This is a genomic window from Aneurinibacillus sp. Ricciae_BoGa-3, assembly GCF_028421645.1.
Lineage (GTDB): Bacteria > Bacillota > Bacilli > Aneurinibacillales > Aneurinibacillaceae > Aneurinibacillus_B.
The window spans coordinates 3731934-3789604 of record NZ_CP116887.1 but is presented as its reverse complement, the minus strand read 5'-3'; the positions used below and the strand labels follow the sequence as shown (position 1 = coordinate 3789604).

The 57671-nt window shown below is 45.1% G+C and carries 52 protein-coding genes, 7 tRNA genes, 1 rRNA gene, 2 pseudogenes and 1 other annotated feature (2 of these 63 cut by a window edge); of the genes and pseudogenes, 53 read left to right on the top strand and 9 right to left on the bottom strand.

Annotated features, from left to right (window positions below; all coding sequences use genetic code 11):
- The 22 genes and pseudogenes from PP175_RS19295 to PP175_RS19190 all read left to right on the top strand — a co-directional run.
- Positions 1-121 carry the end of a diacylglycerol kinase family protein gene (locus PP175_RS19295; protein ID WP_272439862.1) on the top strand. It extends 368 nt beyond the left edge of the window, so only the last 121 of its 489 coding nucleotides appear in the window; the start codon falls outside the window, past its left edge; it ends in the stop codon at positions 119-121.
- Positions 114-512, top strand: coding sequence for a cytidine deaminase (locus tag PP175_RS19290; protein WP_272439861.1), 399 nt, complete (start codon positions 114-116; stop codon positions 510-512). The genes PP175_RS19295 and PP175_RS19290 overlap by 8 nt, the downstream gene beginning before the upstream one ends.
- Entirely contained in the window at positions 509-1417 is a 909-nt protein-coding gene (era, locus tag PP175_RS19285; RefSeq protein ID WP_272439860.1) for a GTPase Era, read from the top strand. Before PP175_RS19290 ends, era begins: the two co-directional genes overlap by 4 nt.
- Before the next feature lie 104 nt (positions 1418-1521).
- Entirely contained in the window at positions 1522-1668 is a 147-nt protein-coding gene (locus tag PP175_RS19280; protein WP_272439859.1) for a YqzL family protein, read from the top strand.
- A gap of 26 nt (positions 1669-1694) precedes the next feature.
- Positions 1695-2474 (top strand): DNA repair protein RecO, encoded by a 780-nt coding sequence (gene recO / locus PP175_RS19275; protein ID WP_272439858.1) that lies wholly within the window; start codon positions 1695-1697, stop codon positions 2472-2474.
- Between the two features lie 45 nt (positions 2475-2519).
- Positions 2520-2698 (top strand) — a binding site (T-box leader).
- A gap of 66 nt (positions 2699-2764) precedes the next feature.
- Complete coding sequence (gene glyQ / locus PP175_RS19270; protein ID WP_272439857.1) at positions 2765-3643, top strand: glycine--tRNA ligase subunit alpha; 879 nt, start codon at positions 2765-2767, stop codon at positions 3641-3643.
- A 2-nt stretch (positions 3644-3645) separates the two neighbouring features.
- Entirely contained in the window at positions 3646-5739 is a 2094-nt protein-coding gene (glyS, locus tag PP175_RS19265) for a glycine--tRNA ligase subunit beta (RefSeq protein ID WP_272439856.1), read from the top strand.
- A gap of 154 nt (positions 5740-5893) precedes the next feature.
- Complete coding sequence (locus PP175_RS19260; protein ID WP_272443326.1) at positions 5894-6541, top strand: transcriptional regulator CcpN; 648 nt, start codon at positions 5894-5896, stop codon at positions 6539-6541.
- Positions 6542-6550: 9 nt separating this feature from the next.
- Complete coding sequence (locus PP175_RS19255) at positions 6551-7372, top strand: pyruvate, water dikinase regulatory protein (RefSeq protein WP_272439855.1); 822 nt, start codon at positions 6551-6553, stop codon at positions 7370-7372.
- A gap of 118 nt (positions 7373-7490) precedes the next feature.
- Positions 7491-7955, top strand: coding sequence for a YaiI/YqxD family protein (locus PP175_RS19250; protein ID WP_272439854.1), 465 nt, complete (start codon positions 7491-7493; stop codon positions 7953-7955).
- An 80-nt stretch (positions 7956-8035) separates the two neighbouring features.
- Positions 8036-9037: pseudogene (locus tag PP175_RS30115) on the top strand (toprim domain-containing protein); the annotation flags it as partial.
- 8 nt (positions 9038-9045) lie between these two features.
- On the top strand, positions 9046-9852 hold the full coding sequence (locus PP175_RS30110; protein ID WP_442870486.1) for a hypothetical protein: 807 nt from the start codon (positions 9046-9048) through the stop codon (positions 9850-9852).
- Positions 9853-9887: 35 nt separating this feature from the next.
- Entirely contained in the window at positions 9888-11012 is a 1125-nt protein-coding gene (rpoD, locus tag PP175_RS19235; protein WP_272439853.1) for an RNA polymerase sigma factor RpoD, read from the top strand.
- Between the two features lie 146 nt (positions 11013-11158).
- Positions 11159-12028 (top strand): hypothetical protein, encoded by an 870-nt coding sequence (locus tag PP175_RS19230; RefSeq protein ID WP_272439852.1) that lies wholly within the window; start codon positions 11159-11161, stop codon positions 12026-12028.
- Between the two features lie 600 nt (positions 12029-12628).
- Positions 12629-13771 carry an acyl-CoA dehydrogenase family protein gene (locus PP175_RS19225; protein WP_272439851.1) on the top strand — a complete coding sequence of 381 codons (1143 nt, stop codon included), beginning with the start codon at positions 12629-12631 and terminating at the stop codon, positions 13769-13771.
- Positions 13772-13801: 30 nt separating this feature from the next.
- A pseudogene (locus PP175_RS19220) lies at positions 13802-15449 on the top strand (AMP-binding protein).
- Between the two features lie 194 nt (positions 15450-15643).
- Positions 15644-16369: a tRNA (adenine(22)-N(1))-methyltransferase gene (locus tag PP175_RS19215; RefSeq protein WP_272439850.1), complete on the top strand. Its 726-nt coding sequence runs from the start codon at positions 15644-15646 to the stop codon at positions 16367-16369.
- Positions 16345-17460, top strand: a complete 1116-nt coding sequence (locus tag PP175_RS19210) for a Nif3-like dinuclear metal center hexameric protein (RefSeq protein ID WP_272439849.1) — start codon at positions 16345-16347, stop codon at positions 17458-17460. The genes PP175_RS19215 and PP175_RS19210 overlap by 25 nt, the downstream gene beginning before the upstream one ends.
- Positions 17461-17478: 18 nt before the next feature.
- The gene (locus tag PP175_RS19205) at positions 17479-17982 is read left to right on the top strand and encodes a C4-type zinc ribbon domain-containing protein (protein ID WP_272439848.1); all 504 of its coding nucleotides are present in this window, start codon (positions 17479-17481) and stop codon (positions 17980-17982) included.
- Between the two features lie 117 nt (positions 17983-18099).
- The gene (locus PP175_RS19200) at positions 18100-18996 is read left to right on the top strand and encodes an acyl-ACP desaturase (protein WP_272439847.1); all 897 of its coding nucleotides are present in this window, start codon (positions 18100-18102) and stop codon (positions 18994-18996) included.
- A gap of 67 nt (positions 18997-19063) precedes the next feature.
- Complete coding sequence (locus PP175_RS19195; RefSeq protein ID WP_272439846.1) at positions 19064-20302, top strand: CapA family protein; 1239 nt, start codon at positions 19064-19066, stop codon at positions 20300-20302.
- 101 nt (positions 20303-20403) lie between these two features.
- On the top strand, positions 20404-21144 hold the full coding sequence (locus PP175_RS19190) for a hypothetical protein (protein WP_272439845.1): 741 nt from the start codon (positions 20404-20406) through the stop codon (positions 21142-21144).
- Between the two features lie 86 nt (positions 21145-21230).
- Here PP175_RS19190 and PP175_RS19185 read toward each other — a convergent pair whose 3' ends face one another.
- The gene (locus PP175_RS19185; RefSeq protein ID WP_272439844.1) at positions 21231-22529 is read right to left on the bottom strand and encodes a TldD/PmbA family protein; all 1299 of its coding nucleotides are present in this window, start codon (positions 22527-22529) and stop codon (positions 21231-21233) included.
- Entirely contained in the window at positions 22526-23920 is a 1395-nt protein-coding gene (locus PP175_RS19180) for a TldD/PmbA family protein (RefSeq protein ID WP_272439843.1), read from the bottom strand. The genes PP175_RS19185 and PP175_RS19180 overlap by 4 nt, the downstream gene beginning before the upstream one ends.
- Before the next feature lie 81 nt (positions 23921-24001).
- Here PP175_RS19180 and PP175_RS19175 point away from each other — a divergent pair, with 81 nt between their 5' ends.
- The 11 genes from PP175_RS19175 (at position 24002) to PP175_RS19125 (ending at position 29149) form a co-directional block, all read left to right on the top strand.
- On the top strand, positions 24002-24259 hold the full coding sequence (locus PP175_RS19175; RefSeq protein ID WP_272439842.1) for a GIY-YIG nuclease family protein: 258 nt from the start codon (positions 24002-24004) through the stop codon (positions 24257-24259).
- A 54-nt stretch (positions 24260-24313) separates the two neighbouring features.
- Positions 24314-24481, top strand: a complete 168-nt coding sequence (locus PP175_RS19170) for a hypothetical protein (protein WP_272439841.1) — start codon at positions 24314-24316, stop codon at positions 24479-24481.
- Positions 24482-24599: 118 nt separating this feature from the next.
- Positions 24600-24788 (top strand): H-type small acid-soluble spore protein, encoded by a 189-nt coding sequence (locus PP175_RS19165; protein ID WP_272439840.1) that lies wholly within the window; start codon positions 24600-24602, stop codon positions 24786-24788.
- Positions 24789-25355: 567 nt separating this feature from the next.
- Positions 25356-28369: ribosomal RNA gene (locus PP175_RS19160) — 23S ribosomal RNA — on the top strand.
- 131 nt (positions 28370-28500) lie between these two features.
- Positions 28501-28575, top strand: a tRNA-Asn gene (locus PP175_RS19155).
- Between the two features lie 4 nt (positions 28576-28579).
- Positions 28580-28655: transfer RNA gene (locus tag PP175_RS19150), tRNA-Met, on the top strand.
- Between the two features lie 69 nt (positions 28656-28724).
- Positions 28725-28801 (top strand) — tRNA-Pro (locus PP175_RS19145).
- Positions 28802-28806: 5 nt separating this feature from the next.
- Positions 28807-28882: transfer RNA gene (locus PP175_RS19140), tRNA-His, on the top strand.
- 3 nt (positions 28883-28885) lie between these two features.
- A tRNA-Cys gene (locus PP175_RS19135) sits at positions 28886-28960 on the top strand.
- A gap of 15 nt (positions 28961-28975) precedes the next feature.
- Positions 28976-29061 (top strand) — tRNA-Leu (locus tag PP175_RS19130).
- An 11-nt stretch (positions 29062-29072) separates the two neighbouring features.
- A tRNA-Val gene (locus PP175_RS19125) sits at positions 29073-29149 on the top strand.
- Positions 29150-29254: 105 nt separating this feature from the next.
- Here PP175_RS19125 and PP175_RS19120 read toward each other — a convergent pair.
- Positions 29255-30370, bottom strand: a complete 1116-nt coding sequence (locus PP175_RS19120; RefSeq protein ID WP_272439839.1) for a site-specific integrase — start codon at positions 30368-30370, stop codon at positions 29255-29257.
- 463 nt (positions 30371-30833) lie between these two features.
- On the opposite strand from PP175_RS19120, the gene PP175_RS19115 reads away from it, so the two are divergent.
- Both PP175_RS19115 and PP175_RS19110 read left to right on the top strand, forming a co-directional pair.
- Positions 30834-31577 (top strand): helix-turn-helix domain-containing protein, encoded by a 744-nt coding sequence (locus tag PP175_RS19115; RefSeq protein ID WP_272439838.1) that lies wholly within the window; start codon positions 30834-30836, stop codon positions 31575-31577.
- 838 nt (positions 31578-32415) lie between these two features.
- The gene (locus PP175_RS19110) at positions 32416-36183 is read left to right on the top strand and encodes a hypothetical protein (RefSeq protein ID WP_272439837.1); all 3768 of its coding nucleotides are present in this window, start codon (positions 32416-32418) and stop codon (positions 36181-36183) included.
- Between the two features lie 919 nt (positions 36184-37102).
- Here the strand turns inward: PP175_RS19110 and PP175_RS19105 are convergent.
- Entirely contained in the window at positions 37103-38218 is a 1116-nt protein-coding gene (locus PP175_RS19105; RefSeq protein WP_272439836.1) for a mannosyltransferase family protein, read from the bottom strand.
- 191 nt (positions 38219-38409) lie between these two features.
- Between PP175_RS19105 and PP175_RS19100 the strand changes: the two genes are divergently transcribed.
- Both PP175_RS19100 and PP175_RS19095 read left to right on the top strand, forming a co-directional pair.
- Entirely contained in the window at positions 38410-38847 is a 438-nt protein-coding gene (locus PP175_RS19100) for a hypothetical protein (protein WP_272439835.1), read from the top strand.
- A 20-nt stretch (positions 38848-38867) separates the two neighbouring features.
- Positions 38868-39161 (top strand): DUF2653 family protein, encoded by a 294-nt coding sequence (locus PP175_RS19095; protein WP_272439834.1) that lies wholly within the window; start codon positions 38868-38870, stop codon positions 39159-39161.
- A gap of 26 nt (positions 39162-39187) precedes the next feature.
- Here PP175_RS19095 and PP175_RS19090 read toward each other — a convergent pair whose 3' ends face one another.
- Positions 39188-39529 carry a hypothetical protein gene (locus tag PP175_RS19090; protein WP_272439833.1) on the bottom strand — a complete coding sequence of 114 codons (342 nt, stop codon included), beginning with the start codon at positions 39527-39529 and terminating at the stop codon, positions 39188-39190.
- A 249-nt stretch (positions 39530-39778) separates the two neighbouring features.
- Positions 39779-40672 carry a hypothetical protein gene (locus tag PP175_RS19085; RefSeq protein WP_272439832.1) on the bottom strand — a complete coding sequence of 298 codons (894 nt, stop codon included), beginning with the start codon at positions 40670-40672 and terminating at the stop codon, positions 39779-39781.
- Between the two features lie 246 nt (positions 40673-40918).
- On the opposite strand from PP175_RS19085, the gene PP175_RS19080 reads away from it, so the two are divergent.
- Positions 40919-41614, top strand: coding sequence for a 3'-5' exonuclease (locus PP175_RS19080; RefSeq protein ID WP_272439831.1), 696 nt, complete (start codon positions 40919-40921; stop codon positions 41612-41614).
- A gap of 53 nt (positions 41615-41667) precedes the next feature.
- Here the strand turns inward: PP175_RS19080 and PP175_RS19075 are convergent, their stop codons facing one another.
- Positions 41668-41910, bottom strand: a complete 243-nt coding sequence (locus PP175_RS19075) for a hypothetical protein (protein WP_272439830.1) — start codon at positions 41908-41910, stop codon at positions 41668-41670.
- Between the two features lie 206 nt (positions 41911-42116).
- On the opposite strand from PP175_RS19075, the gene PP175_RS19070 reads away from it, so the two are divergent.
- Entirely contained in the window at positions 42117-43271 is a 1155-nt protein-coding gene (locus tag PP175_RS19070; RefSeq protein ID WP_272439829.1) for an AbrB family transcriptional regulator, read from the top strand.
- Positions 43272-43394: 123 nt separating this feature from the next.
- Positions 43395-43706 carry a hypothetical protein gene (locus PP175_RS19065; RefSeq protein WP_272439828.1) on the top strand — a complete coding sequence of 104 codons (312 nt, stop codon included), beginning with the start codon at positions 43395-43397 and terminating at the stop codon, positions 43704-43706.
- 17 nt (positions 43707-43723) lie between these two features.
- On the opposite strand, the gene PP175_RS19060 is transcribed toward PP175_RS19065, so the two are convergent.
- Positions 43724-43900 carry a hypothetical protein gene (locus tag PP175_RS19060; RefSeq protein ID WP_272439827.1) on the bottom strand — a complete coding sequence of 59 codons (177 nt, stop codon included), beginning with the start codon at positions 43898-43900 and terminating at the stop codon, positions 43724-43726.
- Between the two features lie 209 nt (positions 43901-44109).
- On the opposite strand from PP175_RS19060, the gene PP175_RS19055 reads away from it, so the two are divergent.
- A complete protein-coding gene (locus PP175_RS19055; RefSeq protein WP_272439826.1) occupies positions 44110-44937 on the top strand; it encodes a pirin family protein in 828 nt (275 codons plus the stop codon).
- A 101-nt stretch (positions 44938-45038) separates the two neighbouring features.
- On the opposite strand, the gene PP175_RS19050 is transcribed toward PP175_RS19055, so the two are convergent.
- Entirely contained in the window at positions 45039-45653 is a 615-nt protein-coding gene (locus PP175_RS19050; RefSeq protein ID WP_272439825.1) for a hypothetical protein, read from the bottom strand.
- Positions 45654-45886: 233 nt separating this feature from the next.
- On the opposite strand from PP175_RS19050, the gene PP175_RS19045 reads away from it, so the two are divergent.
- From PP175_RS19045 to PP175_RS18990, 12 genes are all read left to right on the top strand, one after another.
- Positions 45887-46666 (top strand): isochorismatase family protein, encoded by a 780-nt coding sequence (locus PP175_RS19045; RefSeq protein WP_272439824.1) that lies wholly within the window; start codon positions 45887-45889, stop codon positions 46664-46666.
- 274 nt (positions 46667-46940) lie between these two features.
- Positions 46941-47603: an isochorismatase family protein gene (locus PP175_RS19040; protein WP_272439823.1), complete on the top strand. Its 663-nt coding sequence runs from the start codon at positions 46941-46943 to the stop codon at positions 47601-47603.
- Between the two features lie 417 nt (positions 47604-48020).
- Entirely contained in the window at positions 48021-49376 is a 1356-nt protein-coding gene (gene gabT / locus PP175_RS19035) for a 4-aminobutyrate--2-oxoglutarate transaminase (protein ID WP_272439822.1), read from the top strand.
- A gap of 517 nt (positions 49377-49893) precedes the next feature.
- Positions 49894-50766 (top strand): 5-oxoprolinase subunit B family protein, encoded by an 873-nt coding sequence (locus PP175_RS19030; RefSeq protein WP_272439821.1) that lies wholly within the window; start codon positions 49894-49896, stop codon positions 50764-50766.
- The gene (locus PP175_RS19025) at positions 50763-51752 is read left to right on the top strand and encodes a 5-oxoprolinase subunit C family protein (RefSeq protein ID WP_272439820.1); all 990 of its coding nucleotides are present in this window, start codon (positions 50763-50765) and stop codon (positions 51750-51752) included. Before PP175_RS19030 ends, PP175_RS19025 begins: the two co-directional genes overlap by 4 nt.
- 1 nt (position 51753) lies before the next feature.
- Positions 51754-52002: an acetyl-CoA carboxylase gene (locus PP175_RS19020; RefSeq protein WP_272439819.1), complete on the top strand. Its 249-nt coding sequence runs from the start codon at positions 51754-51756 to the stop codon at positions 52000-52002.
- Positions 52003-52029: 27 nt separating this feature from the next.
- On the top strand, positions 52030-53379 hold the full coding sequence (locus PP175_RS19015; RefSeq protein WP_272439818.1) for an acetyl-CoA carboxylase biotin carboxylase subunit: 1350 nt from the start codon (positions 52030-52032) through the stop codon (positions 53377-53379).
- Between the two features lie 17 nt (positions 53380-53396).
- Positions 53397-54170 (top strand): LamB/YcsF family protein, encoded by a 774-nt coding sequence (locus PP175_RS19010; protein WP_272439817.1) that lies wholly within the window; start codon positions 53397-53399, stop codon positions 54168-54170.
- A 9-nt stretch (positions 54171-54179) separates the two neighbouring features.
- Positions 54180-54422, top strand: coding sequence for a tautomerase family protein (locus PP175_RS19005; protein ID WP_272439816.1), 243 nt, complete (start codon positions 54180-54182; stop codon positions 54420-54422).
- A gap of 188 nt (positions 54423-54610) precedes the next feature.
- Positions 54611-56665 carry a sigma 54-interacting transcriptional regulator gene (locus PP175_RS19000; RefSeq protein WP_272439815.1) on the top strand — a complete coding sequence of 685 codons (2055 nt, stop codon included), beginning with the start codon at positions 54611-54613 and terminating at the stop codon, positions 56663-56665.
- A gap of 18 nt (positions 56666-56683) precedes the next feature.
- A complete protein-coding gene (locus PP175_RS18995) occupies positions 56684-57568 on the top strand; it encodes a 5-oxoprolinase subunit B family protein (RefSeq protein WP_272439814.1) in 885 nt (294 codons plus the stop codon).
- Positions 57569-57671: the 5' end (the start) of a 5-oxoprolinase subunit C family protein gene (locus tag PP175_RS18990; RefSeq protein ID WP_272439813.1), read on the top strand. 875 nt of this gene lie beyond the right edge of the window; only the first 103 of its 978 coding nucleotides appear in the window; its start codon is at positions 57569-57571; the stop codon falls past the right edge of the window.

Here is a 57671-nt window from a genome sequence, read left to right as displayed (position 1 = left end):
CGGTGCCCGGATCCGGCTGCCGCTGGATGAAAGGGGCGGCTGGCCGCTCATTATCGTATCGGCTCTGCTTGTTACTTTCTTATTATGGATCTATGTTCGAAGGGGGAAAGATAATGGATGAGAACATGCTTATAGAAATGGCGAAACAAGCACGGGAGAAGGCATATGTCCCGTATTCCAAATTTAAGGTGGGTGCAGCGCTGCTCACAGCAGATGGAAAGGTCTACCATGGCTGTAACATCGAAAACGCTGCCTATTCCATGTGTAACTGTGCCGAACGAACAGCTCTTTTTGCTGCGTATGCACAGGGAGATCGCACGTTTAAGAAAATGGCTGTTATTGCCGATACACCTGGCCCTGTTTCCCCGTGTGGCGCATGCAGGCAGGTTATATCAGAACTATGCCCGTCCGATATGGAAGTGATTCTTAGCAGTATGGATGGACAGGTAAAGAAGGTCACCGTGGCAGAACTTCTGCCAGGTGCATTTAGTCAGGAGGATTTGAATAAATGAACGAAGGTTATAAATCAGGCTTTGCGGCGCTCATCGGCCGGCCCAATGTGGGCAAGTCAACTTTGATGAACCAAATTGTCGGGCAAAAGATTGCCATTATGTCCGACAAGCCGCAGACCACCCGCAACAAAATCCGGGCGGTATATACATCCGAAGAAGGACAGATTATATTCCTGGACACACCAGGGGTGCATAAACCGAAATCAAAGCTCGGCGATTTCATGAACCGTATGGTGGAGAATGCGCTCAGGGAAGTAGATGTTATTTTATTTCTCGTCGATGCATCGGAAAAGTTGGGACCCGGTGATGAATTTATTATTGATAAATTAAAAGATGTCAAAACACCTGTTTATCTTATTATCAATAAAATAGATAAGGTGCATCCGGATGAGCTTTTGCCTTATATTGATAAATACAAAGAACTTTATCCTTTTGCCCAGATTATCCCGGTTTCCGCACTGAACGGAAGCAATGTGGATCGCTTGATGCAGCAGCTTCTTGAGGAGCTCCCGGAAGGTCCGCAGTTCTATCCCGCTGACCAGGTAACCGATCATCCCGAGCGCTTTATTGTGGCTGAGCTTATCCGGGAGAAGGTGCTTCAGCTTACAAGGGAAGAAGTGCCTCACTCCATTGCCGTCGTGATAGAACAAATGAAAACAAGGGACGGCAATTCGGATCTCGTTGATATTTATGCTACAATTTATACAGAAAGACCTTCCCAGAAAGGGATCCTGGTAGGGAAACAGGGTGACATGATGAAGGAGATTGGCAAGCGGGCACGCCAGGATATTGAGCGTTTGCTTGGAAACCGCGTGTATTTAAATCTCTGGATCAAAGTGAAAAAGGATTGGCGCAATCAGGAAAACCTGTTTAAAAATTTTGGTTTCTATGAAGAGGAAGAGTGAGGGAAACTGTCAAATATTCCATCGGATAACAGGGTTCCCTGCGGGTCATGATATAACTATCTTTCTGGTGGATGCTTTATCTTTTCCGAAAGGATGGATAACAGATGATTAAAGATTTTTCCTGGAATTACTTTAAGATGACAGGCAGCCTCGACGCGTATATGTTATATACGGAGCATAAGAACTATCTTGACCTTCACCCGATGGAGGAAGCCCTGCAGGACCAAACAGAAGAACCTCTCAACATATAAACATAAGCGTAGTGAGGGGGAAACAAATGATAGGAAAATCGGAAGGAATTGTTGTCCGCACTACAGATTATGGGGAAGCCAACAAAGTACTCACCGTCTATACCCGCGAAGCCGGAAAAATCGCGATTATGGCACGTGGAGCCAAAAAGTCAAAAAGCCGTTTTACTGCTGTTGCCCAGCTTTTTACACACGGTTATTTTCTCTACCAGGCAGGCTCAGGGATGGGCTCCCTGCAGCAGGGGGATTTACTCCGGTCTTTTCGAACAATCCGGGAAGATTTGACTAAGACCGCTTATGCGGTCTATCTTTGTGAGTTCCTGGACCGCATGACAGAAGATCGGGAGCCAAATTCGTATCTATTCGATACGCTGCTGCTTGCCCTGACATCCATCGATGAAGGCAAGGATATAGAGATTATTGCCCGGCTATTTGAAATGAAACTGCTGCAGTCAACCGGATACCGTCCGCGGCTGGATGCCTGTGTGAATTGCGGGGCGGTAAATGTGCCGTTTTTTTTCAGTATCAGGGAAGGCGGCTTTCTCTGCCACAACTGCGCAAGCCGGGATCCGCATACGATCCCTACAGGTCCCGGGGCGGTGAAGGTTCTGCAGTATTTGTCCCACATGCACATGAACCAGTTGGGCAGCATTAATGTAAAGCCTGAAACGAAAGAGCAGCTGCGCCGCGTGATGCATACTTTTCTGGACGAGTATACGGGAATTCGGCTTAAGTCTCGCAAATTTCTCGAACAGCTAGAGAAAATGGCTCCCCTAATAGAAGACAAACCCCGGCAACAAGAAAGTTGACAGAGGGGCTCCTCATCATATATAGTAGCAACGAAATAAAGACTTTTTCGTGCAATGACGAAGAAGAGTAACCAGATTGAGCTTCCAAAGCGAGCCGGGGATAGTGAGAGCCTGGCGGGTGCAGCTGGTGAAGGGCGCTTCTGAGCACTTACGATGTGAAAGTGGACAGGATTTACTCCTGTCAAATAGGGTGGAACCGCGGGAAGCAAACTCCCGTCCCTATACCGTATCCGATGATACCGTATAGGGACGGGAGTTTTTTAATTTTGAAAAAGGAATGAGGTAATCAGATGAACTTTCAGGATATGATTCTTTCCCTGCAAAATTTCTGGGCCCGGCAAAATTGTTTAATTGTACAGCCTTACGATGTGGAAAAGGGAGCGGGTACCATGAACCCGGCAACTTTTCTAAGATCCATTGGCCCTGAGCCGTGGAATGTGGCTTACGTGGAGCCATCGCGCCGCCCGGCAGACGGCCGCTATGGTGAGAACCCGAACCGCCTGTATCAGCACCATCAGTTTCAGGTGATTATGAAGCCGTCTCCTGATAATATCCAGGAGCTGTACCTGGACAGCCTGCGTGAGCTTGGCATTGATCCGCTCCTGCATGATATTCGTTTCGTGGAAGACAACTGGGAAGCTCCAACGCTTGGCGCATGGGGCCTCGGATGGGAAGTCTGGCTGGACGGTATGGAAGTCACGCAATTCACCTATTTCCAGCAGGTTGGCGGTATCGACTGCAGCCCGGTAGCCGTTGAAATTACCTACGGATTGGAGCGACTTGCCTCCTATATTCAAAACAAAGAAAATGTATTCGACTTAGAATGGGTTAACGGCTTCACGTATGGGGACGTATTCAAGCAGGCCGAATATGAACATTCCAAGTATACGTTTGAAGTCTCCGATGTTTCTATGCTGTTCTCCCTGTTCAGCACATATGAGTCGGAAGCAAAACGCTGTATGGAACAAAAGCTGGTGCTACCGGCTTATGACTACGTCTTGAAATGCTCCCATACGTTTAACCAGCTGGATGCGCGGGGCGCCATCAGTGTTACGGAAAGAACAGGATACATTACAAGGGTCCGCAACCTGGCGCGTGAAGTGGCGCACACCTACTATACGGTGCGAGAAGAACTGGGATTCCCGATGCTGAAGAAGGAGGTTGAATAATCATGGCCACACGCAGCCTTTTAATCGAAATTGGTACAGAAGAGATGCCTGCGCGTTTCGCGACGGGTGCCTGTGAACAGTTAAAAGATAAAGTAACAGCCTGGCTTACCGCCAACCGAATTTCTTATGGGGAAGCAGCCGGGTATGAAACACCACGCCGATTCGCCGTGCTCATCACACATGTCAATGAGCAGCAGGAGGACGTCAACGAAGAACTTCGGGGCCCTGCCAAGAAGATCGCGGTGGATGACAACGGCGCCTGGACGAAAGCAGCGCTCGGTTTTGCACGCGGAAAAGGACTTAATGCAGAAGATTTATATTTGCAAGAAGTAAACGGTGTGGAATACGTATTTGCACGCAAACACCAGGCCGGTCAGTCTACCCAACAGCTGCTTCCTGCGCTGCGCGAATTAATTGTAGCGATGTCTTTTCCAAAAAACATGCGCTGGGGCGCTCATGATGTCAAATTCGTGCGGCCAATTCGCTGGATGGTGGCGCTGTTTGGAACCGACATTATCCCGTTTGAAATTGCTGGTGTTCATACCGGTAACACGTCACGCGGACATCGTTTCCTTGGTGACACCGTGACCATTGAGCGACCTGAGGATTATACTTCCCGTCTCGCTGAACAGTATGTAATGGTGAATCCAGAGGAGCGTCGTGCCCGTATTCTCTCGCAGATTAGAGAGATGGAAACCCAAAAAGGCTGGAGCATTCCGACAGAGGAAGGGCTGCTTGATGAAGTTGTCCATCTGGTTGAGTATCCCACCACTTTGTCAGGCGGTTTTGAAGAAGAATATCTGCACATTCCGCGTGAGGTGCTCGTCACCTCCATGCGTGAGCATCAGCGCTATTTTCCTGTAGAGAATAAAGATGGCGAGCTGCTGCCGTATTTCGTCACTGTCCGCAATGGCGACGATAAAGGCCTTGAGACGGTGGCCAAAGGCAATGAAAAAGTACTCCGTGCCCGGCTCTCTGATGCCCGCTTCTTCTATGAAGAAGACCAGAAAATGAAGATTGATGATGCGCTTAAGCGGCTTGAAACTGTGGTATTCCACGAAGAGCTTGGTACCATCGGCGATAAAATCCGCCGTGTCCGTGAAGCCGCGCTGTCCATCGCGGATTCAATACAGATACCAGCGGACGAAAAACAAAAAATAGACCGCGCCGCCAGCATCGCTAAGTTTGATCTGGTCAGCCATATGGTATATGAGTTCCCGGAACTGCAGGGCATTATGGGTGAACGATACGCCCGGCTGCTTGGGGAAGATCAAACAGTTGCCCAGGCAATTTTTGAACATTACCTGCCTAGATTTGCAGGCGACAAGCTCCCGGAAACGGAAACGGGCGCTGTGCTTAGCATTGCAGACAAAATCGACACTATCGCAGGTTGTTTCGCGATTGGCATCATTCCGACCGGTTCAGCCGATCCGTATGCGCTGCGGCGCCAGGCAACAGGTATCGTGCAGATCTTACTGGATCGAGGCGTGTCCCTGACTCTTGACACGCTGTTTAGCCTGTCACTGGCCATCCTTGAGGATCGCAAACTACTTAAGCGGGGCAAAGAGGAAGTGAAAAAAGACCTTCAGGACTTCTTTACGCTGCGCCTGAAAAATCTCTTGCAGGAAAGAGGCATCCGCTATGACCTGATCGATGCTGTCCTCGCAGTCGATACGTCCAATGTGGGTTCGATCGTGAAGCGGGCGGATGTACTGCGGGCAATCTTTGCGGATGAAACGGAAAAAGGCGCGGACTTCAAGGTCATTGTGGATTCCTTTAACCGCGTCAATAACCTGGCGAAAAAGGCCGAAGCCACCCAGGTCAATCCTGGCCTATTTGAAACGGACGCTGAGCGGCAACTGTGGAACGCCTTTGCTGACGTCAAGGCACAAACCCAGCCGCTGCTTGATCAAGCAGATTACCTCGCTGCATTCCATTCGATGGCCAAGCTTCATGAGCCGATCAATGCTTTCTTTGATAACGTGATGGTCATGGTAGATGATGAGAATGTGAAGAATAACCGTCTGGCTATGCTGGTGGCGATTTCAGGATTTGTTTTTGGTTTAGCTGATTTCAGCAAAATTGTTTTTGCGTAAGCAAACTTGATACGATATACGATAAAAAGGGGAGCGGTCATTCCGCTTCCCTTTAAAATATAGTTGCAGTAATGATTGAACTTTATATAGTATAGTCTATATAGGTATACATTAAGATGTAGTATGGCACTATTGTCTTTCACCACGGAGGTGAATTACCATCGAACTGACCAAAAGGCAGGAGCACATTATTGAAATTGTAAAAAGTGAGGGGCCCATTACCGGTGAGCAAATTGCGGAGCGGTTATCCCTTACGCGGGCTACGTTGCGGCCCGACCTCGCGATTCTCACCATGACAGGATTCCTGGATGCCCGCCCACGTGTTGGCTATTTCTATACCGGTAAAGACAGCAATGAGCTAATTAAAGCTGAAGTCAACAAGAAAATCGTGAAAGACTACAAGGCGCAGCCGATTATCATTAGCGAATCCAGCTCTGTGTATGATGGTATCTGTACATTATTTTTGGAAGATGTTGGCACAATGTTTGTTGTAAATAGCAAGGGACATCTGGCAGGTGTCGCATCACGCAAAGATCTCCTCCGTGCCACCCTTGGCAAGCAAAATCTAACAGAAATTCCCATCAGCATTATCATGACCCGGATGCCAAACATTGTAACTTGTACAATGGAGGAAACGCTACTTGAAGCGGCGAAGAAACTAATTGATTACCAGATAGATTCCCTCCCTGTTGTACGCCCAGTTGAGGTCAACGGCCGGACGCAGTATGAAGTGGTAGGCCGGGTTACCAAAACCACCATAACAAAAGGGTTTGTTGAATTGGGAAATGAAGCTGTCATATAAGGAGGAGACATGGAGAGAATGAATCAAGATGCTACTGTATATGTCGTATCCGATTCGGTGGGAGAAACGGCAGAATTTGTAGTAAAAGCTGCTGCCAGCCAATTTGGCGGGCAGGTTTTTCATGTACGGAAGTTTCCTTACATAGAGGATGAGGGCACACTCAATGAAATCATTCGCGCTGCCAAGGAAATTGGCGCCATTATTGCGTATACGCTGGTTATCCCTGCATTAAATAAATTTATTCGGTCCAAGGCGGAGGAGCAAGGGGTAATCGCCATCGATATCATGTCCCCTATGGTCAACGCGGTCCGCGACCATTTTCAGATTCAACCCAGCAACAAGCCCGGGCTGGTCCGCCAGCTTGACGAGGACTATTTTCGAAAGGTGGAGGCCATTGAATTTGCCGTCAAATACGACGATGGACGGGATGCCCGTGGACTGCTTCGGGCAGACGTCATTCTTATCGGTGTATCGCGCACATCCAAAACGCCTCTTTCCATGTACCTGGCGAATAAACGCTACAAGGTAGCCAATGTCCCGCTCGTTCCGGAAGTAGACCCGCCAGAGGAGTTGTACCTCGTGCCTGCGAGTAAGTGCATCGGACTAACGATTAGCCCGGATCAGTTAAACATGATCAGGACAGAACGTTTAAAATCGCTCGGGTTAACAGCGGAAGCAAACTATGCTAGTATGGAGCGTATTAAGATGGAGCTCGAATACTCCGAAAAGATCATGAAGCGGGTTGGCTGTCCCGTTATTAACGTTTCAAATAAAGCCGTGGAAGAGACGGCAAACATTATCATCGACCTGATTAAGCAAAGAAATCCATAGAAAGAATGGGGGAAGCACATGTGCTTCCCCCATTCTTTCATTTTTCGACACGATTCGAAATTGACAAACTATAATTAACGTGCAGGAAAAATGAAAGGGCTCGTAGAATAATACGGTTATGATCGATAAAATAATAGAAATATGGGTAGACGCTGATTCCTGTCCAGTGAAGCAGGATATTCTGGCGGTGGCGGAAGCCCACAACACTGTCGTGCATTTTGTCGCTTCGTATGCGCACAGCCTTTCCATCCACCATCCACAGGCCAGAACGTATGCTGTGGACAGTGAATTTCAATCTGCCGATATGTTTATTATCAATCATGTTAAGCCTGACAATCTGGTGATTACAGACGATTACGGTCTAGCCAGCCTCGCCCTAGAGAAAAGGTGTTTAGCCATAGGAACCAGAGGAAAAGAATATACTAATGAAAATATCTCTCTTTTGTTGATGAGCAGGCATGTATCGGCGGAAATCGCAAGAGCGGGGGGAAGGCGCAGGGGGCCAGGACCTTTGCGTAAAGAAGAAATTGCCCGTTTTCGACAGGTCCTCCAAAAACTTTTGCACCGGTTAGAAGGAGATTGAAGGATTTTGCCGAATAATATTATTCCGTTACAAAAAAATTAAGGACATCGGCGGTGGAATAGGGAAGTTCAGGTGAAAGCATGGCAGGACGAATCCCCGAGGAAGTCATCGAGAAAATACGAATACAAAATGACATACTGGACGTTATTGGCCAATATGTGCATTTAAAAAAAACGGGGCGGAATTATTTTGGTCTATGCCCCTTTCATTCCGAGAAATCACCTTCTTTTGCGGTTCAGCCGGATAAGCAGCTGTTTCGCTGTTACGGATGCGGTGAATCAGGCAATGTTATTTCTTTCATTATGAAAGTGGAAGCTTTAGAATTTCCCGAGGCGGTCAGGGTGCTTGGGGAACGGGCAGGAATCGAGCTGCCGCGTGAAGAAGTAACACATGAAAACCGCGAAGTACAGCAGAAGAAGGAATTCATGCTGGAAGCACATGATAAGGTAACTAAGCTGTACCGGCATATTTTACTGCAGACAGAATACGGCGCATCGGCGCGAAATTATCTATTGAACAGAAGAATGCAAATTGCTACAATTGAAGAGTTTGATTTGGGCTTCAGCCCCGATCGCTGGGATTATGTCACCCGCTTTTTAGAGAAGAGACATTACCCGCTTCCTTTGATGGTGGAGGGGGGCTTCTCAGCAGTAAAGAAGGTGGAAGAGTTTTTGACAAATTCCGCGGCCGCGTCATGTTTCCTATTCATGATACGCAAGGAAGAGTGGTCGCATTCGGAGCCCGGACGCTGGGTGATGAACAGCCGAAATATTTAAACAGCCCGGAGACACCTCTGTTCAACAAAAGCAACCTGCTTTTTAATCTGCACCGTGCCCGAACCCACATTCGCAAGAAACAGGAAGCCATTCTGTTTGAAGGGTATGTGGATGTCATCTCTGCCTGGCAGGCCGGCGTTTATAACGGGATCGCCTCTTTAGGCACTGCATTAACTGAACAGCAAGCCCGGATTATACGCCGCAACACAGAGAATGTCATCATCTGCTACGATTCTGATCAAGCCGGAATTGAAGCTGCGTTCAAAGGTGCCCAACAGCTCGTAGGGGCAGGCTGTACCGTTAAAGTAGCCCAGATGCCGAGCGGAATGGACCCCGATGAATACATCGGAAAATATGGACCCGAACGTTTTAAACAGGATATTCTGCTGAATACACTGTCACTAACCGCCTATCGGCTTCAGGTCATCCAATCCAGGTATGATACGAAAGACGAAACGGGACAGATAAAGTATATTAATGAGGCTCTTGAAGAAATATCACAGCTGAGTAGTGCGGTAGAGCGCGATCACTATTTGCGCCAGCTTGCCGATGAGTTTAACCTTTCGCTGGAGGCACTTAAGACCGAACAGTATAAAATATTTAAACGTCAAAAAAAATCAGCAGGTAGGGATAATCTTACGCGGAGTTGGAATAATAGTATAGATAATAGCAGAAATTTGACTGCAAGGCCGCTGCTCCCTGCTTATGTAAATGCGGAGAAACAGCTACTTTCTTTAATGATGCAGGATGCGGATATCTCGGATCGGGCTCAGGAAACGGTAGGCGCTGATTTTATCGTTGAAGATCATGCAGCGCTTGCGGCACATCTCTACAGTTACTACGCCGCAGGGTACGGACCTGAAGTATCCCGTTTCATTTCTTTTCTGCAGGACGAACGGCTTATTGAGAAGGCATCAGAACTTGCCATGCTGGATATTGACCCTGGAATTGTTTCACGGCGCCAGCTGGAAGACTACATCCGACAGATAACAGATTATCCCAAACGGATGGAGATCGACCAGCTTGAGCAGGAAAGAAAGAAACAGGAGAAGCTGGGTAATGTTATGGAAGCGGCAAGAATAGGGATGAAAATCGTCCAGCTAAAAAAGCAATTAAAGTAAATGATGTTTAAGAGCCCTGGGAAGGAGGGAAAACCATGACGAAAAAGACAGAAAGCAAACCTGATATGGAAATAACCCTGGAGCAGGTGAAAGAAAGCCTGGTTCAACTGGGGAAAAAACGTGGGATGCTAACGTATAAAGAAATCATGGAACGCCTCTCGACCTTTGATCAGGATCCGGATCAAATTGATGAGTTTTTCGAATATTTGGGTGATCAAAGGATTGAGGTTGTAAACGAAGAAGATGAGGATGAGGATGACCCGATTCCAAAAGAAGATCAGGATGATAACGAAGATTATACCTTCGACGATCTTTCCGTACCGCCGGGGGTCAAAATCAACGATCCGGTTCGTATGTATTTAAAAGAGATCGGCCGTGTGCATTTGCTGTCGGCTGATGAAGAAATAGAGCTTGCCAAACGCATTGAGGAAGGCGATGAAGAAGCGAAACGCCGCCTGGCTGAAGCAAACCTTCGCCTAGTTGTCAGCATTGCCAAGCGTTATGTTGGACGCGGCATGCTTTTCCTTGATTTGATTCAAGAAGGAAACATGGGGCTTATTAAAGCCGTTGAAAAGTTTGATTATCGAAAAGGATATAAATTCAGTACGTATGCTACATGGTGGATTCGTCAGGCTATCACCCGGGCGATTGCTGACCAGGCGCGTACCATCCGCATTCCGGTTCACATGGTAGAAACGATCAATAAACTGATCCGTGTATCCCGCCAGCTTCTGCAAGAGCTTGGCCGCGAACCGATTCCGGAAGAAATCGCCGAGAAAATGGATCTCACGCCGGAGAAAGTACGCGAAATTATGAAAATTGCGCAGGAACCTGTATCCCTGGAAACACCGATTGGTGAAGAAGATGATTCTCATCTCGGCGACTTTATAGAGGATCAGGATGCTCTCGCGCCATCTGATGCAGCTGCATATGAACTGTTGAAAGAGCAGCTGGAAGACGTTCTTGATACGCTTACAGAACGAGAAGAAAACGTGCTCCGCCTTCGCTTCGGGCTTGATGACGGAAGAACCCGCACGCTGGAGGAAGTGGGCAAAGTATTCGGTGTTACACGTGAACGTATCCGCCAGATTGAAGCGAAAGCTTTACGCAAACTTCGTCATCCTAGCCGCAGCAAACGTCTCAAAGATTTCCTGGAATAAACATTGCTTCATGGCTGAGCCTGCGTTTTCTTTTGAATACGTAGGCTTTTTTCTTAGTTTAAAACGATTTGGTTGACCGCACTCGCCATGCCTGACATCAGCCAAGTCTCAGGTCCGTCTGGACGATGTGAGGGGGAACCGTCTCTATGGATGAACAGAAAAAGAAGGTAATATTGGGTGAAATTGATTACTGGCGGCGCAGCCATCTGCTTCCAGCCCATTACTGTGATTTTTTGCTAAATTTATACACCGAAGGCGCAAAGGATGATACTTCAGCGTCTAAGAGTATCGTCGAAGCCGCCGCATCAGCCGATTCACTTCCTGCGTTTGCGTTTCCGCGTTTTGAAAAGAAATGGCTTGCTATCATTCCTGCGGTTGCTGTTGTGCTTTATCTTGCTTTTCATTTTACCGATTTTACCATGACAATGCAAATGGCGATCCTGGCGATTTTGACAGCAGTTTCATACATTCTTGCTTTTGTTGGGGATAAATCGAGCATTTATCGGCATATTTTTCTCGGAACCGCCTCCGTAATGCTTGCGGTTAGTGGTATGTACATATTAAATCATTACAAATATGGTGTATTTTACCTGATATCTTACCTCACTCTTTGCTGTGTTATTTGGCTAGCCACCGGGATTGCGGCCAATAAAAGATATATATCGTTCATCGCACTTCTGGGTCTGCAGGGCATCTACGGCTGGCTTACATATTTTAAGCTTGTTGGTGGCTTTTCGTGGTGGAGAGTGGAATGTTTCTGGCTCTCCGTAGGGATTGCCCTCGTCGTGCTGGGTATGATTTGGAATAAGCGGCAGTCCGGAACGGCTCCTCTGCTTTTCTTCAATGGCATCCTCGCACTGTATGCCCCGGAAATCGAGAGTTTTTTCATTTCCTCAGCCGGGAGAGATACACTGTTGTATTTGCTGTATGGAAAAATCTTTGTCGTCACATTTTTTATGCTCTCCTTAAAAAATCTATGGTGGCCGTGGGTAAGCAGCCAACGGGCCCTTAAATAGCCAGAAGCTAGCGTCCATCCGCTGGCTTTTTTCTTATTATGAAAGAGTATATTTCGCTTTAAGGTGCTTAAGCGATTTTCTGCTAGGGCGATAGGTCCCTTTCTCTTTGTTATAGAAAGTTGGTGTGATTAACAGTGTTGCAATGCCTGAAGCGATTTTTTCAATGGGACCTCCGGTCCCAAAACACCCTGAAAAACATCGTGAGGTACATGGCCGCACCTTGCTTTCCCCCTGTGGAGCGTGTGGAACAGAGGGCGAAAAAGACCGGCAACTGTCTCCATCACCCCGATACCCAGATGTTGCACCTAAACGGTATAAAGGAATCTAAGGCCATTGCCTGCGCTTACGCTTGCCACTGACCAAGATTCCCTAATGCCCGTCCGTCCGTCGTTCCACAAAGCGGCCGTAAAAACTTCTATGAGGGGAAAGGAGAGAGCGGCATGGCCCACGATGTTTTTCTTATTGTGAGAGGATTTTTAATAAATCTAGAGAATAAATTATTGTATATTTACAATTATTCAGATGATTAGTGCGAAAACGCTTTATCGCTTAGTTCTGAACCATCGCTCATCCAAGTGAATAAGAAAGGCTGGAGAGAAAATGGATTTTAATTTGACAGAAGAGCAGAAGATGATCAAAAACCTGATACGGGATTTTGCCGAGGCGGAAGTGGCACCGGGAGCTGATGAACGGGATAAAACAGGCGAGTTTCCGCTGCAAGTTTTTAAGAAGATGGCGGCCCTTGATTTAATGGGTCTGCCCTTCCCGGAAGAGTACGGCGGGGGCGGAGCCGATACCATAAGCTTTTCCATTGTGGTGGAGGAATTAAGCCGGGTGTGTGCGTCGACGGGCATTACCTATTCCGCACACGTTTCCCTCGGCGGAGCGCCAATCAATATGTTTGGCACCCACGAACAGAAACAGAAATATCTTACGCCGATCTGCCGTGGGGAATATTTCGGAGCATTTGGTTTGACTGAGCCAAATGCCGGTTCGGATGCCGGCGGAACCCGGACAACGGCCGTGCACAACGGGAAAGAATGGGTCATTAATGGGTCGAAATGTTATATCACGAATGCCAGCTATGCGAAAAACCTAGCGATTACCGCTGTAACCGATAAAGAGAAAGGCACGAGCGGTATAACCGCGTTTGTCGTTTCGACGGAATCCCCAGGCTTTCAGACGGTTGCAGACTATGAAAAGATGGGACTTCATGCCTCCAATACAACACAATTGTTTATGGAAGATGTGGCGGTTCCTGATGAGAACATGCTTGGCCAGCGTGGCAATGGGTTTAAACAGTTTCTTGCTACGCTTGATGGAGGGCGCATTGGGATAGCCGCGATGGCCGTAGGCATCGCACAAGGGGCATTTGAAAAAGCGCTGGCTTATGCGAATGAACGCGTGCAATTTGGACAGACGCTGTCGAAGTTCCAGGCGATCCAGTTCAAACTGGCAGACATGGCGATGCAAATTGAAATCGCGCGCAATATGGTGTATAAAGCAGGCTGGCTGAAAGACCAGGGTAGCCGGTTTACGAAAGAGGCCGCAATGGCAAAACTGTTTGCTTCCGAAATGTGCATGCGCGTGTGCAACCAGGCCATCCAAATTCATGGAGGAAACGGCTACATGCACGAATATCAGGTTGAACGCTTCTTTCGTGATGCGAAGCTTTTGGAGATTGGCGAAGGTACGTCTGAGGTCCTGCGCCTGGTTATTTCCCGTCAAATCGGGTGTCAATAACAAAATCATTTTGTGGGGGGGGTTAAAGCAGTGAGTGAACCAGTATCCATCACAATCGGGGCATTATTGGATGAAACAACGGGGAAATTTCCGGACCGGGATGCTGTGGTTTACCCGGAGCTTGGGCTGCGCTACACTTACGCGCAGTTTCAGGAGCTATGCAACAGGGTGGCGCGGGGGCTCATCCACATCGGCATTCAGAAAGGTGAAAATATCGCCATCTGGGCGACCAATCTGCCTGAATGGGTGACGGCGCAATTCGCATCTGCCAAGATGGGTGCGGTGCTTGTGACGGTGAACACAAGCTATCGGGTACAGGAACTGGAGTACCTGCTGAGGCAGTCTGAATCATCAACCATAATTTTAATGGATTCTTTCCGTGGTGTGAGCTACCTCGATATGCTTTATGAGCTCTGCCCGGAGCTCTATACATGCCAACCAGGGAAGCTTGAATCCCCGGCGTCTGCCTCATCTTAAGAATGTGATCGTTATTGGCGAACAGCAGAAGCCGGGCATGTACCTGTGGAAGGATTTGCTGGACTGCTCAAATAGCGTCGCGCCAGAAGTGCTTTCCCGCATCCAGGACAGTCTGGAACCGGATGATGTTATAAATATGCAGTATACGTCCGGCACAACTGGTTTTCCCAAAGGCGTTATGCTCTCCCATAAAAATATCGTTAATAACGCCATTAACGTGGCATCTTGCCAGAACATTACCGAAGAAGATCGCGTCTGTATCCCAGTGCCGTTCTTTCACTGTTTCGGCTGCGTAATGGGCACGCTTGCCTGCGCCGCAACAGGTGCAGCCATGGTACCAATTATCTCCTTTGACCCGGCAAAAGTGCTCGAGGCTGTACAACAGGAGAAATGCACCGTGCTATACGGTGTACCTACGATGTTTATCGCAGAATTAAGCCACCCGGAGTTTAACACCTATGATTTGCGTACCCTGCGTACAGGGATTATGTCCGGTTCACCCTGTCCGATGGAGGTGATGAGAAAGGTCGTTAATGAGATGGGCATGAAAGATATTACCATCGCATATGGCCAAACAGAAGCAGCTCCGGTGATTACACAGACAAGAGCGAACGACACGCTGGAAAGGCGGGTTTCAACGGTTGGGCGCGTACTGCCGCACGTAGAGGCAAAAGTTGTGGATCCGGTAACAGGTGAAGAAATGCCGATTGGGGAACCGGGTGAGCTCTGTACGCGCGGTGTGCATGTGATGAAGGGGTATTACAATATGCCGGAACAGACGGCTAAAGCCATCGACCATGAAGGCTGGCTGCATACCGGTGACATTGCAACCGTCGATGAGGAAGGCTATTACCGGATTACCGGCCGCCTCAAGGACATGATTATCCGTGGCGGGGAGAACATTTACCCCCGAGAGATTGAAGAATTCCTCTATTCGAATGATAAAATTTTGGATGTGCAGGTAGTCGGGGTCCCGGACGAGAAGTTTGGGGAAGAAATAATGGCCTGCGTTAAAGTTAAGGAAGGGGAAACGCTGACGGCGGAAGAAATCTGGGCGTATTGCGAAGGGAAGATAGCACGCTTCAAAATTCCGCGGTATGTGCAGGTAGTGAAAGAATACCCCATGACGGCATCCGGCAAAATCCAGAAGTTCCGTCTGCGCGAGGAAGCCACTAAACTGCTCAGGATTTCCAGGCAGTAATAACACAAGAAGCACTCTAAAAAGGCTGCAGTCGATTCTGGCAGCCTTTTTGTCGTATGGGAAAGTATATTTAGCTTTAACGTGTTGAAGTGCGGCCCGCGATGTTTTTCCCACTATGCCGCTCTAACAGGTTGTTAATTATTTGCTGGGAATGATAAGCTAAAGGGGAAGGAATGCAAAGAAGGAGCGATGGTATGACGGAAGTATCCCGGCGGTTGCAAGCAATAGGGAGCATGGTAACACCCGGTAGCAGGGTGGCAGATATCGGTTCAGACCATGCCTACCTGCCTACATATTTAATTGAACAAAATATTGCTCCTTTCTGCATTGCTGGCGAAGTAAATAGAGGGCCATATGAATCAGCTCTGCGGCAGGTTCGATCAGCAGGATTAACCGATAAGATAGATGTACGCCTCGGTGACGGATTGGCTGTCGTCAACAGAGGGGAAGTCGATAGCATATGCATTGCAGGGATGGGTGGCAGCTTAATGGTCTCCATCCTGGAGGCTCGCGTGGCGGAGCTGGATGTGAAGGAACTTGTACTGCAGCCCAATGTGGCGGCCCCCCAGCTCAGGCGCTGGCTGTTAGATCACGGCTGGCAGATCACAGGCGAGAAACTCATTGAAGAAGATGGCATTCTCTATGAAATAATGCGGGCCGTTCCCGGAGACAGCCAGGAGCCCTACCGGAATCAGGGCCTTCCTCTAGAGGAATTAATCGAGATTGGTCCTTTTCTGTGGCGTGACAAACCTGCTCTGCTTCACAAAAAGTGGAGCGGTGAGAAGGAAAAATGGGTGCACATTTATGAGGGCATGAAAGATGCAACTGCGGCAGAAGCGCAGAAGAAAAAACAAGAGATAGCCCGGCGAATCAAATGGATGGAGGATATAATAGGATGTATGCCAGCGGACAGCGAATAATCCAGTATTTTGAAAGTTTTGCGCCGAAGCACCTGGCGATGGAAAATGATAAAATCGGCCTGCAGGTGGGGACGCTGCAGAAAGAAGTGAAGAAAGTCATGATCGCGCTTGATGTCCTGGAAGATGTCGTGGATGAAGCGATTGCGGAAGGGATAGATTTAATCATCGCACACCATGCCGTTATTTTCCGGCCGCTGAAGAACATCCGGACAGACCTGCCGCAGGGCCGTCTCTATGAGAAACTGATTAAACATGACATTGCGGTATATGTGGCCCACACCAATCTGGATGTGGCGGAAGGTGGAATTAACGACTTAATGGCGGAGGCCCTTGGCCTGGAAGACATCGAAATTCTTGAGAAGTGGCATGAGCAGAAGCTAAAAAAAATTGTGGTGTACGTTCCCGCCTCCCATCTGGATGCAGTGCGCGAAGCCATTTCTCAGGCAGGCGCCGGCTGGATCGGCCACTATAGCCATTGCACATTTGGTGTAGAAGGAACAGGCACGTTTCTGCCACGCGAAGGAACGAACCCATTCATTGGCGAGCCAGGTAAAATGGAGCACGTACAGGAAGTGCGCATGGAAACGATTATGCCGGAGGAAATCCAGGCAAAAGTGATCAAAGCGATGACAAAGGCCCATCCATATGAAGAAGTGGCCTATGACATCTACCCGGTTGAACAGGCTGGGACAACCTGGGGAATTGGCAGAATCGGCAGGCTTCCTCAGGAGATGACGCTTGCTGCGTTTGCACAAAAAGTAAAAGCGGCATTTGACGTTACGGGGGTTCGCGCTGTCGGCCCGCTTACAAAACCAGTCCGCAAAGTTGCGGTGGTTGGAGGCGACGGAAACAGTTTTATATCCAAAGCGATGTTTTGCGGAGCCGATGTCATGGTCACAGGCGACGTTTACTACCACAACGCCCATGATGCCATGGCAGGCGGATTAAGCCTGGTTGATCCAGGCCACAACGTGGAGAAAGTTATGAAGGAAGCCGTGAAGAAAGTTTTAGATAAGCGGATAAAAGAAGACAAGCTTAATACAGACATTATCATTTCCCGGATTAACACGGATCCGTTTACCTTCCTATAAAAGAGCAGGAGAGAGCAGATGTTGCAATCTAGAAAACTGCTTGAGTGGCACGCCGCGCAAGCAGAAGTTGATAAAATTCAGAAGGAAATCGCACGAATTAAAGAGGAAGAGACAGCTCATACAGCGTCTGTTCAGTCTCTGAGAGAAAAGGTAGAAAATCTGGGTGCGCCGGCAGAAGAGGATATAGACGGACGCATTGCCCTTGCGCTGGCCCAGCAGGAATTATGGATGGCAGAAAAAGAATACGAGCGCTTCAATGAAACTGTCTTTGACCGCGAAATGGATGCGCGGGAGCGACTGCGGGAATGGAAAGATAAAGCCGTTGAACTGGCCGGATCCATCTCCCCGGAAGCGTTCGATATTTATCATACGGTTGCACAGACCAAACGCAATCCTATTGTTGAGGTTAAAAGAAGATCGTGTATGGGATGCTTTCTCCCACTATCTGTGGCGAAAATGGATGAGTGGCGAAAAGGCAGGCACATTGTTCAATGTGAAGAGTGCGGACGCATCCTCGTATAAACTAAGGTCTGTTAACAATTTGCAGAAACTTCATAGGTCACGCAGGCCCGGTGCGTGTTATAATGGAAATAATTTTACACGCTTTATTAAGACCTGTGAGGAGAAAAGAGGCCTACATTGTTACAAAGTCAGCTCGATCATCGTCTCGAAGCAAAGTTTAAGGAACTTTATAAAACGCACCGTGAAAGGGCCGAGAATATTGATTGGAGCTACCATGAATTTCTTCCTTGGGATCAAGGACAGGATTTTAAACGGGTTCCTTATCATAAGAACCAGGGAAGTCTCCCTGATATTTTAAAAACAGCGGTTGAAACTGCATTGTTAACTGAGGTTAATTTACCGTGGTTTACAACTTATCTATCGGACACATTTAAGGGTTCATTCTCTGTTATGCATGATTTTATTCATACATGGACAGCAGAAGAGGACCAGCATTCAAGCCTGTTGGAGACGTATTTGCTGCTAACGCGAAACGCTGACCCAAAACGCCTGCACCAGCTGCGCAAACACGTGGTGGAGCTTGGCTGGATCGGTGAGTTTTCTACACCGCTTGAGACGCTTGCTTATACCACGCTGCAGGAATTGGCCACGATGGTCTTCTATAACAACCTGGCGCGTGCCGCTTCGGTTCATGATCGCACGCTTGCTGTGCTGCTGCGGCGTTTGTCCAAAGATGAAGTGCTCCACTATGCTTTTTATCGTGACGCTGTGAAAGCGCATTTAGAGGTGGATGAGAATTACATCTTCTATGTCGCAAATGTAATGATTAACTTTTCTATGCCAGGGGCTGTTATGCCTGATTTTGAGGAAAGAATGGGCATGATAGCAAAGGGTGCTGGCTATGGCCCGGTGGAATACTTTGACCAGGTGATTGAAGTGCTGGTGGAATATTGGAAAATCAAAAGCCTGCGCCCGAGCCTGCCAGAGGCAGAAGAAGCAAGGCAGCGCATTCTTAAGCATTATGAGCGGCTTAAAAAAGTTTGTACCCGTCTTCGCGGCCGTGCAGTCATATAAAAAAACGCAATAAGGGCCTGGAAATTAGTTTCCGGGCTTTTTCTAATTGGAAATTCGGGAGGTAAGGATGAAAACCGATTTATACACCCTCGCCAGCAGGCTTCAGGAATACCGTTATGAGCTCGGCATCAATGAGGAGGAAGTGGTGAAAGCTACCGGCATTCCTCCTGAAAGACTGCACATGATCGAAGAAGGTAACAGCCCGGCGACCATCGAGGAACTGGAGCAGTTGTTTGCCTTTTTTAATCTCGATGAGAACACACTGCAGCCGAGAGAAACGGAAGCTGCTGTGGGAAAACGCAGCTATGCCCTGATTGGCTGGATTGTAGCGCTTGCCCTTCTCAGCGTTGCTGGCTACGGTGGCTGGGGGATGTGGAAGTCATTCCAATCAGCAGAAGGATCAAGGACAAAGCCCGGCATACAGGAAATCATGAGCCAAAAGCAGACCACCCCGGATGATAAGACTGTTGGTGAATTGCTTAATCAGGCCTCTTCCCAATCATCGGGATCACAGGCCAAACTGGCTGCCCGAGTTAGGCCTAGCAGCGCTTCTGATGGGGTCGGCCAAAAGCCGCAGGCAGCGTTAAACCCTTCGCTTTTTTACGCGGTAATTCACCCCGACACCCCCTACCACACTGGACAAGCGCAAGCCGGTCCCGCTGCGGACTATCAGTTATATCCCGTATACGATTTTAAAGCCGGGCAGGGCCTTCCCGTCTGGCTCAGCACGCCGCCCGCCTCAGGGAAGGTAGGGGTTGACGTGGCAAACCATGATATCCTTGCAGGGCAGAGCCGCGACGCTGTAGATAAAGAGATTGCTGAACTGCGGAAGAAAAACATAACCGTTCAGGGCTACGGTATGACGAAAGAAGCTTTTTCTCCGCATGTCATTGAGAAAAATGGGGAGAGATACGGCTTTATCTCTTTCTCCCGTGCTGTACCGGATGTATCATGGAAAGCAACAGATTTTGAGCCAGGCGTAGCCGATGCATACGGCGAACATGCAGCAGGTGATGTGCAGCGGGCAAAAAGAAAATCTGATTTTCTTATAGTTTGCGTTTACTGGGGAAGCAAGGATCAGACAGCCCCGCAGGACTATCAAACAACGCTGGCGCACAAAATAATCGACGCGGGCGCCGATATGGTGGTTGGGCATCGATCAAGTTCCATGAAGGCGTATGAAAAATACAAAGGCAAATACATTTTTTATGGGACAGGGACGGCTGATCTTGAAGTTGTAGCCAACCAGGATGAAATAAAAAGCCTGGCTTTTGTGGAGGGTGAGAGACGGCAACCCATTAAGTAAAATCCATTTTTTTTATTCCCTAACCTGTCCGATTCCTGTTACAATATAGGTTGTATATAGGCATGCAGGATGGTAGTCCAATAAAGGAGATCGACAGGTATATGAAAAAAAGGTTTAACTTGGGGGCGATAGCGCTTCTGCTGTCGCTGTGTTTTATTATGTCTGGATGCAACACCAAAGTAATTGAACACGAGAACCAGGCATTGAAAACCGAATTAGGAAACGTTAAAAATCAATTGGATGATACAAAAGGGCAGCTTAAAAAAGCAAATAATGATAATGCTAACCTGCAAAATACAATTTCTGTGTTAAACAGCGCTACGGTGGATGAATCCACCCTGCCGCTTCTTGCCTATTATCTTGTGGAGCAGGGAGAGGCTTCTTTCCGGAGCTCGTATACTTCAAGCACCTTCATGTTTAATCCTCAGAACGTGGACAAGGCCAAGAAAGTGATTGTGTCACAGTTTGAGCACAATATGGCGCCGTATGCGGAAAAAGATTATGTGGATTTCCAGGTGAAGCGCCTGCAGGATGCATGGGCCAGTAAAACACCGATCACTTTCCCGGATTCGGACAAGCTTAAACAGCTAACGATGAAACAAAAGCAGGATACGACCGCCGTTATCGAAGCGATCATCACGCGGACGAGCACAGTTTCCCCTACGAACCCGCAGAAAACATCAAGCGATCTGCTGGAAATCATCACAATGGACAAGAATGAATTCGGCTGGAAGCTTAAAAGCGTTACCTTGGAGCCCGCTCCGGCACAGCCGGCTCAGGCTCCTGGACAGGCACCGGCTAACGGAATACAGCCGCAGCAGCAGGGGATCAATACCAACTAAAAAGCAAAGCAAAAAATCCCGGATGCGAATCTTCGCACCGGGATTTTCTTTGCAGAGGATAGTGGTACTCATGGTGTTTTTCTAAATTAACTTGATACGGAAATGCGCGGGAACAGCAGGGAAGGTGCACCGAACTGGCTGCCGCCTGGCGGCGAAAATTCGAAATCATTCGCCTTCCCTTCAATGGAGGCGAACAAATCATAGAAATTCGACGCAATGGTAATATCTTTAACAGGGCGTGAAATTTTTCCGTTTTCAATAAGGAAGCCCTGGCCCGCAAGTGAGAAATCGCCGGATACAGTATTTGTGCCCGAATGCAGACCCTGTACGTCTGTTAGATACAGTCCGTTATTCATCTGGGAAAAAAGGTCTGTGAGCGATACAGAACCGTTCGGCAGCTGGAGTCTGTGGCTGGCAATGCCAACGGTGCCTTTGTAGCTTCTGCTGCCGTGGCCTGTGGGCTTCTGCTTCATTTCAGCAGCCGACTTCAGGCTGTGCAAGTAGCTGTGTACAACTCCGTCTCTTACGAGGTAAAGCTTCTCCGTGTCTACCCCTTCATCATCGAATGGAACGCGCTCAAATCCGGAGATCGGATCGTCTAGTAAATCGAGGGAACCGAAAAGTTGCGCGCCCAGCTTTCCTTCCAGCCGCGACACACCCTGAAGCACATTGCGAGCGGAGAAGATGCCGCTATATGTGGATAGAAGGGAGCAGACGATTTTGCGATCCATAATGATCGGGTAATTTCCGGTTGCGATCGGGCGGCCTCCTAATTTTCTGCGTGCTTTACCTACAGCTTCTTGGATGAGGCTCTGAGGCGAGAATTTGCTCAGATCCCCCGTATAATAGGCGCCATCCGTTTCGACATCGTCACCGCGTTTTACAATAACGGAGAGGTATACCATAGCAAGCCCCGACTCATGGATTTTATTCAACCCATAGGAATTGGTCACTTGCCGTTTGCCTCGGCCTGAACTCACCAGAGAGTTGGAGACGGAAGACACTTCTTCTTCTTTGGCGGCTTGCGCTTCCAGTTCAAGCGCAAGCTGGATCTGTTCCTCCTCGCTAATCACCGGCCCATTGTCTTTCCAGTGGCTTTCTTGTTTGGCTTCAAGCATCGGTTCCTTTTCATCCATTAAGGAAGCATTCGAAATCAGCATGTCAATCAGGTTATCAAAGGCCTCAGGCTGTACGCGCTCCGTGTAGGCATAACCGGTTCGTCCGTTGAAGGTGCCTCTTACACCAATTCCGTTTGTATTGGTCTTTTTGTAGGATTCCAGCTTGCCTTCATAGGCTTGCACGCTAAAATTCTGCGCTTCGCTGGATAGGATTTCAAGCTCGATCACACGTTTCTTCTTTGCAATTTGAAATAATTGTTCAATCATGCCTGGTTGCCTCCTACTGTAAGTTGGGCTACGCGAAGTGCAGGCTGGCCCACATTTACCGGAATGGATCCGCTGATTGACCCGCACATGCCCTGGCCAGGCTTAAAATTCGTACCGACCATATCAACGTCATGCATCGTCTGGCGGCCATTGCCTATTAGCGTAGCCCCTTTCACCGGATACGTCAGTTTGCCTTTCTCAATCATGTAGCCTTCGAGCACCGCAAAGTTAAAATCGCCAGTCGTGGTATTCACGCTCCCGCCGCCCATGGACTTTGCGTACAGGCCGTATTCCGTGTTCGCAATCATATCTTCGAACTTATCCGAACCTGGCAGGATGTACGTGTTGTTCATACGGGAAGTTGGGGGATAGCGATACGATTGCCTTCTGCCTGATCCGGTCGGTTCCATTCCCATCCGGCGGCCGCCAAGCTTATCAATTAAATAGCCTTTTAGCACACCTTTCTCGATCAGTGTGTTGCGCTGCGTGTGCATCCCTTCATCGTCGATGTGAAGCGAACCCCATTCATTTGGAATAGCGCCGTTATCTACAGCCGAGATCTTCTCGCTCACGACCTGCTGGCCAAGTTTCCCCGCATAAGGGCCTTTGCCCTTGGCTACCGCTGTCGCTTCCATTCCGTGCCCGCATGCTTCGTGGAAAATGACACCGCCGAAGCCATTGTCGATCACAACCGGCATTTTTCCGCTCGGGCATGGTCTAGCTTCCAGCATTCTGATCGCTGTTTCTGCAGCACTCTCCGCTACGTGGCGTAAATCCATCTCTGAGTAAAATTCAAATCCCTTCGCTGCACCGGGCGCGCTATAGCCGCGCTGTTTCTGGTTGGCGTCCGCGGCAATGGCGTCTACGAACAGCCGGGTGCGCACACGCGTATCCTCCGCCCAGATGCCCTCCGTGTTGGCGATGAGCACTTTCTGCGTTTCATCGAAATAGCTGGCCCTCACCTGGGTAATGGCCTGGTGGTAGTCGAGCGCGTACTTTGTCACTTCTGAGAGGACATTCTTTTTCCGCTCGATGGATATAACACGAGGGTCAAGTTTCGCAATATGGCGGGGCACGATTAGTTGTTTCCTAAACAGAAGCGTCCGGTTGGCCGTGTCCTGCTTCGTTTCCTTTATGGCTTGCGATAACAGGTTAGCGATTTCGACTAGATGGTCTTCATCCTCGCGGTTCGTGTATGTATACAAATAGTCGACACCGTTGAAAATCCGGATACCGATCCCAAAATCCTGGCCGGACCGAGCCTTTTCCACCTTGCCTTTGACCATAGAAATGTTCTGTTCGATCTTGTTCTCCACGAAAATCTCTGCAAAATCGCCGCCATGGGAGAGAGCCGCCTGCAGTACCCGGCTGACCACTGTTTCCTTTATCATTAAATTTTACCTCTCTTCTGAAATCTGTATGTTCTTATTGTATGATAAGAAAAGCAAATGAGAAAGGATTTGTCATAAAACATGTATTACGTGTACATCATACGGTGTAAGGACAACTCGCTGTATACAGGCTATACAAATGACGTGACAGCACGCCTGAAAAAACATAATGAGGGGAAAGCCGCCCGTTATACAAGGGGACGGGCGCCTGTTGAACTTGCTTATATAGAGGAAATGGCCGATAAAAGCGCTGCGATGCGCCGCGAATATGAAATCAAGCAGTACAGTAAGAAACAGAAGGAAAAGCTCGTGTGCAGCTGGAAAAATGTGCGGCCGTAGCAGCAGAATTTTTATCCTAATGGCGGGTACTTTAAGTAACAGGAGGTGATAACCATGGCAAAGCGTTCTAAAGCTAACGTAAGCAGAGTTCACCAACAAAGTCACGGGTCCCTTCATGAAGCAAGCGACACTGAATATGCTAGTGACACGGTTGTGAAGCAGGTTCGCCAGCAAAACGGTGAACCACAGCGGTACAACATGAACAATGAGTCGCCAAAGTAGCAGAAGATGCAACACATCAGTTGCTTCCCGCATAACCCCGGTGTAGTCCGGGGTGTTCGCCGTTCAAGTTTGCCGGTACGTCCGGCTAATGTTCACAAAGCGAAGGGGTGATTTTTTTATGGATACGAAACGTGCAATGGAAATTCTTGAATCGAAGGACCGAATTGGTGTGGCTGTGCGCGGGGTGCCGGTGTGGATCGATGCAGTGGATCAGAAGACAAACACAGCTCGGGTTCATGTAGAGGAAAACCCTGAACAGTATAAAACGGTTGCGGTTAATGAACTGATCGAAGAAGGCGTGCACTAAGAGAGTAGCACACTTCTATTTCAACATAGGCAGGGTATGTGAGACACAGGACCGTTCCCGGAACTCCGGAGCGGTTTTTTGTTTGGCAGAACGCTACGTTCCGCCTGTTGCGCGATGCGGTAACCCGTTCGGCTCATTTAAAGGTAGTCAACTTAGAAATCTAGCGCGCCAGCCGATTCTTGAGTGATGCGTGAATGCTGAAAAAAACCACTTGCATTATGCCCTGGTTTTTTGTTATTATGTAATTCCAGCCGTTGCAATACGGCGACTTAATTAGCAGGCTGGTAAGAAAAAACATTGACATTTTCTTCGATGCTTGATATAATTTAAGAGTTGATTCGCTTGCACTTTGAAAACTGAATGATGGAAGAAACAATGCGCAATAGGGAAATCCAATTGTAAAACCTTTTAGGTGATACCATTTTCTAAGAAAGTGGCATGAGAAACGAGAGATTCAAGGCGCGGCAGGACCGAGCAGCGGAGCGTATGATTTCGATACGTGAGCAGCGCAGGGACAACGCAACGCGGAAGATCGACGTTGATCAGGACGCTTGAATGGAATACAGTGGTTAAGCTATGAAGGGCACACGGCGGATGCCTTGGCGCCAGGAGCCGAAGAAGGACGTGGCGAACTGCGAAATGCTCCGGGGAGCTGTAAGCAAGCGTTAATCCGGAGATGTCCGAATGGGGAAACCCACGATTCGTAATGGGATCGTACTCCCGCCTGAATCCATAGGGCAGGTAGAGGCAGACCAGGGGAACTGAAACATCTAAGTACCCTGAGGAACAGAAAACAATAGTGATTCCGTAAGTAGCGGCGAGCGAACGCGGAGAAGCCCAAACCGGAAGGTTCGCCTTCCGGGGTTGTAGGGCGTCTCACATGGAGTTACAAAAGACGGTCATAGATGAAGCGGTCTGGAAAGGCCCGTCACAGAAGGTAACAACCCTGTAATCGAAATGACCGTCTCTCCGAGACGTACCCTGAGTACCGCGAGACACGTGAAACCTCGTGGGAAGCTGGGAGGACCATCTCCCAAGGCTAAATACTACCTGGCGACCGATAGTGAACCAGTACCGTGAGGGAAAGGTGAAAAGCACCCCGGGAGGGGAGTGAAAGAGAACCTGAAACCGTGTGCCTACAACTAGTCGGAGCACATTAACTGTGTGACGGCGTGCCTTTTGTAGAATGAACCGGCGAGTTACGGTTGCGTGCAAGGTTAAGGTGAGAAGCCGGAGCCGCAGCGAAAGCGAGTCTGAACAGGGCGAGTGAGTACGCAGCCGTAGACCCGAAACCGTGTGATCTACCCATGTCCAGGGTGAAGGTGCGGTAACACGCACTGGAGGCCCGAACCCACGCACGTTGAAAAGTGCGGGGATGAGGTGTGGGTAGCGGAGAAATTCCAATCGAACTCGGAGATAGCTGGTTCTCCCCGAAATAGCTTTAGGGCTAGCCTCGGATTTACTGTACCGGAGGTAGAGCACTGATTGGATGCGGGCCCCTCGCGGGGTACCAAATTCAGTCAAACTCCGAATGCCGGCTACAGATATCCGGGAGTCAGACTGCGAGTGCTAAGATCCGTAGTCAAAAGGGAAACAGCCCAGACCACCAGCTAAGGTCCCTAAATCTTCACTAAGTGGGAAACGATGTGGAGTTGCCCAGACAACCAGGATGTTGGCTTAGAAGCAGCCACCATTTAAAGAGTGCGTAATAGCTCACTGGTCGAGTGACTCTGCGCGGAAAATGTAACGGGGCTAAGTGAAGTACCGAAGCTGTGGCTTGACACCGTAGGTGTCAGGGGTAGGGGAGCGTTCCTGCAGCGGTGAAGCTCGACCGGAAGGACGGGTGGAGCGGCAGGAAGTGAGAATGCCGGTGTAAGTAGCGAAAAGAAGGGTGAGAATCCCTTCCGCCGAAAGCCTAAGGGTTCCTGAGGAAGGCTCGTCCTCTCAGGGTTAGTCGGGACCTAAGCCGAGGCCGAAAGGCGTAGGCGATGGACAACAGGTGGAAATTCCTGTACTACCTCTACTTCGCCCAGCCCTTTATATAATGAGGGGCCCCATGAAAGTAAATGAATCTGCTTCAAAGCCTTTTCATCACTTTCATGGGTATAGTGACGGAGGGACGCAGGAGGGTAAGGCAAGCAGACTGCTGGTTATGTCTGTCCAAGCAATGAGGCGTGTGTATAGGCAAATCCGTACACTGTAACGCCGGGTTGTGATGGCGAGGGAAATTTAAGTACCGAAGTTCCTGATCTCACACTGCCAAGAAAAGCTTCTAGCGAGAAGTAAGGTACCCGTACCGCAAACCGACACAGGTAGGCGAGGAGAGAATCCTAAGGCGCGCGAGAAAACTCTTGCTAAGGAACTCGGCAAAATGACCCCGTAACTTCGGGAGAAGGGGTGCCCCGCTAGCGTGATAAGCGTGAGGGGGCCGCAGTGAAAAGGCCCAAGCGACTGTTTAGCAAAAACACAGGTCTCTGCGAAGCCGCAAGGCGAAGTATAGGGGCTGACGCCTGCCCGGTGCTGGAAGGTTAAGGGGAGCGGTTAGCGCGCAAGCGCGAAGCTGTGAACCGAAGCCCCAGTAAACGGCGGCCGTAACTATAACGGTCCTAAGGTAGCGAAATTCCTTGTCGGGTAAGTTCCGACCCGCACGAAAGGCGTAACGACTTGGGCACTGTCTCGGCAAGAGACTCGGTGAAATCATACTACCTGTGAAGATGCAGGTTACCCGCGACAAGACGGAAAGACCCCATGGAGCTTTACTGCAGCTTGATATTGAATGCTGGTATGATTTGTACAGGATAGGTGGGAGCCTTTGAACCCGGACCGCCAGGTTCGGTGGAGGCATCCTTGGGATACCACCCTGATTATGCCGGCCTTCTCACTCGCATCCCTTATCGGGATGGAGGACCGTGTCAGGTGGGCAGTTTGACTGGGGCGGTCGCCTCCTAAAGTGTAACGGAGGCGCCCAAAGGTTCCCTCAGAATGGTTGGAAATCATTCGCAGAGTGTAAAGGCACAAGGGAGCTTGACTGCGAGACCTACAAGTCGAGCAGGGACGAAAGTCGGGCTTAGTGATCCGGTGGTTCCGCATGGAAGGGCCATCGCTCAACGGATAAAAGCTACCCTGGGGATAACAGGCTTATCTCCCCCAAGAGTCCACATCGACGGGGAGGTTTGGCACCTCGATGTCGGCTCATCGCATCCTGGGGCTGAAGTAGGTCCCAAGGGTTGGGCTGTTCGCCCATTAAAGCGGTACGCGAGCTGGGTTCAGAACGTCGTGAGACAGTTCGGTCCCTATCTGTCGTGGGCGCAGGAAATTTGAGAGGAGCTGTCCTTAGTACGAGAGGACCGGGATGGACGCACCGCTGGTGCACCAGTTGTTCCGCCAGGAGCATCGCTGGGTAGCTATGTGCGGCCGGGATAAGCGCTGAAAGCATCTAAGCGTGAAGCCCCCCTCAAGATGAGATTTCCCACAGCATAAGCTGGTAAGACCCCTTATAGATGATGAGGTAGATAGGTTCGGGGTAGAAGTGCGGCAACGCATGGAGCTGACGAATACTAATCGGTCGAGGGCTTAACCCAAATTTTAAGGAATTCCTAACGCATCGTTACTTCCAGTTCAGTTTTGAAGGTGCAAGCCTTTCCAATAATGGTAAATTTATTAAAGCAGTGGATGTTCCGTTCCGAACGTAGAACAAGTAACATCTTGTTATTCCGCAGTAGCTCAGTGGTAGAGCAATCGGCTGTTAACCGATCGGTCGCTGGTTCGAGTCCGGCCTGCGGAGCCATTGTCGCGGGGTGGAGCAGTTGGCAGCTCGTCGGGCTCATAACCCGAAGGTCGCAGGTTCAAGTCCTGCCCCCGCAACCAAAATATTCATTCCAATTACGTCGAATTGTCATCTTGGCTGGAATGAAATCAGAAATTTTTCATAAGTATCGGGACGTAGCGCAGCTCGGTAGCGCGCACCCTTGGGGTGGGTGAGGTCGCAGGTTCAAATCCTGTCGTTCCGACCATGATGGCGGTCGTGGCGAAGTGGTTAACGCATCGGATTGTGGCTCCGACATTCGTGGGTTCGATTCCCATCGATCGCCCCATATGGGAGTATAGCCAAGTGGTAAGGCACAGGTCTGCAAAACCTTTATTCCCCGGTTCAAATCCGGGTACTCCCTCCATATTATTTACCGTAAGCGGTCGTGGTGGAATTGGCAGACACGCTATCTTGAGGGGGTAGTGATCCTCGATCGTGCGAGTTCGAGTCTCGCCGACCGCACCAGATACATAATTGGACTCATAGCTCAGTTGGTTAGAGCGCTACGTTGACATCGTAGAGGTCGCTGGTTCGAATCCAGTTGAGTCCACCATACATATGAACCCAGGAGCCTTGATATACAAGGCTTTTTTTGTTGTCTTGATAGTTAATAAGTATGTGATAAACCCTTATGTAGAAGGACTTATCACAAAACTTATCACATGGCACCGAATACAGCATCTTCGAACTTCTGAGCAGCTTCCTTTTGCATGTTAGGCATTACATGGCTGTATACATCAAGGGTAGTTTGAATCTTTGAATGCCCTAGCCGCTCGCTTATCACTTTAGGATTTATGTTCTCCTGAAGTAGCAAGCTTGCATGTGTATGTCGCATGTCATGAAAACGTATAAAGGGTACTCCGGCTTTCTTAATGAGTTGAATAAATTCCCGCCTCAGATTGCTGGGGTTTCCCATCGTCCCTTTACTAGATCGAACTACTAACCCGCAATCTTCATATCCCCCACCCAGCAATAGTCTATTCTTAGCTGTTTGTATCTTATGCCTTTGCAGTTCTGATACAACAAAGCGAGGAAGGGCTATGGTACGGATACTTGAGTTCGTTTTAGCCCCACTTACTATCTGTTTCCCATCATGAGATAACGTTTGACTTACAGATAATAATCCAGTATCTAGGTCGACGTTCTTCCAAGGTAAGCCCAATATCTCTCCTTGCCGCATTCCTGTAGTTAAAGCTAAGAGGAAAGCAATATAGTATCGGCTTTCCTTAGATACCTCAAAGAAGCGATGAACCTCTTCCTTACTCCATATCTGCATTTCCTTACGTTTGATTTTAGGCTTATCCACAAGCGAAGCTACATTCTTAGGAATAACCTGCTGCTTTTCCGCTGTAGCGAGGGCGGCGTTAACAACATCGTAGATACGTTTAACAGTTGTGTCACTGAGCCCTTTATTTCGCAATTCAACGATAAACCTCTGTAGGTGCGTCACGGTCAACTTGGAGATTGCTAAATTACCGAGTACTGGCCAAATGTGGTTTGTAAAATATGAGCGGTAGAGTGAGAGTGTTTGTGCACTAAAGCTATGCTCCTTAGAATCAAGCCAATCTATAAGATATTGCTTGAAGAGAGTTTTAGAAGGTTCAATGTGTGTCCTAGCATTAAGCTCAGTAATCATCTTAGCCAATGCTTGTTCAGCTTCCTTCTTTGTTTTGAATCCAGATTTCCGCTTTTGAATTCTTTTACCGCCAGAGTCGCGTCCAAGGTCAACGACATACTGCCACTTGCTTCCTACCTTTCGAGTGCTTCCTTTCACTATATAAAACCCCCTAGCACTATTAAACTGATGCCAGGCGTTCCGTTATAGTCAATAACATAAGAAATAACTATACTTTTGTCAATTACTTTTACATATAAACCGCTCATATAGATACCCCCCGAATAAGATGATTTGGATTCACAATAAAGAGTACTGTTCAGTTAGGGAAATCTTTAACATTGGATAATCGATTTCAGAACCAGTTTTTTATCGGGATTTCTAACTATCATTAAAGAACAGAGTATGTATGCAGTACTGTTTACTGTAGCGGTGGTTCTGATGAAAAGAGGTGTAACAATGAATGAGTTTACAAACCCCCCCAGTGGCTAGCAAAAACTTGTTTTACCATATCCAGGACGGGTGGCCTAATTTAACCGCCAAGAAATTTTAAAAACTAAATCGTTGCGTATAGTCTAATGGCAGATCAGCATTTACATATTAGTAAGGAGAGTGGCTTTAAATGATGTTATCAGAATATCTAAAAACAGTTAACGAAGGTGTAAATATGGAAGTAACAGCGAATTTGGGGTATGTTATTGCTCCAAATAGCATTCGCAGATGCCTAAGGTTATCCCAAGAAGAAAAGATGCTGTTGCTGGAGATATACAGTCTGTACAATGAGAAACACAAATGTGCATACCCAACTCAACAGACTCTAGCTATATATTTAGGTATCTCATCTTCTACAGTTAGTAAACACTTACATAAACTTGAAGAGAAGGGATTTATTATAATAAAGGGGCGGAAATGTACTAAGAAAAGATATGTGCCATCATTCCAAATACACTTAAATCCCTACATCTTATTAAGTGAGTGGACTCATTTTGTTATAAATGAAGTGAGACACCATATTCCTGAATCTATAGGAGGTGAATGGGCAAATAAATTTCTTAGACATATAAATGTTAAGCAATCTGAGGAATTCACACTTGTTGATAAGTATGGGGAGTTCTTAAAGAGGTTGTTAGAGGCTACTACTTATGAACAGATAGGTATAAGAAGTGAGTTTTTCTCATACTTAACTGATTCAATTAGTAAAGAAACTGGCGTACAATTGGCTTTAGATTGGAAAGCTGTTTTAGATAAAATGAATCAACGAAAGGATAGTAAGTTTAGAAAGAAATCCAATGGAGGATATGCTACAACCACCAGTAATAATTTAGAGTTGGATGACGATGATGTAAGTGTCTTTGACGATTATTAATTAAAATCATTTCTTCACAATTAGCTGTTGTAATTAATGGAGTGTTGTTCATTAATGAAAGACCATCTTTCGTTAATAGGCACCACTCTTTTATTTTTTCAAACATACTAATATCTTAAAAAATATAATGTAAAAATATCTATAGAAATATGAAAACCAGTGGCTCTACAAAAAGGGGGGAAATGTACGAATGAAGATGTTCATTATATCACTCATTACACCACTGATTACATCCTTCACAAACTAACCCTAACACTCCACCTCCCGCCCGCATCCACGGATAGCAATTTATTATTAACTATGGTCAGCATGCTTCCGCTAGGTGGATATGATACAGTAAGAGTTTCAAATGAACAAGTATGAACACTTGCCATGGACCAAATATAACATGAGAATAATAGCAGAAGATTGAATTTACCCATTAAGTGTTCTCGAAAATAAATCAGAACAAACAACATAATACAATATAACCCATACCACAATTATAATAGTAGCCTACCGATAGGATGCTTTTCTTCATGCTAATACTAGACGTTGTAGCGTTGCATGTTGGTAAACCCTTACAATAATGATGTGTGTTAATAGACATCTTGTTTAAACCATATTTTACAAATAAACAGTAATTACGTACAATTAAGAAATCAATTTAGTTATATGCTAAAAGGATTTAGGGGAAATACTTTATGATTACAATTGCTCCAACAGACTTTGAGCTGAAAAACGGATGGCAACTATAAGAGATACCGATCTAGATTATCATGCTATTACATTTTCTTCCTAAACGTTATCCTAAAAGTTATAATGATGTAAATGATATGTATATAGGAGGAGCTTTACGATGCATTCTAAATTACTCGTTGATGCAACTGATTTAGCTCAGTGGGCCGATAGAAGAGACTCACAATCTAAACTTCCTGAACTTGTACGAAGGCTTATTCTGGCAAGTAGCGTCCATATTGACCGTATTAGTTTTGCTGCTGGTGAAGGAGTAAGCCTTGGTGGATGGGATGGTATTGCTATCGCCGAAGAAGGTGATGGTTTTGTACCAACCGGTACCTCCGTATGGGAAATGGGCGTAAACAAAAGTGTTAAGGGTAAGGCTGATGACGATTACAGGAAACGATGTGATAATCCACTATTTATGACACCTTCAGAAACTACATATGTTTTCATTACACCCCGACGATGGAGAGATAAAGAAATATGGATTATTGAAAAGCAAAAAGAAGGTGTTTGGAAAGAAGTACGAGCATATGACGCAGATGACCTGGAAACATGGTTAAGCCTCACTCCTACCATTCATGTTTGGCTTTCCATCCTTCTCGGAAAGCATCCTCAAAATTCCATTGATCTGGGAGGATATTGGGATGATTGGGCGGAAGAAACCCAACCTGTCCTCACACCCGAACTAGTATTGGCTGGACGTGAGGATACTACTATGGAAATTTATCAATGGCTTAAGAGTCGAAATGGGCCTCTTACTCTTCAAGCAGAAACACGTGATGAAGCTATAGCTGTACTTACTGCGGCAATTTATCAACTTTCTCCAAAAGAAAAAGAGTTTTTTCTGGCTCGATCTATTGTAGTTTACAATCTGGATGCATGGAATTATCTCACTTCTTCACAGAATGATCTTATACTTATCCCTACTTTCCACATTTCTGATGGTTTGAGTCGTGCGATCAAGAATGGTCACCATATTTTTGTTCCCCTAGGCCGTTCCGACAGCTCTACAGTGAATACTCTGCAAATTCCACGCCTTTCACGGGACAAGGTAGCACAAATTCTAATTAAAAATGGTATTGGAGTTGATCAGTCACAAAAACTTGCTCTTTTGGCGCGAAGGGGTCTATCTACTTTTCGTCGACGCATGGCACTTAGCCCTGAAATAAAACAACCAATATGGGCACGGCCTAACGAAGCTCGCCAGTTGTTACCTATACTTTTGGCAGGTGGTTGGGATGAGGCAAAGGAGGGTGATAAAGAAGCTATAGCGGATTTAGCAAACAATTCTTATGAGGAAATTAGTGAGACATTAGTAAGATGGTCTAACGAATCTGATCCTCCCGTTCGTCGTATTGGCACTTCGTGGTACATAATTTCAAAAGAGGATGCATGGTCTCAACTTGTTCGGTACGTGACCCCAACAGATATTGAAAGATTCACAGCTTTTGCTTTGCAAGTGCTTAGCACACCAGATCCTCGATATAAATTACCGTCTGAGCAACAGTGGATGGCCAGTACAATTGGACATCCGCCCATTTATTCTGGGCTCTTTATAAGAAATATAGCTGATACTTTAGCGTTTATGGCATCTAGGGAAGACTCGTTTCATTCCGTGTTTTCTTTAAGACAGCATGCCGTAAATATTATATTTAAATTGTTGGAAAATGCGAGAAATAATTGGCGGATATGGGCTACTTTATCACCAGTACTTCCACTTCTAGCGGAGGCAGCACCGGACCAATTTCTTGATGCTATTGAAGAAGAAATTACAAACAAAGAAGTAATTATTAAACTATTTGCTGATCATGAAGATACGCTCTTTAGTTCTTCTCCACATACTGGTTTACTTTGGGCACTAGAAACTCTTGCTTGGAGTTCAGATTACATTGGTCGGTCTGCAATGGTCCTGGCTATGCTTGCAAGACTAGACCCTGGTGGAAAATTATCAAATAGACCTAAAAATAGCCTTCGAGAAATATTTCTAACATGGTGTCCGCAAACTTCTGCATCGTTAGATCAACGCCTTCAAGTTCTTAAAGCTGTTCTTAGAAGGGAACCGGAAGTGGCATGGGACCTCTTGTGCAGATTACTTCCGCAAGTTGGAGGAATAGGACATATCACAGCCAGTCCAAAATGGCGGGAGTGGGCTCCTGATTACAAAAGGGATATTTCCGTAGCAGAGTATGATAAGGCAACTCACGAAATTATCAGGATTTTGCTAACACAAGTAGGAAAATCAGGTGTGCGATGGGCTGAAATAATTCAAGCCATGCCATTGCTCCCTCTGGAAGACTTTAAATCTGTGATCAACGCGCTTAGGGATATGAGTGAATTAGGTGTTGATTATAAGGATGGTGCACAAATCTGGAATGCTTTAAGGAAGCAAATATCAAGACATCGTTCTTTCCCTGATGCAGACTGGGCTCTTCCTGAAAAAATGGTAGACGAAATTGAGGAAATTTTTTATAAATTTGAGCCCCAGGAACCCGTTTCACGCTATAGTTGGCTTTTTAGTAACTCGCCTCAATTGCCCAACGGACGTGAGGCAGATTGGGAAGAACAAGAGAAAAACCTGCATCAAGCACGTTCCGAAGCATTAGTAAGTATTTATAAGTGCTTTGGAAAAGAGGGTATTATAAACGTTATGAATAATGTGGAACATCCTTTTCAATTTGGTATTACTTTGGGAGAAACAGGTATGATCGAGGATGAAGAGGATAAACTTCTGGATGTGTATTTGGATGCGCCTAAACAGAGTTATGTTCAATTTGCACGTGGCTATATTTTCGGTAGGCTAAAAAATCTTGGTACCAATTGGGGAAAGGAAAAGCTAAAATCTATTAAAATTCATTGGACAACAAACAAAATAACAGAGATACTCATTTGCTTACCGATTGAAGAAAATACTTGGGATTTAGTTGAAGCATCGGGTGAAGAGGTAGAACGAAGGTACTGGTCTCTTATAGCCCCATATTCAATAAATGAGGCAGGATTAAATCGGGCAGTTAACAAATATTTGAACTTTAATTTGACATACTCAGCGATTGAATTGTTGGCGATACACAAAGAGGCTGCTGACTTAACACAGATAGTTAATGCCCTGAGCCAATCCCTAACTAAATCACCGAAGGACAGTATACCTACAAATTCCTTTTTTTATCACCTTTCTGAACTGTTTCACAAGTTAGAGAATGCCAAGGGAATTGAAGAAGGTTTGATTGCATCTTTGGAATGGGCATACTTCTCCATCTTGGATCGGTACGGTCACGCACCTCAGCTTTTACATCGTGAGCTTGCACGCAATCCCATTTTTTTCGCAGAAGTAATATCATTGGTATATCATTCTGAGAATGATGAAACTAAAGAAGTCCCAGCTGAAGACATGGAGCGTGCAACTCGAGGATATAGTCTCCTAAAATCTTGGCGAACTATTCCGGGTATTCAAGAGGATATGAGTGTGGATGGAGAAACATTAATGGAGTGGGTAAAAGATGCTTTAAAAGCCACTTCTGAGTTAGGACGTGGCACATTCGGTGCTAACCACATTGGAAACGTACTAAGTACATCTCCAGTTGGTAGTGACGGAGCATGGCCGCATGAAGCAGTACGTGATGTCTTAGAAGAATTTGCGAACAAACACTTGGAAACTGGATTTAAGATAGGTGTCTATAATAGTAGAGGTATTTTTAGCAAAAGTTTGAGAGAGGGAGGGGCCCAAGAGCGAGAATTAGCTGAGAGATACAATTCTTATGCTATTACCATTGGTGCACGTTGGATACGTACCAGTGCACTGCTCCGTTCAATCTCTGACAATTACAGTAGGGAAGCCCGGCAGGAAGACATAAGAGCAGAACTAAGAGAAGATTTGGATCAATACTGATAAACATGGTTCAAGTCTCTTAATGATTTGTTGAGACACACATTTTCCTTTAATGGTGTTTAATCCCCAATGTCACTTGTTTTTATCTTTATTGAGGAAAAATAAAATGGGTTGTGAGGTGCTTGTAGCCTTCATTAAAGGAAGTGGATCACACTGCAGACAAATCCAAAAAGAAAACGAATTTGTTTGCAGTTTTTTGTACAATTTAAGATACAAACTATTATTGTGGCGAAAATGTCAAAACAAAATACTGGGACAAATGGTGCGCAAAACAATCCAAGATATCGCTTATGCATATTAGATTTAGCGGAACGCCAAGCAATGTAAAGATACTCATCATGCTACAACTTATCACAAACTTATCACACAGTATTTCATTCGGTGTAACCTGTGTAAAATGAGCTTTTAAAAAAAGTCAGTATTTATAAGGCTTTCAGCATTCTATCAGGTCTCACCTATTGAAGTTAATCTTATAAAAGTGTACTTCAACCACCTTGACATCGTAGAGGTCGCTGGTTCAAATTCATTTGAGTCCGCCATACTCGTTTATACCGAGTCCTAACCTTTTTGATTCGTAAGAATAGATGCAGACAAACCGTAGACAAAACGTAGGCCAGCGGAACAATGTGATAACATGATACCGCTAGTTAAAACGCAGAACAGCGTCCATACATATACGATAAAGAAATGTTTTCTTTTCGATATAAACATCGAGAAGGAGGAGTTTTTTGTTTTATGACCAAGTTGACGTTAACACTCGCATAAATGACCAGGCGGACCTTATTTAAGTTCTATATGGTAAGACTCTTACGTAAAGATGATACGACGCAAACTCCCTATATATTGCCAAAAGCATAGCGAAATAGCCATGTTAACGAGATCAGAGGTGGTATACGAACACAACAATTCTGCTACACTTCTAGGCAACCCAGTGCCCGTTTGCAAAATTCTCCATATAAAATAAGAAGAGTGAGATACTTAACACAAAATAAATAATCTCCAGGTATCGTTTTTTTAGTATATACGCTATATAAATGAACCCAGGAAACAAAACAATCACATAACGAGGCATACTCGTTAACACCCCGTCTGAAACAGAACTCATTGGGATCATAAGCCCAAAAAACATGTACAACCAATGCTCGAATTTTAATTTCTTAAAACCAAAAATGAGAAGTAATAAAAAGAGGATCGCAAATGAAAATTCCGTTCGTTCTGATTGCAGTGTATTCCATAAAGAAATCCAAGGAAAGACGGTGACTCTCTGCCAGTATTTTTCTGCAGACACGAAAGCCAGAGGATTTCCAAACTTTTGAGATAAAAATACCGGATAACATAAAAAGAGAAGTCCCGGGATAACCGTAATTTTAATTAACGATGCAGCTGCGTGCTTGTTAAACCCGGATTTAAAATCAATGGATTTAAAATACGTGATGAGCAGAGATAAAATAAGAAAGGCTCCTAAATTTCTTGTAAGTGCAGCGAGCCCGGCAAAAATTCCAGCCCATAACCAATTTTTTCTGTGAGCAAAATAAAATGAACCGGTAACAAAACACAGGAACAACGACTCAGTATACATTGCTGAGAAAAAGAAACTTGTTGGGAAAACCGCAAGGTAAAATAAAACCCGAGTGGCTTCTTTCTCTGAGTAAATCCATAAACAGATTTTATATAAAAAGAACAAAGCAATTATGAACGATAAGTTAGCAATTAATAGGCCAGCTATCATAAGAGACCAATTATAGTGGTGGAAAAACAAATCAATTACTTTTCCAATATAGCGTGTTAAATATGGATAGAGTGGGAAAAAGGCAGCACTTTTGTCTTTTGGATACCCATTGAGGGCAATACTCAAGTACCACTCAGAGTCCCATTTGATAAAACCTTGTAAAAGATTACGTAATTTGCTAAGAGGTGCCCAGGCGTGATGCAGCCCCGTAAACTGCGTAATCGACATTCCTACAGCTAGAAGTGCTAATAATGTATGAAGTATGTAAGCAGACAATATGAGATATGCATTTCTAGCATTAACCAATTTACATCACCTAAGGATTCATTTATTATCATAATTTACTATACATAAACTAATTTAAATTGCTATGAAAAAATTTGTTAACGCCAAACTCTCTATTTTAATCAGGATTTACTTATTTTTTTATGGGATTTTCATAAAGCTATTGCATAATAGCAACGAATTGACTATTACATAAGAAAGAGGTTTTACGAATGAGAGCAAAAATAATTCCATTCCTTGTCTCAGCTATGATCGTAATGAGCCCAATAACGGCGTTTGCGGGCAGTTTTGGCGGGGGACATTCAAGTGTTTCACATGCACATGCTTCCCTGTTAACTAATTCTCATTCGAGCGCGAGCTTTTCACATCCGACATCGAGCGCTCAAACCTACCATTCCGGCTATAAAAGCCCGTCCGCTAACGTGAGCAGGGCACATTCATACAACCCGCCAGCAGCACCTAAGAAGTCGAGCGCATTGCTTTCACATGCGGCAGCATTTGGCGCAGGAGCATTGTTGGGAAGCATGTTTCACCCATTTGGTGGTGGTGGCCACACAGGCACCTCGGTTCCTAGTTTAATAGTAGACATTATCATCATTGGTGTCATCTTCTTGATTATACGCAAACTTTTCTTCAACCGTGTGTATTAACCATAAAAGGAGAGTGTAAAATGAATCTTCATTTTAATGAACAGGATGTAATTGATGCGTGCTGTGTGTTTGTCGCAAACCGATATAATGGAAATCCTGAGGATGTGGACGTAGACCTGCAGCACAATCCTGCGTTTGGATTTTCAGCTGATGCCAGAAAGGGATTTCAAAACATTCGCCTGACCCAGCAGGATATCATTGACGGAATAGCGATTTACTTGGCACAATACCATAATTTTATTCCGGAGCGATTGCGGGTGGATTTACAATTTCAGCCCCAGACCGGAATTGAAGCAGAGATTATGGTCTTATGAAAAAGGGTTGAGGATGAGTCCTCAACCTATTTTTGTGCAGGGATATAGCTGGATGCAGGCAGGCTCAGAGCAGAGTCTGGGACAACGCCTTCCTCTTTCAACTCTACAATAGCCGAAGCATATGAATCCGGCACCCGGAACCGCTCAACGTTCTGTATAATATAGTGATCGCTTTCACTTTTCTCACTGTTCACCATGTTGGTATTCGTGGCATTAGGTTTTCCGGTAGTAGCGTCTTTATATGGTTCAATGATTTGTTTTAATTTTTCATAACTGTACTTTTCGGTTTGTCTCAGTAAAGAAGGAATCGCTTCACCGGGGTAGCCATAATCTTTTAATAGTTCTATTCTCTTCACTGCATCATCCATTTGAAAAACACCTCCGTTTGACTTAGTATCTATTATTGCCAATTTTGGTGGTCCTCTTCCTCTTTCTCCACTCATATTTTGTGCGCAACCACAAGATTGAAGATGGTTCACTAATTAACCGTATACAGCGTTCCCATTCCATCAAAGTGAATGTATAACAAGTGCGAGCATCGGCAGTTGATCGGATAGGTAAATGTAAATGGCCCCTTATCTTAAAAAGACAAAGGGCCCTCACAATCTGTATCGAATTTACTGTACACGACTGCTATCTTGGCTGGCTTGCTGCCGTGCCTGCTGTGTGTTCGAGCTGGCAGAACCAGGCTGGAAAATGGTTTGAGACCCTGCAGCGTTTGCGGACTGCTGTTGTTGTGCTCCCATGGAGCCCGCCTGTTGCGAAGATACTTGAGATTGACCACCCGTTGAACCCGCCTGTTGCGAAGATACTTGAGATTGACCTGCCATGGAGCCGGACTGTGGCCCAAACAACTGAGGCTGTCCTGCCATAGGCATCGAGCCAGCCTGCGGGCCAAATAGCTGAGGTTGCCCTGCCATAGGCATCGAGCTGGACTGTGGCCCAAATAACTGAGGCTGTCCTGCCATAGGCATCGAGCCAGCCTGCGGCCCAAATAACTGAGGCTGTCCTGACATAGGCATCGAGCCGGACTGTGGCCCAAATAACTGAGGCTGTCCAGCCATAGGCATCGAGCCGGACTGTGGCCCAAATAATTGAGGCTGTCCAGCCATAGGCATGGAGCCGGACTGTGGCCCAAATAACTGAGGCTGACCAGCCATAGGCATGGAACCGGCCTGCGGCCCAAATAATTGAGGCTGTCCAGCCATAGGCATCAAGCCGGCCTGCGCTCCGAATTGTTGCTGCTGGCCAGCTATTCCGCCAAGCGATCTCAGTTGCTGCTGCAGCTGACGAGCGAGCTCTTCAATCATGATTAATTGCTGAGCTGCCCTTTCCTCTAGGGTAGTAAACATTGGGAATTGATTGATCGCTTGCGGATAGTTTAACTGCTGCATCCGCTGGAATTGCTGGGCATTTTGGCTTTCTTGTAGGTGAAGTTGATGCGCAATTTGCTGGATCTCCAGCAGTGCTTGCTCAAGTTGTTGGGCTGCTTGGAAAATTCTTTGTGGCACGTGAGTTCCTCCTTAATTATGATAAACGTCTATTAGTATTAGCAATAAAATGCTTTTCATTCCACTTGTTGGGTTTTTCAATGTTTACAAGGGAGGATCAGGAAAAGATAAGCACGGATTACATAAGTTAATGCCTTTTTTTGGTTTATACGTTAAAATAATAGTTGGCCTTCAAACGGAAGGATAAAAAGAAGGGTACGAGGCATGTTATAACCGTATACTTAATTTACGTAAGGTGGTTGTCCCATGAATTACATTGTGTTAGATACAGAAATTAATGGACGGGTGTGGAAGAGCGATAAACCGATGGAAACCATTTCGATTGGCGCGGTTAAGATCAAGGAGGAAGACGTAAAAAGCAGTCAGTTTACGTATGAATCCTTTTATGAGTATATTAAACCGATTTATGCGTATACCGATTATGCTCGGAAGTTTACGGGCATACCGAAGAAAACCATTAGGGAAGCAAAAGCTTTTCCGCGTGTTATCGAGAAGTTTAAAGACTGGATTGGGGAAGAGGAATATGCGCTGATCGGGTGGAGTGACTCAGACAAGCGTGTTCTGATACGTGATTGCAAGATCCACAATTTGGATGATAGTTGGGTTGATAGCTATATTGATTTGCAAGCCTACATCAAAAGGTGGATTCCGGAGTCAAACAACCAGCAAGTTTCACTGCGTAATGCGGTGGACATGTTCGGTCTGGAATGGTCAGGCGAAGAGCATGATGCGCTGGACGATGCGATCAACACAGCGAAAATTTTTAAACATTTATGTAAAGAGAAGACAGGAAATTTCATCAGCGAATTCATGAGAGGCAGCACATGCAAGGTGTATCGAAAATGCCGGCTGTGCGGAAAGTTTTATCAGCCAAAGTCCAACCGGTTACAAAAAGCAAAGATGTGCAATGAGTGTTACACATCTGCTGCTAAAGTAAAGTAAAATTTTATGAAATCCCTAAGCTCCTGGCAAAATGTGAAGACATCTGGTGCATTTTATTTCATGCTTTGATCAAAACCATCCGTTAAACATTTGTCATAGATCATTAAGTCCACTGTTTCGACGCCTTCTTTAATTAATTTTGCAATCAAAATGGCAGCTTCCATCTCAACCTTCTCCTCGGAATGTAAGTTCAATCGGACTTCATACTCTTTTCTTATCCTCCTAATTTCCTTGTATGGATAACCCAGATGATGTAAAGAAATAATCAAATAGGAGATCGCCTCGGTTGTTGTCATATCCATTCCTCACCCTTGCAAAATTCATCATCATAATATGAAGTACCCAGGGCAAATGAACGCAAAACATTAAAACTTTCACAACTTATCCAATGCCATTTTTCTTATGATTGGTTGTTCGTATGAAAGTATTAAGGAGCATAGATGACGGTGGGCTCAAGTTGACGCGTGCATCTGAAAGTTCCAGAAAGGAAGCATACTGAAGTATGAGGAAAAACACCCTTTGGCAAAACAGCAGTCTTATTGCGCTTAGCGGTCTTGGTGGATACGTTCTTTCCTTAACAGGAGTGTCGATTGGTTGGCTGGTTGGAACTCTGCTTGCGGCTAGTATTCTTTCTTTTTGGAAATCAAAATGGTTGGCAAATGCGGGGTACAACACAGCCATCAAGCCTCATTGGCGACATGTAGGGCAGGCAATACTCGGCATAGAATTAGGTCAAAACATGAATCTCTCCACATTAGATGCTTTTCAAGACAATTATATAGTGATTACGGTGATGCTGCTTTTATCTATCGTTTTTGCCTTATTTTCAGGGCTCATTCTTTGGCGTTTCAGTAAGGCGGATATGATAACGAGTCTTTTCGGGACCACTCCAGGAGGTATTTCAGCAATGCCCAGTATGGCTGAAGAGGTGGGAGCCAATACAATCGTTGTAAGCATTGTTCAGCTGATACGGATTTTTCTCGTCGTGGGGACGATTCCATTGCTTGCCTCCTATTGGCACGCGGGAAACGCCGCCGCAGTTCCACCTGCTGTAATGGCGCAAACGAACGCGGCAAATTCCGGTGCTGTCTTTCATTTTCTTTCCTTTATCTGGACAGTTGCACTGGCACTGGCAGCCTCGTGTGGATATTTTGCAATAAGAAAAATCAAGTTTCCGGCTCCCTGGCTAGTTGGCGGAATGCTGGGTACGGCTGCTGCCCAGATGCTAGGCTCATCCTTTATTGGTGAGAATCTGGCACCCTGGTGGCCGCATCAATTGATTATTCTGGCTCAGATTTTTATTGGGGCAAATATCGGTTCTCGCTTGAATAAAGAAATGTTTACGGGGGCAGCACGAATTGCCATTGTCGGTTTATTGAGTTCTCTCGGGCTAGTGCTTGCTCTGGTATTCTGTTCAGTCTTTGTCTCAAAAATAACACAGATCCCGCTTGTGACCTGCATATTGGCGTTTGCACCTGGCGGAGTTGCCGAGATGGCAACAACATCACTTGCACTGCATGCCGATTCTGGCTTTGTTGTAGCCGTACAATCGCTGCGTTTACTCACGATCTTCCTTATTTTGCCGCCTTTCTACAGGCTGCTCCATCGCCAGTCGGCCCAGCAGGAGGTTAAACCTAAGCCGGGAGCTGTCAAATGAATAGACGAGTTTCACCTTAGAAAAGGCGACCGGTTTTTGGGTCGCCTTTTCTATAAATGTTCTTCTGCTTATGAGAAAGCCCCTCTTTTTCTTGTATGATAAAATGATTGTGAGGTGAGCATAATGAGTGAATTGCTAGAACACGAACTGCAGCTATTATTAATTCAGTGGAAACGCAATCAGCAGGCCAATATTCTGGAGAATGCCGAAGATGAGGCGACGCTGCTGGAGCACCGCTTCTATAAGTTTATAGACGTTTTCAGCGAGTGGTTTAAGACTATCGAAAAGCCAGTTTCCCTCGAGGAAGCATTAGAGCTGCCGGAAATTGAGCAGATTGTGAACCAGCTGCCGGTTCCGCTTTACCTTCCTTTTGAAAATGAATTGGACCTTCTAATTGATGGAATTGTGCAGGAAAACGATGACAAATACGACTAATCAAGGGTCTGTGGCAATTAAGATTGGCCTGTTTGTTTATTCATCGTAAATCTGAATCCTCTATTCTGCACGCTTCTAAGCAATTCGAATGTATGCGTTCCTGCTATATCCTGTAATTTTTCAAGCATTTCATCGCGCAGCATATCCAAGCGTACAATTTCTTCAGCCAACTCAACCGCTTCGTTTTGTTCCATACGATTTACCTCCTGTGAACCTTCTTGTTACATTCATTTTTACATTAAATCTAACATCATCCAAAGGATTCGTCACATTTTATAACAGCTTTTTTAAAACAAGATAGGCTTTACACATGTTCTTGGTGTGTTTACCTTCACAGATATCTGGTACAGTAAAGGAAGCGATGTATGTTCCCCATTTAAAGCAAAGCAAAAGGAGAATTGATATGGCAGAAAGAAGCATTCGGCGGCTTTGGACGGTGCAGCCGCACCAGCAAAGCCCGATTCATAAGGTAGGCCAGATCCTTACACCTGAGCACTACGAGGAGTATGATCCGTTTTTATTTCTGGCAGAGGACTGGTTCCAGCACGGAGTGTTCGATTATCATCCTCACCGCGGCATCGAAACGGTCACATATGTATTGGAAGGAACGCTTGAGCATTATGACAATCATGGGGGAGAAGACAAGCTAGAACCGGGTGATGCCCAGTGGATGACTGCCGGCAAAGGCGTGATTCATAAGGAAACAGCAGGCGTAGGGGATACCGTACACAGTCTGCAGCTGTGGGTGAATCTCCCGCGCTCAAAAAAGATGACGCAGCCGCGTTACCAAAATTTGCGCGCCAAAGACATGCCGGTGAGGAAGGAGAGCGGCGCGCTGGTTCGGATCTTTTCTGGCTCGTCTGCAGGAGTTAGTGCGAACACGTTAAATCACACGCCGGTTACGATGGTTGAAATACAGCTTGAACCTGGGGCTTCCATTACGCAGGATCTGCCCGGCAGCTATAACGGATTCTTCTATGTCCTTGAAGGCAGAGGTTATTTTGGAGCAAATGCAGCTGAGGGAAGGAAGAATCAAGTTTTGTGGCTTGGTTCTGCAGATGAATCGCAGCAAAGTGAGATTTCAATCCGCGCGGAAGAAAAACTTCGCGTGCTGCTTTATGCAGGTGAACCTGTTAAGGAAGCGGTTGTAGCGTATGGCCCGTTTGTCATGAACACCGAAGATGAAATTCGTCAGGCCTTTACGGATTTTCATGAAGGTAAATTTGAATAAAGAAAGCACGCTTAAGTGGCGGAGAGACGATTCAATCTACAGTCTTTCCGCCGCTTCTCGTTAAATCCTGATGCGGCTGGATCCGGGAAGGTGCATAGAACTCAATGTTTTTTGCTCAGATCATAATACATGTGGGTAAGAGGGAGATGATCGGTTCCGTAAAAAGGTGTAGACGATTTCAAGACTGAGAAACCGGCCTTGGAATAAATCTTTTCTAAACGCATTTGGATTTTTGGGATCTCTTCTATTGGATGCTTCTCAGCGGGATACGCCTGCAAAAGAACATAACGCGCTTCTATTTCTTCCGCCAGCGTTTTAAGCAACAATTGCATGAATGGATTCGTTAACCCTTGTTTCCTAAATGCATAAAAGATTTCAAAATGATATAAGTATGCAATTGCTCCGTGTATGTTGATCCTGCTGGTTTTGGCACAGGTAAGGGCAGATTTTAGGCTGCCTAATGGCCTGGCATTTTCCAATAAATTTTTGTTCATGGAATAGGTCACATAATCGATAATGGAGCCGGAAATCCAATCTTCGTTTACAATATACAGGGTTGCCTTGCCAACTTTCTCGGTATAGCTGGTTTTTCCATTGTTTATTTCTTTCTGCAAGAAATCGACATCTAATGTGATTACATCCTTAGGCAGTGTGGTGATGTTAATTTCATAAACCACTGAATTAGAAGGAACAGCCTGAAATTGGGCACTTTCCATCCTTGTCAACCTCCTCAACTATCGTTTTCAAATAGAAATCTTACGCTTTGGATATGTCAGGAAAGTGTCAGGATGGGTTGCTCTCTTGCAACTTGGAAAATAAAGTAAGTTTAGTAGAAGGATGGGAAATCTTATGATATAATGATTGATAACTTTAAGTAGTTTTACGTATATTTTGCAACTTTAATAAGTTGCTTTTTGATTAAATGAGTTGTGGGGAGAGAGGGGCTTACATGTACGAAAATCTTTTAAATATATCTGAGGCTGCTAAACTGCTTGGGGTCTCACCAAGCACTTTGCGACGATTAGAGAAGAATGGTGTTATCGAAGGCTATGGATTAAAAGTTATGTATACTCCTGGAGGGCAAAGAAGATATATTTTAGATGAACTTCACCAGCTATACTCTGATCAGGGATTCTCCGGACAAATAGGGTTTGGTAAAAAACCAGCTCTTCTCATTCGTGATTTAACCATCGCTTTTACTGAATCGCACTCCCAACTAGCGATCAAAATGGAGGATCAGCTTTCTGCGACAAAGCAACTGGTTGAAGAAGCGCTTTTACATAAGATACCGATTATCTTTAGCATTACTGTGTATGATTCCACGAATGAAGTATCCAAATTATGGTGCCAGAAGTTTCCATCTCTTCAGATTCTCGATCCGCAGAGTACATGGGTGAACATCCATCCTGCTCTTAATCATTATTCTTATGATATTGTTAATCATACTGTACATATTACGGACTTGTATAACCAGGAAGTAGATGATTTCCTTAAAGAACGTCAGATTGATACGGTAATATTAGCCGGCGCGACAACAAGTGGAAGTATTCGTGCAAATGCAGTAGATGCCCTCCAAAGGGGTTACAGGGTAATCGTTCCGAAAGAAGCCGTAGGTGACCGGAATCAAACCTGGCAGAACTCGACGTTAATTGATTTAAATGCGAGATATGCCGATGTATTAAGCTTGGAGAAAGTAATAAAAGGCATGGTATCCCAAACAGATGATTAGAACAAACGAAGGAGTTTGTTTCACAAATTATGTTCTCCTCCGTGTACAGCTAAGATAACAGCCACTAGTTCTAGCGATTTAATACGATTAAAATATTCTATAAATTTAAAATGTTATGTATTGACATGATATTAACCTCGAGTTAGAATAAGCACATGGAAGATTTGGTAAGTTTGGTTGGTTTAAATAAGTTTTTAAGTAAGGATTATTATACGAAGATCATGTTGAAACGAAGGATGGCTTCAATCATAGAGACCAAGGAGGGGAAAGATGAATGGCACAATCGGAAGTGGATTTGGCCTTTTTCAAAGATAGAGGGTTCGGAAAGTTATTAGGCTTTGGCAACAAGCCATGCTTAATAGTCGCAGATATGATTACTGGATTTACCGATGCTACAATGCCCATGGGATCGGACTTGACATCACAAATTTCCAAAGTAAATAGGCTGTTGGATACGATGCATGCTCTGGACCTCCCGGTGATCTTCACCACCATTTCATATGATGACGATAAACTTGCTGATTCTGGATTGTGGTATCAGAAAATGGAAGGTCTAAAAACATTAAAAGTAGGAACAACAGCTGTCAATGTAGATTCCCGGTTAGATTTTGGTACAGGTGACAGCTTAATTACCAAGAAATATGCCTCCTCTTTCTTTGGGACAGATCTTATTTCCCGTCTTAATTCAAACCATGTGGATACCTTGATCATCGTAGGGTGCACGACTTGTGGCTGTGTTCGCGCCACAGCTGTTGATGCCCTTCAATATGGCTACAGGCCGATTGTGGTCGAAGATGCGGTTGGCGATCGTTCATTGGCATCTCATGAACAGAGCTTGTTTGATCTCGAACAAAAATATGCGGATGTATTAAAAACGGATAAAGTTATCGAAGCGGTTTTAACTAAATATGGACAGTACATTAATGTAAATAAATAAACTAGCATGAATTTGTCCTGCAGTGGCTACAAAGGTAAGTTTTATAACATAACTGATATATCGAACAAGGATCATTGCCCAGAATCTAATAGATCACTTGTGCTTACTGGATGCATCTCAGCGGGATACGCCAATGTAATGAATTTGGTTAGGTTATTAAATCGTATGAAATAACAAATAAAGAATTAGAGCAAATTTAGAAGCCGGGATTATCTCCAAAATAATCCCGGCTTTTAATGTATAGTCTACTGAGTAGACCTCCTAATCTGAACCAGGTCCTTGCTTGGTGACAGACACACAGTTAATTGAGGAATTTTAAGGTTGATACCAGAAGAACTATTAGAAATGGCACATAAATTGCAATGGATATTGGAACGAGTAGTGGTTTATTTTTTATACAATAAGGAGGAATACTAGATGAGTTATAAATTTGCAAATGTACGAACAGAACTACCAGGTCCCGAAGCAAAGGATTTGTTAGCAAAGAGGAAAATGTTTATACCAAAAGGTGTAAGTAACGGTATTCCAACTTTTGTTGACCATGCAAACGGCGCATTGCTCACAGATGTGGATGGTAACACATATATCGACTTTGCAGGTGCAATTGGTACGATTAACGTGGGTCATTGCAATCCTCAGGTTGTAGATGCTTTACATGACCAGATTGATAAATATATTCATCCCGGATTCAATGTTATGATGTATCAGCCTTATATTGAACTTGCAGAACGTCTTGCCCAACTTGCACCTGGTCATCATGAAAAACAAGTCCTTTTATTGAATAGTGGAGCCGAAGCAGTAGAAAATGCGGTGAAAATTGCACGAAAATACACAAAACGTCAGGGAATTGTAGTGTTTTCCGGAGGATTCCATGGCCGAACGCTTATGACTATGACAATGACAAGTAAAGTTCGCCCCTATAAATTTGAATTCGGTCCTTTTGCTCCGGAAGTATATAAAGCTCCCTATCCGTATGTGTTCCGTCGTCCAGTAGGTATGGACGAAGAGGAATACGATAAGTATATTTTAGACCAATTTAAAAATTTTCTGCTAGGTGATGTTGCTCCTGAAACTATCGCGGCGGTTGTTATGGAACCTGTTCAAGGTGAAGGCGGATTTATTGTACCAACAAAAAAATTCGTTCAAGGGGTATTTGAGATTTGTAAACAATATGGAATTGTTTTCGTTGCTGATGAAATTCAATCAGCATTCGGCCGCACTGGCAAATACTTTGCAATGGAGCATTTTAATGTTATACCTGATTTAATTACGGTATCTAAATCTTTAGCTGCAGGAGTTCCATTAAGTGGAGTAATAGGACGTAAGGAAATAATGGATACGGCCAGTCCTGGAGAACTGGGAGGAACATATTCAGGAAGCCCACTAGGATGTCGAGCTGCACTTGCTGTACTGGATGTAATAGAGAAAGAAAAATTAAACGAGCGCGGCAAGGTGATAGGGGAAAAGGTGATGGCCAGTTTCAGACAGCTCGCCGTAAAATATGACATGATTGGAGATGTACGGGGTCTTGGTGCAATGTGCGCTATCGAATTCGTTAAAAGTAAAGAAACACTGGAACCAAATAAAGATGTTGTGAATGCGATTGTGAATGAAGCATATAAGCGAGGATTGATTACCCTCAGTGCGGGCTTACACGGGAATGTGATTCGTGTGCTTATGCCATTGGTCATTTCAGATGAACAGCTAGAGGAAGGATTGCAAATTCTTGAGGAATCGATTGCAGTAGCCACCGCAAATTTGATTGTTCACTAAGTTCAAATTTTGCTAAAAGATTTTTGAAAGAATAGCCTAACGTTATTGAATAAATGCATAGTATACTCTAAAACGACTCCATCCTCCTCTCAATTTGGGATGGGATCGCCCAAATATACTGGAATGTGAGATAGGCAGCGCTACCATCAAATAGGATGGTAGCGCTGCCTAATTTAATTCTGCTTATCGGCAAGTTGCTGTTCCCTCTTTTTTCAATGTTTTTAAATATTTCAAAATTGAAATTAACATTTCATTTTTGAAAGCACTTTATGCTCATCTTAACAAATCGAAGCGACAATAGATGATAATCATTTGATTATTTAAGGAGTAACATATTATTTCAATTATGAAATCAATAGTGATTTCATAATTGAAATAATGTAATCTAAAAAAATAATATTACTGTTTATTGGCATAATTATTGCTATTTATATTATAAAGAATACGTACATGAATAATTAATATTATCTACAATCCAGTATGAAAGGCTCTTAAAAATGCAGTGAGGTGAAAAACATTGACACGATATGAATATGGCGGCGATGAATTTGTCTTTGTCGAATTGGCTGAAGAAATGAGTTTAGAAGCTAACTTCCTAGGAATGGCGATCACTCGAAAGTTAAAAGAAAAAGACTGGCCGGGTATTCTGGATATTTGTCCGTCGAATGCTTCATACATGGTTCGCGTCGATCCGGAAGTGTTCCATCCTAACCAATTGATTCAGGAGCTAAAGGAATTAGAGAAATCCGCATCTAATTTAGATGAAATCGAAATCCATTCCCGTGTTGTTGACATTCCAATTTTGTTTGAGGATCCGTGGACCCATGAGGCACTTATGAGGTTCCGTGATCGTCATCAGGATCCGAATTCAACAGATTTGGAATACGCGGCACGGATTAATGGGTATTCATCCAAAAATGACTTAATTCAAGCGATCACCGACTCTCCTTTTTTAGTCTCTATGGTTGGATTTGTTCCTGGATTGCCATGGTGTTACCAAATGGTTCCCCGTGAACAACAAATTGAGGTTCCGAAGTATGTCCGGCCACGCACGTTTACTCCGGAGAGGGCATTTGGATTCGGTGGAGCATTTTCTGTTATTTATCCTGTGCAAGGAGCGGGTGGTTACCAATTGTTTGGTGTAGCGGCGGCTCCTATTTTTGATAAAGATCAAAAACTTCTTGATTTTCAGGATTCGATCACATTTCCGCGTCAAGGAGATATCTTCCGCTATCGTTCCGTTAGTAAGGAGGATTTCGAATCCATTCGCAAAGGGGTGGAAGACAGAACGTTCCGTTATCTAACTAAAGACATTACATTTACGCCAACCGAGGTCATACAAGATCCAAGAAAGTTTTCGGAAAAAGTGCTTGGGGGGTTATACCAATGATTAAAGTAATCAAGCCTGGACTTCAAACAACGGTCCAGGATCGAGGTCGGATTGGCTTTTACGAAATAGGTATGCCGCCATCTGGAGCGATGGATACATACTCTTATACGATATCCAATTTACTAGTTGGAAATGACGAGAATGCAGCAACCATAGAAATTACGTATATGGGACCGGAACTGGAATTTCAGGAGAACACGGTAATTGCTGTGACTGGTGGCCAGATTCCACCTAAAATAAACGGTCAACTTGTTCCCATGTGGGAGACGTTAATAGTCAAAGCGGGGGATGTCCTTTCTTTTGAGTTTATGAAAGCTGGAGCCCGTGTTTATTTAGCAGTAGCCGGTGGGATTGATGTACCGGAAATTATGGGATCCCGCTCTACTTATACCCTTTGCGGCATTGGAGGTTTTGAAGGAAGGGCTTTACAGGCAGGGGATTTATTACAGATTGGAAGTGCTCAAAGTTACAAGGTGAAAGAAGGAACACGGGTCGATTCCAAGTTTACCACCCAATTTTCAAATAGCAATGAGATCCGTGTAATTATGGGATTATGCAGTTATAGGTTCACCGCAGAAAGCAAAAAACAATTTTTATCAATCGATTGGACCGTAACGCCAGAGGCCAACCGGATCGGCTATCGATTTAAGGGTGAAAGATTATCCTTCGTGCCGCGGGAGCAGCCATTTGGGGCTGGAAGTAACCCCTCAAATGTCGTCGACCTAGGCTATCCAATCGGTTCGATTCAAGTCCCTGACGGTGTGGAACCGATTGCCTTGTTAAATGATGCGGTCACCGGTGGGGGATATGCTACCATTGCGACAGTAATAAACGCAGATTTAAATCGAATGGCGCAAATTAAGACGAATGAGAAGGTTCGTTTTATTTCTGTAACATTGGAAGAAGCGCTACAGGCGCGATTGGAGTTGAAGAACCAGTTAATGAAAATCAAAGAACAAATTGTGGCAGAAAGGAGATCGATTTAAGATGGCAGATAACAAATCCGTAATTTCACCAATACCAGGGGTATTTTATAGGCGACCAAGTCCGGATCAGGATGTATTCGTTCGAGAAGGACAAAAAGTCAAAGCCGATGATACGATTGGTTTAATTGAAGTGATGAAAAACTTTTACGAGATTCAAGCGGGAGTCGATGGTTTAGTTGAGCGTTTTATCGTCGAAAGTGAGGATATCGTTGACGCTGGACAGGAAATTGCGGTTATTCGAGGAGAGTAGCATAAAAATACATCTAGGAGGAGAATCATGAGCTATTTCGAGAAAGTATTAATCGCCAACCGCGGGGAGATTGCACGCAGAATCATTCGTACATGTAAACGTTTGGAAATTAAAACGGTTGCGATCTATTCGGAGGCCGATGCAGACGCACCGTTTGTGGTTGAGGCAGATGAAGCAATTTGTGTGGGGCCGGCTCAGGCGAAAAAAAGCTACCTTAATGTTGATAAAGTGATTGAAGCCGCTAAGCAAACTTGTGCGACAGCGATTCATCCTGGATACGGATTTTTGTCTGAAAACCCGGCGTTTGCTCATAGATGCGAAGAGGAAGGAATAACCTTTATTGGGCCTTCTGCTAGGATTATTGAATTAATGGGCAGCAAAATCGAATCCCGCCGGCAAATGAAAAAGGCAGGTGTACCTATTGTTCCAGGTTGGGACGGCCAGTTGGAATCCGTGGAACAGGCACTTGAAATTGCAGAGCAGTTGGAGTATCCGTTAATGCTGAAAGCCAGTGCGGGTGGTGGAGGCATTGGAATGCAACTGGTCCATGATGGTGACGAATTGAAAAAAGTATATGCTTCTACTATGCAACGAGCAAACTCTTTTTTTGGTGACGGTACCTTGTTTCTGGAAAAATTCATTTCGAATCCCCATCACATTGAAGTACAGGTTGCTTGTGATGAGCACGGGAATGCTATTCATTTGTTTGAAAGAGAATGTTCGGTACAAAGGAGAAACCAAAAAGTTGTGGAAGAAAGTCCTTCCCCATTTTTGGATGAGGGGACACGCCAACATTTATTGGAGACTGCCTTGCATGGAGTAAAACAAATGGGTTACACCAACGTCGGAACCATGGAATTTATTTTTGATGAAAACAAGGAATTTTATTTTCTGGAAATGAATACACGTTTGCAGGTAGAACACCCGGTTACGGAGGAAATTACGGGTATCGATTTAGTTGAATTGCAAATTCGTATAGCTGCTAAAGAAAAATTATACGTTAATCAAGAAGATATTGAAAAGAAGGGTTATTCAATCGAATGTCGGCTGTATGCGGAGGACCCTAAGACGTTCTTCCCATCACCGGGTACAATACAAACACTATATCTTCCGGATCATAAAGGAAGATTCGATTTTGCGGTAATAGAGGGAAGCACTGTATCACCTTTCTATGATCCGATGATAGGAAAGATTATTACGCACGGCGTAGATCGGGACGAAGCGGTTCAAAAAATGGAACAGTTATTGGAAAGCATTGTTATTGAAGGTCTCACAACGAACCTTTCGCTTTTACAGTTGATTGTAAAAAATCCTGAATTTACAGGTGGAATTTACACAACTCGCTTTCTGGATCATTTACTTGCAACACCAATATAACGAGGAGAGTGATGAATATGTTAAAAGTTGATCTTAATTGCGATATGGGAGAAAGTTTTGGTTTATATCAATTGGGAAGTGACGAAGAAATGATGCAATATATCACTTCAGCCAACATTGCCTGCGGTTACCACGCGGGGGATCCCCATGTTATGCGGGAAACCGTGGAATTGGCCAAAAAATATGGGGTTGGCATCGGGGCGCACCCCGGTTTTCCCGATTTAATGGGTTTCGGGCGTAGATATATGAGTTCTACAGTCTCCGAGATTAAAGATTATGTGATGTACCAAATGGGGGCCCTACGGGAGTTCGCATCCTCATTGGACATGAAAATTCAACACTGCAAGCCACATGGTGCTCTTTATATGATGGCAATGGAGGATGAAAAAATAGCAAAAGCGATCCTGGAATCTATTGCCGTGATTGACTCTAATACGATTGTGTATGCCATGAATAATTCCGCCGTAGTTGAGGTGGGTCAAAAAATGGGAATACCCGTGGCGAAAGAAGTGTATTCCGACCGAGAACACACTTCGACTGCTTCTATCGTACTTACAAGGAAAGGGTATTCCATTGAGGATTATGCCCAAATGGCAGATCGAGTGGTTCGAATGGTCAAGGAAGGACGAGTTGTGGCTCATACAGGCGAAGACGTATCGCTTAAAGCTGAAACAGTATGTATTCATGGGGATACCCCCGGAGCACCTCAGCTAGCGAAAGCAATTGTTGATGCATTAAAAGCAAATGACATTCAAATTACTTCTATTAAAGATATATTAGGGATAGCGTGAATATAGCTAATGAAGCAGGGATATACGAACTGGCAAGGCATAATAGAGGAGGTTGCGGATATGCCTGTAGTAAGAATTGAAATGCTCGAAGGCAGAAGTGAAGAGATGAAGGGTTCAATGATCCGAGAAGTAACCGATGCGATGGCTCGCTCTCTCAATATCGAGAAAGAAGAAGTAGACATTCTTATAAGCGAAATTAAAAGGAATGACTGGGCCAAGGGTGGAGTCAGCTGGCCATGGAAGAAACCTTAGGGGATGTAGTGTGTAGGCTGTTGATTACTTAACAGCCTTTTTGTTTGTTATAATATTTCATTTTTGCAAACAATGGTTTTCAAATGGTAAATTATAATAAAGGATAATTTTGATAAGTGTAATATGAGGCTCTCGGAAATTTGTTAATTATGATATCATTGCATTTATGATAAGGAGGTGCGCAAAAAGTGATTGTTTGGAAGGAGATTTTACAATCTATTCAAACTACTGTGGATCAAAACAGTACGATTCAACGGGCTTTAGAAATTCTTCATGAATCCCAGCAGAACATCTCTTTAGTTTGTGATCAAGATATAGTTGTAGGCTACGTAAATATATCTTTCCTTCTCCAGCAATTGCAAAAATCGCAGGACCTGCATCAAACTATCGAATATTATCAGAATATTTTAAAGGTTCCTCGGTTTAATCCAGTAGAATTTTATCACAATATATCCGTGGTTCTAGGGGTTGATCTTAATGGTAATGTAACCGGTTTTTGTACGATGGAACAGGCGAGGAGTATAGTTAATCAGCTGGAATTAGAACAAATCAATCGCATTTTTAATGGGGCAGAAATTGGAATTATAACAACGGATGCGGACTTTAACGTTACGTTTATTAATGAAATGGCAGAAAATATTTTAGGCCTTTCCAGTTCATTTCTCCTCTATCGAAATTATAAAACGCTGCTCGACACTAATAAAAAAAATTTAGAAGAAGTTCTTTCCGGTAAACAATTTGTGTGTGTCGATTGTTCGCTCAATTATAAACATATAATTGGCAACTTTTCCCCGCTAATGATCGAAGGTAAAATTTCAGGAATTGTCCATATCTTTGGACAAGGGGTACAGTGGGAAAGAGCCGTTCAGGAACTGGAGTTTGTCAGGGACATTTCTGAGGACTTGCAGGCCATCTATTCCTCCTCCTACGAGCAAATACTTGTCGTCAATTCTGAAGGAAACATCATTCGCTTAGCTGGAACTTTCCTGAAGAGTTTTTGGGGGACCGAAGATTCTCAGCTAATGATTGGACGAAATGTCAAGGAACTGGAGGAAGAAGGGATTTTTACACCTAACGTTTTTGACTTGTGCAAAAACAAAAGAGCGAAAGTGTTCAGTATCCAGGAAACATTGTATGGACGGAAAATTTGGTCTGTCGCAAACCCTGTATTTCATGAGGGCAAACTTGAAAAAATAGTCATTGTTTCCCAGGACATTGATAGACTTGGTAAAAAGCTAGGTATGGTCCAAACAAAGTCGGATGAATTAAATCAGGAGCTGAATGAATTAATCGAGCAATCTGACCGGAAAAAAAAGTTGATTTATCGCTCCCGGTTAATGGAAAACTTGGTGGATGAAATGAAGCGCATCGCTTCTGTACATTCCACCGTGATGCTAATTGGAGAATCCGGGGTGGGGAAAGAAGTGTTTGCTCACGCCATACATGATTATAGCCAAAGAAAAACGCAGCCGTTTATACGTGTCAATTGCGGAGCGATCCCTGAAAATTTGATTGAGAGCGAACTTTTTGGATACGAAAAAGGGGCATTTACCGGCGCAGATCAAAAAGGAAAACCAGGTCTGTTCGAAATGGCAAATGGGGGGACATTGTTGTTAGATGAAATTTCAGAGTTGCCTCCGAATATGCAGGTGAAACTCCTCCGAGTCCTTCAAGAAAGAGAAGTTGTTCGTGTAGGGGGGATTAAAACCATACCTATCGATGTGAGGATTATTGCATCAGCCAACCGTGATCTTAGAGAACTTGTACAGCAAAATCTATTTCGTGAAGATCTGTATTATCGTTTAAATGTTATTCCAATACGGATTCCTCCTTTGCGTGAACGCCCTGAGGATATTGCATCTTTATCCATGCATTTTTTACAACAATTCAATCAGGAATATATAAAGAATAAAAGTTTATCCCTTGATGCACTCGAAGTATTAGAAAATTACAATTGGCCGGGGAATGTGCGCGAGTTGCAGAATATAATCGAACGTTTATTTGTAACCAGCAGAGAGAATTTTATAGATCAAGATGATGTGCTATCCATTCTCTATACTGATATTAGAGAAAAAAAGGGAAAACCCATGATATTCGAAATTATGCCTTTGAAAGAGGCGGTCGCAGAGTTAGAAAGACAACTAATTGACTTAGCTCTACGTAAATATGGAACTGCGGCAAAGGTGTCTCAGATTTTGGGAGTGAGTCAAGCTACGATCAGCCGACGAATTAATAATCGCTGAACGATTAGGAGGATTCCATTGTTTACTCTACCGGAAACACGTTTTGATTTTGCAGGCGATGAATACATATATGCGGAGATCTCCCGGGATATGAGTGAGGAGAGTAATTTTAAAGCACTAGCGATCACAAACGAATTGAGGCGACGACAAATTCCTGGGGTCATTGATATCTGTCCATCTAACGCATCTTATCTTATACGATATAACCCAGAATTGATCCCGGCTCGTGATTTACTTGAGTATTTAAGAGAGATTGATATGACCAAAAGCGACCCATCTCAACTTAATTTATCGATGAGAATTGTTGAAATTCCCACCTGGTATGATGATCCAATTACGCGGGAGTACTCGGAGAAGTTCAAACACCGAAACCAGGACCCCGAATTGTCTAACTTTGAGTTCGTTATGAAAATTAATGGCTATACTGACAAAGAAGCATTCATTGAAGCACATTCCGCTATGCCTTACCTGATTACGATGATGGGTTTTACCCCGGGTGCAGCCTGGCAATTTCCGTTAGGAGTTACTAGGGAAAAGATAATCCAGGCTCCCAAATATATAAGCCCGCGGACTGATACGCCAGCCCAGGCTGTTGGTGTGGGAGGTGTTTTCACTCTCGTTTATCCTATACCTGGCCCCGGTAGCTATCAATTAATTGGGATGTCCGCAGTCCCTGTGTACAAAAAACCTCAAATAGCAGCAGGTAAAGCGGAGATATTTTTCCTCACAAGGCCAGGCGATATTTGGAAACACAGGCCGGTTAATGAACAGGAATATAACCGAATAGGAGAAGAAGTACAAAGAGGGACGTATCAATACCGCAAAAAGGATTTCGAGTTTTCCGTTGAAGAGTATTTTAAGAAAGGAAAGTTTTACATTCAAGATTTGTTGGAGGTATTTTAAGTGCTCAGGATCATAATGCCTGGTATCCACACTACAGTTCAGGATATGGGACGTCAGGGAAACTACCATTTAGGCGTGCCTCCTTCCGGTGCCGCCGATAAGT

Excerpts from the sequence above, each read along its gene's own strand:
- PP175_RS19195 (WP_272439846.1), top strand. The coding sequence starts at position 19,064 with ATGAAAACCGATTTATACACCCTCGCCAGCAGGCTTCAGGAATACCGT.
- gabT (WP_272439822.1), top strand. The coding sequence starts at position 48,021 with ATGAGTTATAAATTTGCAAATGTACGAACAGAACTACCAGGTCCCGAA.
- PP175_RS19215 (WP_272439850.1), top strand. The coding sequence starts at position 15,644 with ATGACGGAAGTATCCCGGCGGTTGCAAGCAATAGGGAGCATGGTAACA.
- PP175_RS19040 (WP_272439823.1), top strand. The coding sequence starts at position 46,941 with ATGGCACAATCGGAAGTGGATTTGGCCTTTTTCAAAGATAGAGGGTTC.
- PP175_RS19015 (WP_272439818.1), top strand. The coding sequence starts at position 52,030 with ATGAGCTATTTCGAGAAAGTATTAATCGCCAACCGCGGGGAGATTGCA.
- PP175_RS19065 (WP_272439828.1), top strand. The coding sequence starts at position 43,395 with ATGAGTGAATTGCTAGAACACGAACTGCAGCTATTATTAATTCAGTGG.
- PP175_RS19025 (WP_272439820.1), top strand. The coding sequence starts at position 50,763 with ATGATTAAAGTAATCAAGCCTGGACTTCAAACAACGGTCCAGGATCGA.
- PP175_RS19170 (WP_272439841.1), top strand. The coding sequence starts at position 24,314 with ATGGCAAAGCGTTCTAAAGCTAACGTAAGCAGAGTTCACCAACAAAGT.
- PP175_RS19255 (WP_272439855.1), top strand. The coding sequence starts at position 6,551 with ATGGAGAGAATGAATCAAGATGCTACTGTATATGTCGTATCCGATTCG.
- PP175_RS19055 (WP_272439826.1), top strand. The coding sequence starts at position 44,110 with ATGGCAGAAAGAAGCATTCGGCGGCTTTGGACGGTGCAGCCGCACCAG.
- PP175_RS30110 (WP_442870486.1), top strand. The coding sequence starts at position 9,046 with ATGCCGAGCGGAATGGACCCCGATGAATACATCGGAAAATATGGACCC.
- PP175_RS19005 (WP_272439816.1), top strand. The coding sequence starts at position 54,180 with ATGAAGCAGGGATATACGAACTGGCAAGGCATAATAGAGGAGGTTGCG.
- PP175_RS19190 (WP_272439845.1), top strand. The coding sequence starts at position 20,404 with ATGAAAAAAAGGTTTAACTTGGGGGCGATAGCGCTTCTGCTGTCGCTG.
- glyQ (WP_272439857.1), top strand. The coding sequence starts at position 2,765 with ATGAACTTTCAGGATATGATTCTTTCCCTGCAAAATTTCTGGGCCCGG.
- era (WP_272439860.1), top strand. The coding sequence starts at position 509 with ATGAACGAAGGTTATAAATCAGGCTTTGCGGCGCTCATCGGCCGGCCC.
- PP175_RS19070 (WP_272439829.1), top strand. The coding sequence starts at position 42,117 with ATGAGGAAAAACACCCTTTGGCAAAACAGCAGTCTTATTGCGCTTAGC.
- PP175_RS19095 (WP_272439834.1), top strand. The coding sequence starts at position 38,868 with ATGAATCTTCATTTTAATGAACAGGATGTAATTGATGCGTGCTGTGTG.
- PP175_RS19115 (WP_272439838.1), top strand. The coding sequence starts at position 30,834 with ATGATGTTATCAGAATATCTAAAAACAGTTAACGAAGGTGTAAATATG.
- PP175_RS19050 (WP_272439825.1), bottom strand. The coding sequence starts at position 45,653 with ATGGAAAGTGCCCAATTTCAGGCTGTTCCTTCTAATTCAGTGGTTTAT.
- PP175_RS19230 (WP_272439852.1), top strand. The coding sequence starts at position 11,159 with ATGGATGAACAGAAAAAGAAGGTAATATTGGGTGAAATTGATTACTGG.
- PP175_RS19180 (WP_272439843.1), bottom strand. The coding sequence starts at position 23,920 with ATGATAAAGGAAACAGTGGTCAGCCGGGTACTGCAGGCGGCTCTCTCC.
- rpoD (WP_272439853.1), top strand. The coding sequence starts at position 9,888 with ATGACGAAAAAGACAGAAAGCAAACCTGATATGGAAATAACCCTGGAG.
- PP175_RS19250 (WP_272439854.1), top strand. The coding sequence starts at position 7,491 with ATGATCGATAAAATAATAGAAATATGGGTAGACGCTGATTCCTGTCCA.
- PP175_RS19225 (WP_272439851.1), top strand. The coding sequence starts at position 12,629 with ATGGATTTTAATTTGACAGAAGAGCAGAAGATGATCAAAAACCTGATA.
- PP175_RS19100 (WP_272439835.1), top strand. The coding sequence starts at position 38,410 with ATGAGAGCAAAAATAATTCCATTCCTTGTCTCAGCTATGATCGTAATG.
- PP175_RS19205 (WP_272439848.1), top strand. The coding sequence starts at position 17,479 with ATGTTGCAATCTAGAAAACTGCTTGAGTGGCACGCCGCGCAAGCAGAA.
- PP175_RS19090 (WP_272439833.1), bottom strand. The coding sequence starts at position 39,529 with ATGGATGATGCAGTGAAGAGAATAGAACTATTAAAAGATTATGGCTAC.
- PP175_RS19060 (WP_272439827.1), bottom strand. The coding sequence starts at position 43,900 with ATGGAACAAAACGAAGCGGTTGAGTTGGCTGAAGAAATTGTACGCTTG.
- PP175_RS19165 (WP_272439840.1), top strand. The coding sequence starts at position 24,600 with ATGGATACGAAACGTGCAATGGAAATTCTTGAATCGAAGGACCGAATT.
- PP175_RS19010 (WP_272439817.1), top strand. The coding sequence starts at position 53,397 with ATGTTAAAAGTTGATCTTAATTGCGATATGGGAGAAAGTTTTGGTTTA.
- PP175_RS19185 (WP_272439844.1), bottom strand. The coding sequence starts at position 22,529 with ATGATTGAACAATTATTTCAAATTGCAAAGAAGAAACGTGTGATCGAG.
- PP175_RS19290 (WP_272439861.1), top strand. The coding sequence starts at position 114 with ATGGATGAGAACATGCTTATAGAAATGGCGAAACAAGCACGGGAGAAG.
- PP175_RS19080 (WP_272439831.1), top strand. The coding sequence starts at position 40,919 with ATGAATTACATTGTGTTAGATACAGAAATTAATGGACGGGTGTGGAAG.
- PP175_RS19210 (WP_272439849.1), top strand. The coding sequence starts at position 16,345 with ATGTATGCCAGCGGACAGCGAATAATCCAGTATTTTGAAAGTTTTGCG.
- glyS (WP_272439856.1), top strand. The coding sequence starts at position 3,646 with ATGGCCACACGCAGCCTTTTAATCGAAATTGGTACAGAAGAGATGCCT.
- PP175_RS19020 (WP_272439819.1), top strand. The coding sequence starts at position 51,754 with ATGGCAGATAACAAATCCGTAATTTCACCAATACCAGGGGTATTTTAT.
- PP175_RS19110 (WP_272439837.1), top strand. The coding sequence starts at position 32,416 with ATGCATTCTAAATTACTCGTTGATGCAACTGATTTAGCTCAGTGGGCC.
- PP175_RS19280 (WP_272439859.1), top strand. The coding sequence starts at position 1,522 with ATGATTAAAGATTTTTCCTGGAATTACTTTAAGATGACAGGCAGCCTC.
- recO (WP_272439858.1), top strand. The coding sequence starts at position 1,695 with ATGATAGGAAAATCGGAAGGAATTGTTGTCCGCACTACAGATTATGGG.
- PP175_RS19075 (WP_272439830.1), bottom strand. The coding sequence starts at position 41,910 with ATGACAACAACCGAGGCGATCTCCTATTTGATTATTTCTTTACATCAT.
- PP175_RS19045 (WP_272439824.1), top strand. The coding sequence starts at position 45,887 with ATGTACGAAAATCTTTTAAATATATCTGAGGCTGCTAAACTGCTTGGG.
- PP175_RS19175 (WP_272439842.1), top strand. The coding sequence starts at position 24,002 with ATGTATTACGTGTACATCATACGGTGTAAGGACAACTCGCTGTATACA.